The organism is Spirosoma knui, assembly GCF_054780635.1.
The window spans coordinates 228,637-286,307 of record NZ_BAAGVY010000008.1 but is presented as its reverse complement, the minus strand read 5'-3'; the positions used below and the strand labels follow the sequence as shown (position 1 = coordinate 286,307).

Genomic DNA, 57,671 nt, shown 5'->3' with positions numbered 1-57,671 from the left:
AGGTTTAACTTTTTGTTGATCGTCAGGAAGATATGTGCACCTTTCGCTAACGCCGGACTGGTTGGCGCTACGGATAGCGTTAACTTATTACTTGCTTTAAGCTGGCTGGCAAAGGTTTGCCCAACCGACCGGGCCACAGCGTCGTTCGCCGGACTCACCACGATACGAGTGGCCGCAGTGAGGGTGAATTGGCCACTTTGACCAGTAAACCGGGCGGGAAACGGAATCAGATTGTATTGATTGTCAGTTTGAGCAGCTACGGTGAAAGGAAGTAATAACAATAAGAGGTATTTCATGCAGAAAGCCAGATGAATGAGGTTGAACCGGCAAATTAGCGACGATTTGCCAAATGGAACCAATAAAAAACCGTTCAGCAAAACGACGGGTGTAGTCGCCTACTGAACGGCTGATGCATAACAAAAGAAAAAACTACTTCTTCTTCGCTGTCGCGGGCTTCTTGGCTGCTGTGGCTTTGGCGGGTGCTTTCGCTGATGTAGCCTTGGTCGCTGCGGCCTTCTTCGGAGCGGCTTTGGTCGCCTTACCAGTTGTGGCCGACTTGCCTGAGCTTGCCGCAGCCGGATCGTCGCCCGCTAGCCGAAGGCAATCCTCCAGCGTCAACGTAGCGGGGTCAACATCTTTCGGAATCTTGACGTTCCGTTTGCCCACCGCCAGATAAGGACCGTACTGCCCGTTCACCACTTTCACGGCCGGATTCTCCGGAAACTCTTTAATATACTTGTTGGCTTCGGCCTGCCGCTTAGCTTCGATCAGTTCAATGGCGCGGTCGAGGGTTAAGCCCGTAAGGGACTCGTTACGTGGAATCGAGATATACTTATCTTCAAACTTCACATACGGTCCAAAACGGCCCTTACCCGTAGTCACCAGCTTGCCTTCGAACTCGCCCAGGGATTCGCTGACGGATTCCGCCCGCTTCTGCTGAATGAGCTGAACGGCGCGTTCGGCATCGATCGTGTACGGATCATCTTCGCGGGTCAGCGATACGTATTTATCGTCGTGCTTCACGTACGGCCCGAATTTGCCAATCCCGATGGTCATGGGTTTGTCTTCGAAGTAGCCCACTTCGCGCGGCAGCGTGAACAGACTGAGCGCATCCTGCAACGTGATCGTTTCGATTAACTGACCGTCGCGAATGTTGGCATAGCGGGGTTTTTCGTCGTCACTGGCTTCGCCGATCTGCACATAGGCCCCGTATTTACCCAGGCGGGCCGAAACGGGTTTGCCACTGGCCGGATCAGCTCCCAGCACACGTTCGCCGGTTTTGAACGCCACGCCCGATGAGCCTTGTATATCCTCAATGTTCTTATGAAAATCGCCGTAGAAGCCTTCCAGCATCTTCTGCCAGTTCCGTCGTCCGCTGGCGATTTCATCGAAGTCTTTCTCGACCGTCGCCGTGAACTTATAGTCCACGATGTCGGGGAAATATTCGACCAGGAAGTCACTGACCACGATTCCCGTATTGGTTGGGAACAGCTTTGCCTTCTCGGAGCCGAATGTTTCTTTACCGCTCGTCTCGCTGATCTGGTCACGTTGCAGGGTGTACTCCGTGTATTTCCGTTCCTGACCGGGTTTATCCTGTTTTACTACGTAGCCCCGGTTGATGATCGTCGAAATGGTTGGTGCATAAGTCGATGGACGGCCGATGCCCATTTCTTCGAGTTTCTTCACCAATGAGGCTTCCGCGTAGCGGGGTTGCGGGCGGGTAAACTTCTCGGTCGCTTTCATCTGGCCCAGATTCAGCGTCTGTCCAATGGTCAGCGGAGGCAGCATGCCTTTCGCGTCTTCATCGTCCTCATCATCTTTCGATTCGAGGTAGACCCGTAAGAAGCCGTCAAACTTAATCACCTCGCCCTGGGCAACAAGTTCGGTTGGCAGTTTCTGCGGTTCGGCTTTGGGCGTATCAACGAATGGGCTATCGTCGACCATCGCTACGGTGTTGAGCTGCGTACCATTCGCAAACCGAATGCTGATCGTTACCGTGGTCCGTTCGAGCTGAGCGTCGGCCATCTGCGAGGCAATCGCCCGTTTCCAGATCAGCTCATACAGCCGTTTCTGGTCCCGATCGCCCCCCGCGTTCCGGTCGTTGAAATTCGTAGGCCGGATGGCTTCGTGCGCTTCCTGCGCCGACTCGTTCTTGGTTTTGAACTGCCGCGTCTGTACATATTTCGGGCCGAACTCCGTCTCAATTTCCGCCTTGGCTTTCTCAATGGCCTCCTGCGAGAGGTTCGTTGAATCCGTTCGCATGTACGAAATCTTACCGGCTTCGTACAGGTTCTGGGCAATCCGCATGGTTCGGTCTACCGAATACCCCAGCTTACGCGAAGATTCCTGCTGTAGGGTAGAGGTCGTAAACGGCGGAGCCGGTGATTTCTTGGCGGGTTTTGTTTCTAAGTTCTTGATGGTGAACGTAGCGGCAATGCAGGCTTCCAGAAACGCCCGGGCTTCGGTAGAGGTCGCAAAGTTTTTCGGTAGCTCCGCATTCAGCACTTTGCTGCCGTCTACAATGAACTGAGCTGTCACCTTAAAGGATGACTTCGACTGGTGCTTATCGATTTCGCGTTCCCGTTCGACCACGAGCCGAAGCGCAACCGATTGCACGCGGCCAGCCGATAAACCCTGGCTACCCCCCTTAATCTTACGCCAGAGTACCGGCGACAGTTCATAGCCCACCAGCCGGTCGAGCACACGCCGGGCCTGCTGCGCATTTACCAGATCGACATCAATGGTACGGGGTGATTTAATGGCGTTCTGAATGGCGTTCTTGGTAATCTCCCGGAAAACGATCCGCTTGGTATTGTCCCGCAGCCCTAGAGCTTCTTTTAAATGCCAAGAAATCGCTTCGCCCTCGCGGTCATCGTCCGTTGCGAGCCAGACCTCATCGGCTGACTTCGCCAGCGACTTTAACTCGCTGACCAGCTTCTTTTTATCGGGCGATATTTCGTAAGAGGGTTGAAAACCATTTGTCACATCTACTGCTAATCCATCTTTAGGCAGGTCACGGACGTGTCCGAAACTGGACTTCACCGTGAAGTCTTTTCCAAGATACCCTTCGATGGTTTTCGCCTTCGCCGGTGACTCCACAATGACTAAGTTTTTCGACATAATCGGTGTTCAGGTTGATGATCCCTCCGCTACCACGCTCTGCACGTTTCGCGTCAAATATAGACGCAAAAGCCCTGACTTATGCAACTAATCAGGGGACACGTAACAAAATGAAAGGAGAGGAGAAGTTATAAGATAGTAACAACTTGTGTTGGCGCAACGTTCGGGAAAAAGGTTTAAAAGCCCTATAAATGAGCGTTTAGGCCCGATGTTTTCATGAGTCCGAAAAACTTTATAGGTTGTGTGGATTATCTGTCCGTTTAGCATCTATTGGGTATGAATAAATTTGTCTGCTTCGCCGTTTTGCTCGCTATTACGTCCTGTCAGTCCCGCCACGACTCGGCCGATTTGGCTAAACCAGAGATGGCGCTGATGAAATCGCCCGCTCCCGAACAGGATGCCCTTCAGGAAGAATCGGATGAACCCGCCAATTCACAGACGCAGCCGATCGCGACAGCCAACCGAAAGATTATACGGAATGCACAGCTTCGTATTCGCGTCAGTGACTTCGCTCAATCGGGCCGGGCGATTGAACAGGCCGTACAGCAGGTTAGTGGTCAGATCACCAATGCCAACGAAACCAAATCGAGTACAACCATTGAAAATGCCCTGACGGTCCGGGTACCCGCCAGCCGTTTGGACGCCTTCCTGGGTCTTGTCCTGAAAGAATCCATTTTCACCGATATAAAAACCGTTACGGCGGAAGATGTTACCCGTCAATACGTTGATGTTGAGGCCAGGATTCGCAGCAAAAAAGCCGTAGAAGAAACGTATCTGCAATTGCTCAAGAAAGCCCGCACCGTTGAGGACGTCCTGAAGATCGAGGAGCAGTTAGGGCAGATCCGCGAAGAACGGGAAGTGCAGGAAGCCGAGTTACGTCAGTTGAAAGAAGATGTAGCCCTGAGTACCGTGAATTTAACGTATTATCAGGAGTCGAAAGCGGCTTTGCGGCCCGAAGAACCTTTCTACGCTCAAATTGCCAATAACCTCGCCGATGGGTTTCGGTTACTGGGAAACGTATTGGTCGGCGTGTTTTATTTGCTGCCACTCGGGTTAGTGGTGGCGGCAGGTGCCTGGCTTGTTTCCCGATGGCGTCGGAATCGCCGAAAAACGGCTTAGCCCTCTGGTCAGCGAACTATTCCGACGCTATGATCGAATACTTAACGCAGGTCAGCGATGGCGGTCATATCCATATCTGCATAGTCCAGATTCTCACCGGCCATGCCCCAGATGAACGAATAATTGGCGGTGCCGCAGCCCGAGTGAATCGACCAGGGTGGTGAAATAACCGCCTGCTGATTGGCTACAAATACATGGCGCGTTTCGGTCGGCTGACCCATCAGGTGGAGTATACGCTGAGCCGGGTCAAGATCGAAATAAAAGTAAGCTTCCATTCGGCGGTCGTGAACATGAGCGGGCATGGTATTCCAGACGCTCCCCGGTTTCAGCATCGTTAAACCCATCACCAGCTGACAGCTCTGTAGGCCATCGCGGTGTATGTATCGGTAAATGACGCGCTCGTTCGCGGTTTCGGCCGCACCCATCGGCGCGGAAAAGACGTCGGCCTGTGCAGCTTTTTGGGTTGGATATTCCTTATGAGCGGGGGCTGAAAGCAAATAAAACTGAGCGGGTGATTCGCCCGACTGACTACTGAACGTTACGTGCCGACTCCCCCGGCCAATGTACAGACAATCCAGTTTGTTCAACTCGAAATGCTGACCGTCTACTTCAATCGTACCTGCGTCCCCTACGTTTATAACGCCCATTTCCCGCCGTTCCAGAAAGTAATCACTCCGCAGTTCCGGATAGGTCGGTACGTTGACCTGACTGGTAGTTGGCTGCACACCGCCAATAATGATACGATCGAAATGACTGTAACAGAGCTGAAGGGTGTCGGGCTGAAAAAGCGATTCGATCAGAAAATGTTGTCGAAGCTCGGCGGTTGTAAATTGACGTAGTGCATCGGGGCCAACAGCGTAGCGGACTTCCATAGAGGTAACTTAATGATCAGGTTGTGAAAGCGGGTTAACTAACAAGCCAAGGTGGTTATGAATCGAAATCTACTCACACCCCCATCGCCTAAAAAGCAAGAGCCCTAGCCAACGTTGGCTAGGGCTCTTGCCGTAAACAGGAACGCTGCCTTGACTTACTGACCTCAGATTGTTTCGCGCAGCTCGAGCGGATTGTGGTGTTATACAAATTGCCAAATGCCTGGGGATGGTCTTATAATTGAGTGAATGCTACGCGTAGCCGGAGTGAATTTATGGCTGTTACCCACGAAAAAGGCCCTGTCGTGATGGCAGGGCCTTTTCGATCTGATAAGCTGTACGCAGGTTATTGCTTCTTGATATCTCCGCGAATTTCACCGGCTGGATAGGCCGTCGTATGGAGATTCGCGTAATAAAATCCATTCTTCATACTGTCAATTTTGCTTTGAGCTAACAAAACCGTGTTCGAATAGGGAGAAGTGAGTGTACCTGTAAAGGGAACATCTACGCCACCAGTGCCATCCGATTTAGTGATTCTGTGCAAGTGTCCCATGGTGGGGGTCAAGCCGGTGAACGTCACTGTATAGCTCATAACGCGGGTAGATTCGTTCAGATTACCTGCGAATGTACCCGTTGCCGTCGAGGTCGTGGATGTTGGTTTTTCCTGCTGACCGTTCAGTGTAGCCGTGAACTGTGTCGTTGGGGATGCAATGATCGGATTATCGTTGTCTGTTGTATTGCAAGCGGAGAACGCAAAACTTAACATGACAACAGTTGCAGAAAGCAGGCTTTTTGTGTTCATACATTTTAAAATTTATGTGTCGATTCAATGGTATGTATTTATTACATACGCGGTATGAATCATTAACGATTGAATGACTAAGTAGTTTGTCTATGTATTTGTTGACTAATCTTATTTAAAACCGAAAAAGGCTTACTACGTCCTAAGCAAACGCATTATTGAATCATCAATCCACTCCAATACGAACAATATTTCCAAAACGGATGAGAATCTCCTAATTTTGGCCCACTAACCGGAATTCATTTAATGAGTTTATTAGTTAGTTCTATAGAGTATTCGTTCAGTAACCCGTTATTCCCTATCAGCTATGGCTTTTGATTTGGACATGATTCAGCGCGTGTACGCCAACCTCGGCGAACGCGTCGAAGCAGCCCGGAAGGCAGTGGGCAGACCGCTGACCCTGTCGGAGAAAATTTTATACAGTCACCTATTCGCTGGAGTACCTACTCAATCGTTTGAGCGGGGCAAAGCGTACGTCGATTTTGCCCCTGACCGCGTGGCTATGCAGGATGCCACCGCGCAAATGGCCCTGTTGCAGTTTATGCAGGCTGGTCGGCCACAGGTTGCCGTTCCGTCAACGGTTCACTGTGACCACCTCATCCAGGCTGAAGTAGGCGCTGAGCAGGATTTGGACGTTGCCAAGAACAAAAACCGGGAGGTCTATGACTTCCTGTCGTCGATTTCCAATAAATACGGTATTGGTTTCTGGAAGCCAGGAGCTGGTATCATTCACCAGGTGGTACTCGAAAACTACGCCTTCCCGGGTGGAATGATGATCGGTACCGATTCACACACGCCAAACGCGGGTGGACTGGGTATGATCGCCATTGGCGTTGGTGGTGCTGATGCCTGCGACGTAATGGCGGGTCTTGCCTGGGAACTGAAAATGCCGAAACTCATTGGCGTTAAGCTGACGGGCAAACTCAGCGGTTGGGCGTCGGCGAAAGATGTTATCCTGCGCGTGGCAGGTATCCTGACCGTAAAAGGCGGAACCGGCTGCATCGTTGAATATTTCGGCGAAGGCGCAGAGAGCCTGTCGGCAACCGGCAAAGCAACCATCTGTAACATGGGTGCCGAGATCGGCGCTACGACTTCCGTATTCGCGTACGACGAGCGGATGGCCGCTTACCTCCACAGCACAAGCCGCTCGGATATCGCTGAAGCTGCTGAAGCGGTTAAAGCAAACTTACGTTCTGACGACGAAGTCTACGCGGACCCCGCTACGTATTACGATCAGTTGATCGAAATCAACCTGTCGGAACTGGAGCCGCACATCAACGGTCCATTTACGCCGGATCTGGCGTGGCCGCTGTCGAACTTCGCCAAGGCGGTTAAAGAAAACAACTGGCCCGAGCGTCTTGAAGTGGGCCTGATCGGTTCCTGCACCAACTCCAGCTACGAAGATCTGACCCGTTCGGCATCGGTAGCTGAGCAGGCCGTAACCAAAAATCTGAAAGTACGTTCGGAGTTCACCGTAACGCCCGGTTCGGAACTGGTGCGGTTTACAGCTGAGCGCGATGGATTGCTGCAAACCTTCGAAAACATGGGGGGCGTAGTACTGGCCAATGCCTGCGGACCTTGTATCGGTCAGTGGGCGCGTCACATGGACGACCCGACCCGTAAGAACTCGATCATTACGTCGTTCAACCGGAACTTCGCGAAACGGAACGACGGAAACGCCAGTACGCACGCGTTCGTGGCCTCGCCAGAAATCGTAACGGCCTTTGCCATTGCCGGTGACCTGACGTTCAACCCAATGACCGATACGCTGACCAACGAAAATGGTGAGCAGGTGAAACTCGACGAACCACAGGGTATCGAGCAGCCAATCCAAGGCTATGCGGTAGACGACGCTGGTTACCAGGCCCCGGCTGAAGATGGTTCGGGGGTAGAGGTAATCGTTAGCCCAACGTCGGATCGTTTACAGCTGTTGGCTCCATTCCAAGCCTGGGAAGGCACCAACCTGACGGGCCTGAAGCTGTTGATTAAAGCTAAAGGCAAGTGTACAACGGACCATATTTCGATGGCCGGTCCATGGCTGAAATACCGGGGACACCTCGATAATATCTCGAACAACATGCTGATTGGGGCAGTGAACTACTTCAACGAGAAAACCAACAGCGTAAAAAACCAACTGACGGGTGAGTATGGCGAAGTGCCAGCCGTACAGCGGGCGTACAAAGCCGCTGGCATCGGTTCGGTTGTAGTTGGCGACGAGAACTACGGTGAAGGTTCATCGCGGGAGCACGCGGCTATGGAGCCTCGTTTCTTGGGCGTTCGGGCTATTCTGGTACGTTCGTTCGCGCGGATTCACGAAACAAACCTCAAAAAGCAGGGGATGCTGGCTCTGACGTTTGCTAATCCTGCTGATTACGACAAGATTCAGGAAGACGATACCATCGACATCGAAGGCTTAACGGAGTTCGCACCGGGCCGTCCGCTGGAAATTGTGCTGCACCATGCCGATGGCACGAAGGATGAATTCCAGGTGAATCACACTTACAACGAAGGACAGATTGAATGGTTCAAAGCCGGTGCTGCTCTGAACATCATCCGGATGAAGCAGAACGCGTAACGGTTAGAAACCTAGCGTAAATCCGTGTACCATACGTAACCCGGCTAGCTACCTGAGCAGGAGTTAGCCGGGTTTATTTTTGATGAGTAGTAACAGGGCGAATGGTTGGCCTGGATAACCAATGGCTTACTTCCCCAATGCTAATGCTTAATTTAGTTTTTCCATCGCCTGCTTCATGCTGCTGAACTGGCGCTTTTTCTGGAGTACAATTGGGGCCGCAACGCGTTCGCGGCAGTCGAAAATACCGCAGCGCTCGCAGGCTTCATTCACCAGACGATATGGAATATCGTTCTCGGGCATACTCAGAAACTTCATCTTACTCCTGAGATTGTCGTTCACGGCAAAGCACATCGAAACGCTCATGTTCTGCTGCGTAGCCGGTTCGCCCGACCGCGCCTGAAACGGATGCGCCACGGAGACGATGAAGTACTGGTGCCCCGAATCGGCATACTCCGACAACTGAGCCCGGCAGAGGGTACCATCAAAGCCTTTGTTGAGTTGCAAAAACGATAGCTCCTGTAGAATCGTCAGGGCTATCCACCGGCGGCAGTAATGTTCATCGACCATACCTTTCGGTCCCTGCTGCCGCGACAAATGCATCTCTTTAGTTAATTGGAACGTTGTTTTCCCGGCCGTGTGATTAAAGCGGTAAAAGAACAACTGATCAATGCCGAACGAACTCGGTAGTACGTTGCTGAGCCGGTAGAAAAAACGTTCGGGCGTCGCGCCGAAGTCCGTAATCAGTTGCAGAAAGGCATCGTTGCTCCAGGTGTCGCGGGCGAACAGGTCGCTGAGTCGGGCTACCAGCGCGTCGCGCCGAATCAGAATGGCACCGGCAAAATACGACGCTTTGTAATTGTTGAGAATCTGCTCAAATGAATCCGCTTCAACCCAGGAGTACGTGTAGGGTCGATTTTTTAGGTTCATGAACTGAAACCCGACTTCCCGCGCCAGAATAAACGACCGCTGTTCGACCGATAGCCCGGCGTTGAGGTGCAGTTTACGCTGTTCCGGCCGAAATACCGACCGCAGCGACACCAGTTCGGGCTCGGTAAGCGGATCGAAGTAATCGATACTAACGGCATACCGCGTTTTCAGCAGGTTCATCAGCAGGGCTTCACTAACCGATTCGCCCTGGGCTGAATACTCGCTTAGAAACCGATCGGCGTCCGCTTCAATGTCGGGAAAATGGTTGTCGTGCATTTCCTGATACGACCGCAGCATGGTCAGGTATAGCCGTTCAACGCTCATGTTGTAGCTGAGGGCAATGTCCATGAACGTGCGGATCATGGCGCTTACTTTGGCAGGAGCTTCGGCTAGTAATTCGAGCAGGTCGGACGGGTCGATGCCAAAGAGTTCGAGGGGGACTTCCGTCAGAAATTTAGACCGCAGCAGGTCAGAGATCGGTTCTAGTTTCTTGCTTAGCCGAAGCGACACCAGCGTATCGTAATCGACCTGCATGGCATTGGCCAGGGCTGAAATCTTATCAGCTTTCGGGTATTTGCGCCCTTTTTCTATCTCCGTTACGTACGATACAGATAAGCCCGATTGCTGAGCCAGTTCGCTAACCGACAAGCCTTTGTCGATACGTAGCTGACGAAGTTTAAGGCCAAATAGCAGGCGAATATGATCGGCGGGAAAGTTCACGCTTGGGCGGTCAGTTGTCAATGAACTAGAAAACTAATAAAAAAAGCCTTGCCAACCGCAGTTGAGTAAGGCTTTCTGAATAAAGGACCTTAAAAATAACTGGATCCGTTCCGGTTCCAGAACGAAGCTGTACACTTCCTGATGATTACTTAAGAGCCAGCGTCCTGATTCTTGGGTTTACGGCCCCGGGGTTTACCGGTATACTCGCTTTTAGGGGCGTCATCGCTAAGCTGAAGTTCAAAAGCAGTTACGCCTGCATCATAGTCAAACGGCTTTATCGTAAACGTATACTTTGTATTTGCATAATCAAGGCCGTTATTCTTCAGGATTAATGACAAAGATATCGTGTAACTTTTAGCGGCTTTAACCAGTTCAAACGACTCCGATTGCTCATCGTTTGTTGGCACCAGATACAAGGTTTTAATTTTGCGTTTGCCTTCCTGAACCCCAATTCTGAAACGGGTATTGTTGGGGTCTATGTCTAACTGCGCAATTGACTTTTGTGGAAAAACGAGTTTGCCACCACCCGAAATATAGCCCGTAACTGGCGATGGATTAGACGTTTTTTTGCCTTTAGGTTCGCTGTTTTCTTCGGGAGAAAAGAACCGGATTGCTGTCGCCTTCATGTTTTATAAAGTAAATTTTGGTACAAACATACAGATTCCGAGATTTCAAACAATAACGAAGTTCAATATCTAGTTAAATCTAATTACTGAAAAAAAGTTTTAGAATTCATTGGTTATTCGTTGTAAATAGTAAGCAACTTCAATTTTTATTCCGCTTTTTATCAAAACGGTTTTTATCTAAAAAAACAAAATAGATAGGAGCAATTAGTAACCGTATATAAACAAATGAAAAGCCCCTCCGCCAAGTTTTGGGGAGGGGCTTTTGAAAGATGTCGGTAAAGAAGACGTAGCAACAGGGTAGCAAACTACTCCATGGCGTACCCACTACCAGACGAAGCAGGAATACTGTAACTTTCCCGGCAGACAGCCCGGTTACTTCCTCATTTATATTCTAAACCCCATTCCTGGCAACGGCTCACAATGGCCCACAGGTTACGAACCATTGTAATCTCTCCGCCACATAAACTCACAATATTACCGGTTTCGGTACGGAACACCGTTTCCAGGTGACCAGAGTAAACATGGATGCCTTCTTCCCTCGAGCTAACGTCAAATTCCCAGGTGTCACTTGTCGCATGCGCTAGACAATGGAGTTCAATAAGTTGTGTTTCAGTTAGTTCGGCGTATGTTTTCACCGTTGTTGGGTTAGTCATAGGCTGTTTGAGAGCATTTATGTCGAGTAGTTTCGGGCAATTAAAGTGCCAAGTCTGTGCGTCCATCTAGAGTAGGGTCATATCGAACATCTGTATGTAACTTAATTTGATAGAACAGGCTATCGATGATGGGTATAGTCTACGTAAGGTTATCTAAATTAATAAAATAAGCAAATATGGTTATACAGGTTAACCAAGAATTTGCCAAAAAACTATGTAATGTGCTATTTATACCTATGTTTTGTTACACAGCGCTTTAGGGGGTAACGCTGTAGTGGAATGGATAGCCCATTCAAAAACATAGTATGGAAGAAGGGGGACGGGGGTGAGAGGTTTAGAATCTAGCCTGCTCTGTTGCGAAATTTTAATGATATTTAAATAATAGCTGGATTTAATTGTAATAAATAGGTATAAGCAGGAAGTTAGGTGAATTAGCACATGCCAGAACCCTAATTTATAGCCAGGTGGCATTGAAGCAGCTACGAAAAGATTGACTTAAGCCGGTGCATAACTGGCCAGTTGCGTCGTTTAAAAAATATTTTTTTGGTAACACAAGTCGATTCGCCTAACTGACCTGAATTTGCTTACCGGTTCGCCATCGGCCCGATACTTGTTTACGAAAATTATAGTGTATCTAAGACGGACTGGATAACAGAATAAGAAGTGGCGTAAACAATTATCAGCAGCACGCAATCAATAAAACCGCTGCTCAATTATAAGGTCGATCCGGATTCTGTGTTTATAGGTTTCCTTATTACACTTCCGTGACTTAACTCATACGTGTCCCATTCTGAAAGCCAAACCCTAAACTCTTTTTGTGAACTCGAAATAGTCTCATGATGGCAAGGTGTTGTTCAATAGACACTGTACCGACTAGCGGATTAACGAACTCAATTTTTAGCGCCGAAATGTTTATTTAATGGTCAACATCTGAATAGTATATCTGGTCTTTTTCGGGAAATGAAGTCACTATTTTTTGACTGAGGTTTATAACTACAGGTAACAGCTCAATCATAAACTAATAAAACATGACAATTTCGGGAGAAGATTTTCAGAAACCATTTTTAGAAGTTGGATTAGGGAGGACTAGTATTGAAAACCTATTCTTTAGGAATTGATATTGAAATACTCGACCAGACTGAACTATGTTTAAAGTGTTGTATGCCGATTCGATTTCGCTGCATCTGATCAATCAAGATAACTTAGCGGATGTACATGCGCTGTTTCAGGGCTATCCTGATTCGGATGAACTGCTCGTGGAGATCGCTGAAAATTACCTACCGCGCTACGTCGATGGGAAACGAACGAATTACGGATTCTACACAACGCTCAACGACGAACTCGCGGGCTTGAGCTTGTTAAGTATTGATAGTTGGCGGGCGCAGAAAGGATCAACGGGGGCTGATACGCTTATGCACATGCGGGGAAGGGGAGTGGCCCCGCGCAGCAAACCGCACCTATTTTATCTGGCCTTCGCGCTACTGGGGTTGAACCGGGTAGAAACGGGCTGTTTCGTCTCGAACCTAGCCTCGAAACGGTCGATTGAGAAAACGGTAGGTTTTAGGCTGGAAGGGGTTATGCGCGAATCGGGCCTGAACGACCATGGAGAGTTTGAGGACGAGTATCTTTATGCCATTCTGCGGAAGGACTGGCTAACATTATACGACAAAACGCGGATTGAACTCGTCTACTAATCGGCCACGGCTAAATCTGGCAGGCCAAGGTACAGATGTTAAAGTGTAATCAGGCTCGTTATCGGTTAAACTATGCGTTATCTGTTTGTCATTTTGAGTATACTGGGTTCAGCAGCGGCAACGGGCCGACCGGTCAATGCGTTCTTGGGTGTTGGCAAGGTTAGTTTGTTTCCTACGTCTATTGAAAAATTTTATTCGAACCGGCAGTTGGTTATGGCTACGCAACTCGATACCAACATTCGAAAAGGCGTGGCAGCTAAGCCTAAACCAGCCAAAGGTAACACCGCACCCGGGAAGGTTGACGATAGCCAGCGCGTGACCGCTGCGGCTCTGGCTAACCGAACCGTTCATGCTTCGCTGTCGTCGATTCGGGCCTTTAAGGGTACGGCTCCCAAAGCGTTTTATCTCATCGACCGCGACAAAGGGGGGATTTTTGCCCATGATTCGCTGGATACGTCGACGCCTGACGATGGAGCCGTTACGTTGGTCGACGGCTCGAAACGGCGCTACAAACGAAAGTTCGATGGACCGGCCAACCTGATCTGGTGGGGTGCCAAGGGCGACAATTCGGCCAACGACAGTGCGGCCGTACAACGGGCTATTCAGTACGTATGCTCGGCGGCCCGGCCCACCAGTGGCGAGTTGCCGACGTATTCCGGTAATCCGGGAACCCTGATTTGCCCGGTCGGTACGTTCCGCGTCGCCAACATCAAAATACCGGGATCTATCCGAATTATTGGGCAGGGTGGCGGTACCTACGCGTCAACAACCTTTGTGCAGAGCCGCCCCGGTGTTAATATTTTTATGCTGGAACCCGACGTGGATGGGCTGAGCAACTCTACCATCTTCGAGAACATCGCCCTGAAGTCGGGCTCCCGCAGCCGTAACCCTAACGTAGCGCAGATCAAAGTGCGGTCGGGCCTGTCGAGCAACAGCCTGTATTTCCGCAATGTCTGGTTTAAATCGCCCGAAAACTTAGGCGTCGATATTCCACAGGGCGACGATATTCAGTTTACGGACTGTAAGGCCGACGTGGCTCCCTTCGACGTAATTCGGCTGGGCTCGGCCAAAGGCAAGGTCACCAACGCCCGCATCACCGGCATGACGTTCTATCGAGTGGCGAATGCGGCCGTAAGGCTGGTGAACGTACGCGGGCTGACCATCTCGAACAACGTATTTTACACCAACGACGATGGGAGTTTCAACGTACCGGACGGCGTGTGTATCGACGGCCAGAACGCGGCCGACATCGACGCGGTGAGCATAACGGGAAATACCGTCAACAACGTACCGGACTTCATCCGGCTACCCACGCTGACCAGAACCGTATCGGTCGTCAGCAATACGCTCACCAATGTAAACGGTACGTTCATCAACCTGTTTGGGGGCGCCGTGGCGTATGGCTGGACCATTGTTGGCAATTCGGTGTCGACCTCGCCAAAGTCGGGCTTCGCTACGGCACCCATCACCGGCGCGGGCTGTGGCTTGCAGGGATCAACCATAATGGGGAACAGTTTCTTTTCGGGAAAGGCTACGGCGCTGGGCATCAACCTGCCCGACAGTCGGGTGTTCAGCAACGTCATCAGCGGCAATACCGGGATCAATATCACCAACATGTACAGCCTGGCTAATCTGGCGTTAAATGGGCAATCGCTGCCCGACGCCATTGGCAGCCTGAAAACGGGCGACCTATTTTATTACGATGGGACTAAACTGCACCGAATCGGTATCGGGGCCAACGGGCAATCGCTAAAAGTGGTCGGGGGTGTTCCGGCCTGGTCGAACTAACGGCGTTACGTAGCAACTGACCTGAGAATCAGTATTCAACAGCATTAGGGAATAGGGGTTGTTGCCTTTTATGTACTGATTACCAAAACGTAATGGCTTGTAATCGGTGATTGCTGAGGCTTAGCCCCCGTCACTCAGGGGCTAAGCCTCAGCGTTTAATACGTACTATCTCCGTGGTTTGTGTTCTCACAAACCACAAATGCGTCAGCAAGGCCAAAACTATCCGGACAGACGGTTTGTGTCCCCACAAACCAAGGTAACGTAATACGTAATAAACAACCCTTCCTATTCCCATGACAAAGTCCAGCCCATATCTTGACGTAAAAACACACAGCGCCCTGCCGATCATGCTGCGGGCGGGATTGATAGCCGGTACGCTCGACATTACGGCCGCCAGCATCCAGTATCTCCTGTCGGGCGGTAAGAGCGTAGTGACGTTGCTGCAATTTGTGGCGAGTGGCTTCTTTGGCAGCGACGCGTTTACCGGCGGACTGGCTATGGCGGGCTGGGGGCTGCTGCTCCATTACGGCATTGCGCTCAGCTTTGCGGCTTTGTTCGTGTTAATCTACCAGAAGCTGCCGCGCTTACGAATCGACCCAATCCTGATGGGCGTATTGTACGGCGTATTCGTCTGGATCGTGATGAATTTGGTTGTTGTGCCCATGAGTCAGGCTGCTACCCGGCCGTTCACGCTGAGCCGCGTGGCGATTAGCATGGGTATCCTTATCGTAGCGATCGGACTGCCTATTTCGCTATTGGTCAACCGATATTTTTCCAACAAACCATTGGCAGCTCACTCGCGATAAAACGATACGTTGTAATTAGAAGGAAATTCTAAGTATATACATGCCAACGAAGAGGTATCGAGTGTATTATCAGAAGGTTAGCTAACAATGTAATGGTAAGGTAAGTACGAGAGCATTAGAATGGGTCTGCCTTTTGCTGTTATCGTTGTGCTAAATCCACCAGAAGGGCACGACGGCATAATTAACTGTTACGTGCGATACAATCTTAGATTGTATCGCACGTAACAGTTAATCTTCTAAAGTACTAACAGGTTGTAATACTGCACTTATCCCGAATAAATAAAAGTGCAACTTTACACTACAAGATTCACCATCTCTTAATTTTCGAAAATTCTCACGTGCAAACTTAAAACGCCTTTGTAATTCAGTAGATTTAAAAGCATAACCTTTACCAGCCGTTCTAATTACATTGCCTTCAAATATACGGTCTGTAGCTCCATCAACATCTTTCCACTTAAGTTTATATTCTGGATTTAACGAGTGATACTGATCTTGAATATTTTCTAAATATAACCTAGCTTCGTGAAAGTTGCGGTTATATGAAGCTGCAACATAATTAAAGTAATTATATCTTAACGGGTTATGTTTGCCATACCAAACCATACTTTTTGATAAGCTAAAGAACTTAATTCTAATATTTGGATCGTATAACCTACGTCCATACTCTCTAAAAAGAAATATTGCTACATCATCATCCTTGAAAAAGTCTAACTCTTCTAAAATAATACTTTGCTCACCAAATTCCGCTTGTATCCTATTTAGAAAATTATACTTTAGAATTAAAGCTAAAGGCCTAAGATTATAGTTGTCATTGAATTCATCTAGTTTTTGTAAGTAGGTCTGATAGTTGTTGGATTGACGATATTCCCTTTCATACCTTTCTTGTAATTCTAGAATTATTGCTATTCCGCCTGTAACAGCATTAACGGCAAGGTTAAAATTATCTTCAATTTTTATTTTCAATTTTAATTCCGTTTCCGGTTCAAGAACTACATTGTCTAGTTCCCACATCAATAGAGTTAGATAATCATAATAGCTAAAGGAAGATGTAGGATCTAATTGTTGCTTTAGAAGAAACAAATCTTTTGCTTCTTCTAAGTATGTTATTGTAAGGCTTAATTCGTTCTCTTCTTTGTAATATAGCTTTGCTAGCTCAAAATTTAGTAAGGCTCTTCTATGTATAAATTTATCATTCTTTCTATCTAAAAGAGAGTCTGCGTATACCATTATGTCAACCGCTTTCTTAAGGAAGTCTTTTGTGCCTCGATACTGAAGATTTTTGCAATAATGTAATAAGAAGTAAGGCTCTTCTTGAAATTTTTTATATGCTAAGTCGTACAATTTATTCATAAACCTGTCTCCAAACTCATTAGTTCCTTTTAAAGCTTTAAAAAGATTTACAATTAGCTTACTATTTAGGCTAGTGGAATCAATACAATTAATTATGTTTTGATAGTATTTTAATCTTGAATCTGAATTTTTCAATACTTCTTGAACTAACCTTTCGGCTATTTGTGGATGCTTAGTTTTGAAAAAAAGATCAGTACTTTTACCTTTTGAATTACTATAGTCATGAATTAATATGCCTTTACCCTCTACCTTGATTACTTTCTCAGTAAATTCATTCCAATCAGATGCTACAATATTGTTTAAAAGTCCAGATGGCATTAAAATCCCAAATCGATGTAATAAAGCCGTATTAACAAAAGCGTACTGGCACTTTTCAGATAGTTCTTCATAAGCATCTCTTAAATCTCGAATGTGCTTTCCATTACTTACTAAATCCAACATTGTTATGAATGGATCACTGCCTAATTTGTCTCTTACTTTACCTACTAAATCATTTCTTTCGTGAACGTCTCGAATAGATATTAATTGGTTAGCGGCTAGTTTATCGACTAATTCTCCTATCTCATCTGTACTTAAATTTTCATTTATATCAATCGTGTATATATTGTTACTGTGCATACTTCTTTTATGTTTCTCTAAGATATTTTCTCTAATCGACAAAACAAAACAAATGGATTTGTCTGGTATTTGTTGTATAGATAATTGTAGGCGTAAATCCATTAAAATTTTATATACAGAGTCAACTTCAACTCTATTACAATAAAATATTATATTCTTTGAGTCAACGCATTTAATCAAATCAATTATGTGTTCCTTTTTTAAACTGTCTGGTTCAATTATTTCAAAAGCTATAGTGTCGTTATTGCTATCATTAACAATTTCATGGATTAACCTATAATTAAAAGTAGTTTTACCTATACCGAAGGAGCCTGTTAAGAATACAATTGGTAAAATGTCATTGCTTTTTTTTGAAAAGTGTAGAACAGTGTTTTTAGCAGAATTAATTAAATTGCTTCTTATTATATCAAAACTGTTTTTAATTACAATATAATTAGGTTCTTCTCCTAAATAAAAATCTTTCTCTGAAATTATTCTTCCATTGTAGTTGTTATTCAATTGTTCTATATAGCTTGCAATATTGTAGGATAACCTATTTGTTATTTTAATTCTTTCATTGTTACTATTTGTGAATTTCGCAACCTTATCTTTGTGTTTGCTTAGAAAAGTTTTTTCTTCCCATAGCTTATACTCTTTGAAAAATTCTTCAGCTGTTAGCTTTATTATACACACCCTATTCTTTTCATAATATTCTAATCTAAAATCAGAGACATATGGGTCTAAGCTGTATATTAACTTGCCATTTCTGTAATTATGCTTGTCAAAGTGTTCTAAGATGATTTTAGCTAACGGGTCAGAGTACGAATAGCCAACTGATAATAAGTTAACTTTAGGCGATAAATTTTTAATAGGGTTAAATACCTTCTTATAAAAGCTATCAGCTTTTTTAAAGTCATCTGTTGAGAAAACTAACGGATATTTACTTTTATCTATTAAGCAACCATTTAATTTAACATATCTTACTTCATCGTTGCTTAAATACGAATTATATTCTTTATTACTTCTTACTGGAATTAGTTTAAATGCGCAATTGCTTGTTTCTTTAACTTCATCATAAGTTTGTTCTAACAACAAATCAAAATTTGTTGTTATTATTTCTCTCCATTTTATAGATAAAATTGTTTTATGGTGATCTTCTGGTCTTAAGCTACTTAGTAAATCTTGTACAAAATTGTCGAAATTAGCCCTGCTAAAAATTGGGTTAGATGACATAATGTCAACAAATTCTACTATATCATTTGTGTCAAAATTTTGGCCAGTTTCTTCCTCATAATATTTTATTAATTGATGGCTTAAAAATTTCTGTTTGTAATTGATGCACCAGCGCCTAAAAAAAGTATACATTCTCCCGAATAAATATTGTTAAATAATTCTTCAAGTTTAGAGCGATCTATTGTATTTGGGTTGAGAATATGCTTCATATAACTTTTAATTTGTGGATTAGATAAAATGAAAAAAACTCAAGTAAAAGTATATGTTACCCAATAACTAACATAAGTAGGTTGCAGTTTCGGTGGCTTAGCCCAAAAAAAAAGTGCTCAAATGTTGATTTTGAGCACTTAACTTTTCTTGCAGAGGGAGAGGGATTCGAACCCCCGGACCTGTTACAGTCTTCGGTTTTCAAGACCGACGCAATCGACCACTCTGCCATCCCTCTTTCTGGGTGCAAATATACGAGCGTTTTAAGATTTGTCAACCCCCAACCCGCCATTTTCGCTCAAAAACCGTAGTTTTGCGCATATTCAATGAGCGAAAGAGTGAATGAGTGATTGAGCGAAAGACATTTAGCTTCATCTTCCGGCTACAGTTTTCTCGCTCAATCACCGCACGGCCGCCCGGTCATTCACTCAATCACTAATTCATAAATATGGAAACTACCGAATCGCTCCCCACGCTCGAAACTGCCCGTAAACTGGGCCTGCTCCCCGACGAATTCGACCGCATTGTTACCATCCTGGGCCGTCAGCCCAACTTTACCGAGCTGAGTATCTTCTCGGTGATGTGGTCGGAGCACTGCTCGTATAAAAACTCGATTGTCTGGCTCAAAACGCTGCCCCGTGATTCGGATCGGATGCTGGCCAAAGCCGGGGAAGAAAACGCCGGACTGGTCGACATTGGTGATGGGCTGGCCTGTTCCTTTAAAATTGAGTCGCACAACCACCCGTCGGCGCTGGAGCCCTACCAGGGGGCCGCTACGGGCGTCGGCGGGATTAACCGCGATATTTTTACGATGGGTGCCCGGCCCATCGCTCAACTCAACTCGTTACGTTTCGGCGACCTGAACCTGGCCAAAACCAAGCGGCTGTTACGGGGTGTCGTCAAAGGCATCGGCGATTACGGCAATGCCTTCGGGATTCCAACCGTGGGGGGAGAGCTGTATTTCGATGAGTGCTACAATACGAACCCGCTCGTCAACGCGTTCTCGGCTGGTATCGTTGAGGTAGGTAACGTCGCTAAGGCAACCAGCTACGGCGTCGGTAATCCGGTGTTTATTGTCGGATCGGCAACGGGTAAAGACGGTATCCACGGCGCTACGTTTGCTTCGGAAGACATTACGGCCGCTTCGACCGATAAGCTGCCCGCCGTGCAGGTCGGCGACCCGTTCATGGAAAAACTCCTGCTCGAAGCCACCCTCGAAATCATCGCTACGGGGCATGTGATCGGTATTCAGGACATGGGCGCGGCTGGCATCATCTGCTCTACGTCGGAGATGAGCGCCAAGGGCGAGCACGGCATGATTATCGACCTCGACAAAGTACCGACGCGGCAACCCAACATGGCTCCGTTCGAGATTCTCCTGTCGGAGTCGCAGGAGCGGATGCTGGTCGTGATCGAGAAAGGCAAAGAAGACGTAATCCAGCGTATTTTCGATAAGTGGGATTTGAATTGCTCGCAGATCGGCGAAGTAACGGCTGCCCCCGAAAATGGCATGGGTCGTCTGCATTTTTACCGCTACGGTGAACTGGTTGCCGACGTACCGGCCCATGACCTCGTGCTGGGTGGTGGCGCTCCGCAGTACCACCGTGAATACCGCGAACCCGCTTACATTCAGGAATACGCCAAGTTCGACTTATCGGACGTCGACGATCTGGAAAAAGATGAGATCAAAAAAGTAGCCGAACACCTGCTCACGCACCCGAACATCTGTTCGCGTCGGTGGGTCTATGAGCAATATGATTCGATGGTCGGCACCGCCAACCGCAGCACCAACGCACCGTCCGATGCGGCCGTGGTACGGGTGAAAGCGCCCGGTCTGCCCGCTACCGATAAATCCATCGTAATCACCGTCGACTGCAACAGCCGGTACGTGAACGCGAACCCGCGCCAGGGCGCTATGATTGCCGTGGCCGAAGCCGCCCGCAACATCGTGTGCTCAGGGGGAGAGCCGCTGGCCGTAACCAATAACCTGAATTTCGGTAATCCCTACGTACCGGAAGTGTACTGGCAGTTTGTCGAGGCTGTGCAGGGCATGGGCGAAGCGTGCCGCCGGTTCAGTACGCCGGTAACGGGTGGTAACGTCAGCTTCTACAACCAAAGCTCCGACGACGGTCCGGTTTTCCCGACGCCAACGATCGGTATGCTGGGCCTGATGGAAGACCCGACCCACCGCATGACGCTCAATTTCAAGAACACGGGTGACTGGATTTATCTGATTGGGCCATCAACAGACGATATTGCTTCGTCGGAGTACCTGTATTCATACAAGGGCATCAAGGCCGCGCCCGCCCCGTATTTTGAGTTCGAGACTGAATGGCGCGTTCAGGAAGGCATCAAAACCATGATACGTAACGGCTGGATCGAATCGGCTCACGACATATCGGACGGCGGTTTGTTTGTGGCCCTGGCGGAATCGGCCATGGCGGGTGATAAGGGCTTCATGATCGACACCAACGATCGGTACCGGCGCGATGCGTTCCTGTTCGGCGAGGGCCAGAGCCGCGTCGTGATTTCGGTATCGCCGGATAAGCTGCACCTGGTGGAAGGCTATCTCGATGAAGGCTACAACGTCTTCACCCGTCTGGGTACCGTCACCGATGCCAACTTCGTAATTGACGACGAACTCGTGCTGACCACGGCCGACGCGAAGACCTTGTACGATAACGCACTCGGCAACATCATGCAGTAAATTAGCGCTTAAACAATGCGTAGATATGCTAGCTGCTCAATCGAACCAACGTCCACAGTACACCGTTGAGGAATACCTTCAGCTTGAAGAAAAAAGCGAGGTACGTCACGAGTTTTATAGAGGTGAAATCTATGCGATGGCGGGAGGTACCGTCAATCATAATCTGCTCATCGACTCTGTAAAAGATCTGTTCAAGGCTGGCCTCAAAGGGAAAAGCTGTCGTGTCTTCTCGGAGAATATGAAGGTGGATGTGCTGTCGGATGGATATATGCCGTATCCCGATGTGGTGCTTACCTGCCATCCGTTCGATTTACGCGGAGATAATTTGGTGGTTCGTCAGCCTCGGTTACTGGTTGAGGTGTTGTCGAAATCAACGGCCAGTCAGGACCGGGGTTTCAAATGGCAGAAATACCGCAAGATTCCGTCGCTCTGGTATTATATGCTGGTTGATCAGTATACGACAACAGTTGAACTCTTTAGCCGCATTGAAGAAACCAGTGAGTGGATCAACTCGATCTACGAAGATTTGGCAGACACGATCGTGCTGCCTCGGCTGGGCGTTGAGATGACCGTAGGCGCTATATACGACGGTATCGAGCTAGTCCCCGAAGCTGGCGATGGGGCGACGGATAGCAATCCAGCAGAATGAACGTATTGCTTTATAATTAACGGAAGTGGTGTCGGGTTCTTAGACCTGACACCACTTTTTATATGGCCTAGCGTCAACAATATGTTGCGTCAGCATTTTTACAACTTTATAAAACAAGAACGAATCGATTATGACTCAGGACTTAGCTGCCCTTACCGGAAATATTTGCCGTATCGCTACCGAGGCCGGGGCGTTTCTACTTCAGGAACGAAGCCGGTTTCAGCGGGATGCCATTGAGTACAAAGGATTGAACAACCTCGTTTCGTACGTCGATAAAGAAACGGAGAAACAACTGGTCGAACGCTTAAGCCAGTTGCTGCCCGAAGCCGGTTTTATTACCGAAGAAGGAACCACCGGTCAGGAGGCCGACCCAACGGCTCTGAACTGGATTATCGATCCGCTCGATGGTACGGCCAATTTCATTCATAATCTACCCGTCTTTTCGGTGAGTATCGGACTGGCGCAGGGCAAAACGCCCATTGCCGGTGTTGTCTACGACCCCAACCGCGACGAGTGTTTTTCGGCCTGGCAGGGTGGGGGTGCCTATTGCAACGGGCAGCGACTGAACGTATCGCCCGCTACCCAACTGGGCGAAAGCCTGATTGCGACCGGATTTCCGTACTACCGCTTCGACCAGATGCAGAAGTACCTCCAGATCCTGGAGACGCTGATGCAGCAGACGCACGGGTTGCGCCGGATGGGGTCGGCAGCTATTGACCTGGCCTACGTGGCGGCTGGTCGGTTCGAGGCTTTCTACGAGTATAACCTCAATTCCTGGGACATGGCGGCTGGTGTGTTGCTGGTGCGCGAAGCAGGCGGTATCGTTACGGATTTCGACGGGGGCGACGAGTTTCTGTTCCGGGGTGACGTGATTGCCAGCAGCGGCATTCATCCCGAGTTAATCCGAGTTATTAAGACGTTTTGGCAGGCATAGTTATTGGTTTAGGATGTGTAACCTATTGCTAAGCCGTTTTCAACGTAATGTTAATCGTTGCTGCCACTGGGCCCAGTGGCAGCAACGATCAGCAAACAATACAGCCTGCAAAAAGCACTGATACAGCTCATCATGAGTCGGTTTTGCTCTATAGTCATTCTGGGTGTGGCGCTTTTAGGGTGCCGGGAAACAAGTGTGCCGGTACCCGCGGCTCAATCTACTGAACCCATCGCCCGAATCTGGGAACGGGTGTTAACCAAGAGTGTGGCCCTCACGCCCAGCCAGGCCGACACGTTGCAGTTTGTTCAACTGGCTGACGGCTACCATGCGGTCAATCACGGGATGGATAGCTGGTTCACGTATGATCAATCAGGCCGACTGATCACGCAGCGAATCGACGGATATCGTTACGGAGAGGGCCTTGAGATGAAACAACAAACTTACACGTATCACTACAGCTCGGAAATGCTGACCATGACGCGGGAAAGCGTATCAAAGAACCGGAGCGGTCCGTATTCAAAATCTACCCAACAAATACCGGTAGACGCACAGGGGCACGTAGCGTACTCACCCCAGATCTATCCATTTTTTTACTGGACCGACACTGGCCTTAGTGCTCTGTTCCGTAACGTCTTGTTGGCGTTCGCTGGCGATACGCTGCGCACCTACGACGCCGACGGATTTATAACCAGGATCCAGCAAGTCAGTCAATCGTCGTCCAACGGATTCCGGGTGAGTCAGGTGCAGGAAGTGAGCGATGGCAACGTAATACAGACCCGAAAAATACGAGAAAGCCTGAATTTACTGAACCCGTCGGCGTCACCACCCGAAGTGCTCGAGTCCAACCAGTACGAGTTTGACAAATCCCGGCCGGGCCTGCGCAATCCGTATCCGTTCTTAGGAAATACCAACCGGAATCTGGTTGTCAGATCCGTGACGACCGCAGGCAACGGAACCCCGCTTTACTCGGAAGAATACCGATACGAATACGATACGAAAGGCCGGGTGAAGCGCTATTTTATTACGAATGAGGGCTACATCATCGTAGGCGACATTGATTACGTCAACTCGTAAGTCTATTATTGATAAACTGGAAGCTGTTATGGCAGTGAAAGGTCAATTTCTACGGCTGACCAGCGGAACTGGGCCACTGCCTTACATCTGTGTCGATCGAGGTTGAATGAAGCTCCTGTTTATTCGGATTCTGTAACCTTTTCGTAGTATTACCAGTATGAATAGAGTGAGCAGGGCCGGACGGACCAACGTATCATCACCAGCACAACCGATGATGGCTCCGTAACGGTCGAATTCAAGACGTAACAAATCCTTAAACGGCACAGTAAAACCATGCAAGACATTGAGGCTCTCCGCTACCCAATTGGGGCATTCGATTACGGGAAAACGTTCTCATTCGAAGAAACCAAACAGCAAATCAACGAGATTGATCAGTTTCCTGTTAAGCTAACCGAACTGACGGGCAAGTGGGGCGATGATCGGCTTGATACGTCATACCGTCCCGAAGGCTGGACGATCCGTCAGTTGGTTCACCACATTGCCGACAGCCACATCAATGCATACGTGCGTACGAAGCTAGCTCTGACCGAAGATAACCCAACCATCAAGCCTTACGAAGAAGGCGAATGGGCGAAGCTGCCTGATGCAACCCTGGATATAGCGCCCTCGCTGGTCATTCTGCGAAACCTGCACCAGCGCTGGGTTGTGGTGCTGTCGTCACTTACGCAAAGCGATTTACAACGCACGTATTACCATCCTGGTAGTCAGCGTACGTTCACAATCGGGCAACTGATCGGTCAGTACGCCTGGCATGGCGAACACCACTATCAGCAGGCGTATCGGTTAGCCGAGCGGAACGGATGGCTGGAAAATAATGTATAATACGTAGCGAACCTGGAAGTACCGCTGGCTATACTGGCTGTACTTCCATGCTCTTCACGAACTCAATTGTCAGTACGTCATGCAGGAGTTGATCATCTTCGTAATCTTCGCAGTAGCAATCGGTTACCTGGGTAATCGGGTATACCAAAGCTTTAGCCGGAAACAGGCGGGCTGCGGCAAAGGATGCGGCTGCGCAACCGATACAAAGGCAATTCATGTGAAAAAACCTATATAGACTATAAAATTTGTAGTCTAACAATTTGATAATCCGGTGGTTTGTTGTGCAGTGAATACGCAACGAACCATCGGTTTTCTTTTTATTGCCGCGGCTTTAGCCATTTCCGTGGGGTGCCATCGTGTGCGTCCTGAAGCGCCGTTTACTGCCGACTTCGACCCGGCCATTCCGGACCCAGTTTCGTATCTGGCTGGTAGTATTACGTTCAAAATACCAGAACTGGAGCGAAAAATAAACCGGGCACTGAAACCTGTACTTGTCTCCGAAGAAACATTTAAAGGAAAAAAAGGTGAAGCCTGGCGGCTGCGGGTCGAACGAACCGGGCCCGTACAGATTCAGTATGCCAGTGGGCGCGTTACGTTCTCAGCCCCGTTGCAGGTATGGTACAGCAACCCAATCGGTCTACGCAAACACCGGAAACGGCGCCCTTTGTGCGCGCTGGCCGTCGACTTCGCCAGTCCGCTGACCATTGCGCCGAACTGGCGGCTGGCAACGCGTTCGCGCTTCGAAAATTACCGATGGATCGAACGCCCCACCATTCGGCTGATGGGTATTAAGGTTGGCATTACCAAACTGGCCGAAACGCTGCTGGATAAGCGCCGGGCCGATATTGAAGCCGCGATCGACAACGCGGTCCATTCCGAACTGCGGCTCGACCGTTACGTTGGGCGGGTGTGGCGCGACATTCAGAAACCGTTACGGATCAGTAAAAAGCCCGAAGAAGTCTGGATTATTCCCCGCCCGTTTAGTATAGCGGCTGCGCCTGTAAGCGGTAACAGCCGACGTATTACGGTACCGCTACAGATTGCCTTTAAAGTTGATACGCGGATTGGCCCTAAACCCGACAGTTTAGTGCTGGAACGCCTGCCCCGGTTGCTTCGGCGCGCTAAACTGCCCGAAGCTTCGCGCTTGCAGGTGCTGGCGCGCATTCCCTACACCGATCTCAACCGGGTGCTGGACCGCACCATACAGAACCAGAAAATCAATCTGGCAGGAGGGAATATAAAGGTTGGTAAAATAAAGGTTTATGGTGGAGGACGTTCGCTATTTGTGAAAATGGATGTAGGCGGGGCTATAAACGGAACCTTATATTTTCACGGCGAACCCGGATACGACACGCTGACGAATACGCTACGCGTACAGAACCTCGATTTTGACGTCGATACGAAAGAACACCTGTTCGCCACTGCCGACTGGTTGCTGCACGACCACCTGCGCGACACGCTTCAGTCGGTTATGGTTGTACCGCTGCACCACGAAATTTCCGAGATTCCGAACAAGATCGAAACCGCATTTACCCGCGCCAAGGCCGGTCAGAAAACCGCGCTGGACATTGACGCCTTTCGAATGGTACCGCAGCGGCTGGTGGTTCGCCCCGAAGGCATTGAAGTGCTGATTAAAGTCGAATCGAAGGTAGCCGTCATGGTGAAGAAATTATAAACTCACCGGCTGTGCTCCCGGCTTCCAGCGCCACAGATAGCGGCAAGCCGTGGTTCGATACGGTCGCCAGGCGTCGGCAATGGCGTGCAGCTCCTTGTACAACGGTCGACCGGTTAACCCCTGCGTGCGTTCAGGATAGGCCAGCATCATCCGCTGACGTATCACCAGATCATCGATCGGGAACACATCGGGACGGTTAAGCACAAACATCAGCAGCATCTCCACCGTCCAGCGCCCCACGCCTTTAATGGGAATCAGGTACTGCACAATTTCCTCGTCGGTCATGGGGTCGAGGTGCGCCCGGTCCATGGGATGGGCCAGGGTGAACTCCGCTACGCTTTGCAGGTATTTAATTTTCTGAAACGATAGCCCAGCACTCCGCAACTCTTCGGCGGACATACCCAGCACGGCCTCAGCCGCTGGGTAACCGTCGGGAAACAGGGCCCGGAACCGGGCGAAGATGGCATCGGCGGCTTTAACTGAAATCTGCTGCGATACAATGCTTTCCAGCAGGGCTAAGTACACATCGTCGGCGTAGTCGTTGAAAATTTTTGGGGCAGACGTTTCAGCAATAAGCCGGGCCATAATCAGGTCCTGAGCTAGGTGAAGCAGTGCGGAGTCGTTCGGTTGCATAAAGTTTGAAGAACTAGTTTGGTGTTTTAGCTTTCAGCTAGTTGCTAACAGATTCCGTGGTTTGTGGGAATAAGATAAATAGTTGCTAGCTCTTCGGTCAGGTAGTTGTTGCTGACGCGTGGCGGAACTTAGCGTTGGCTTTTTTATCTATAATTCTTGTTTAATCTAACACTGTTAAGTGGCTAGTCAGTAGCATATTTCTGCCGGATTCGACGTACTACATCATCGGCGAGTTCGTCGCGCATGCTGTCGTATAGCTGCCAGCGTGAAGGCGGAAATAGATCGGCGCTTTTCAGACTTTGGCCATTCAGCGCGCGATTGTCGCCACTGAACGTTTGCCACTCGGTTTGCCAGTTCCGGCTCTCCCAGATGCTATCTTCCCAGCGAACCGCACCGCTTTGCGTATCAACGGCCCGCATACGTAACGATAAGCCTGCCGAAATCTCCCGACGGTACGTGGTTAAGGTTCCGCTGACCTTTTCCATGATATCGACCTTGGTGGAGTCGTTGATTTTTTTCTCGCCTACCTTATACGCCTGATTGCTGTATACCGTCGTACTCGACGACGATACGTCCTCGCGGAAGGGCGTATAATCAATTACCTGCATCTGCACGGCCTGGTGAATTTCCCAGCCATCTCCGGCGCTTTCGTCGGGTGGATACAGCCGCACAAAGGTCGACGGCGCTTCGTTGCGCGTAATCTGCCGGAGAATGCGGGCCTGCAGTTCCTGATTGTCGTTCTGGCTGATTTCGTGGGTGGGGCTGAGCGGTTCGATCACAACCCGAAGAATGGCCAGTTGCAGCGCATCTTCGCCTTTGGCTCGTGACTGCCGATAATCGGGCACCCATTCGCTCGCTTTTCGGTAGTTCAGATAAGCGTCTTTAGCCGCCAGCCGGTTTTCTTCCCGGTAAGCAAACGCTTGTTCGGCGGCTTCATAGCGGTCGGCTGCGGCCAATTGACGGGCGTCCAACTGCCGATCCTGGTACGAAGCCGGATAGGCCGATAGCCACTCGGTGCAGCTTGTGCATTGCTTGGCAAAGCCCAGCCGGGCGTTATCGGTTAAGGCCTGGAGCTGCTCGTACTCGCGGTGTACCGTTTCCCACCGAAAGGGCTGTCGATTGGTCGGGGCGGACAACCGCCGGATGGTGGTCTGATGTTGTTCATACGCCTGAACGAAGGCTTGTTTCAAGACCAGCGGAGCCAGGTTATAGCCGCGATTGGTCAGACCATGCCGTTGCTGAAGCCGTTTGGACGCTTTCTGAACGGCAAGGTCGAAGTGGCCCCGCTTGAGGGCAGTATGGCCGCTGCTGCACCCAATCAGGAGAACAGCCAGCAGACTAACGAGGATGAGGATCGGGCGGAACATAGTCGGGATAGAAAGATACGTTTTTCTGAACATTCGACAATGCCCGGAGTAGTTGGTTTATCTTTGTGGCCAAAAGTAGAGCCCTTATTTCTAGCATCAGGTTTGTCGGGAAGTCGTGTTCAGACGGCGGCTTCGGCAACTGTTCAGGCAAAATCGTTTATGTCCAGACGCCGACGTTATCGTTCCGCCGAGAAAACGCTTGGAACTTCGCCCGGTACGCTAACGTACGTGGGAGAGGAAATCGAACACGCTACCCGGATCAAACGCATCGAATACAACGAAGCGGAGTACCATGTTGATGAATCCAGCAAGCTGAGTGCCTGTCGATTACCCAATGCCGCTACGCCTTACGTGAACTGGATTGATGTAGATGGCATCCACGAGCCGAAGGTAGTAGCCGGTCTGGGGCAGCAGTATCACCTGCATCCATTGCTGCTGGAAGACGTAGTGAACACCGATCAGAAACCCAAGATCGATCTCTATGACGACACCATTGTGTTTGTGACGCTCAAGATGCTGCACCACGGTCGCCAGCGACCAGATATTGACGCCGAACACGTTAGTCTGGTGCTGGGAAAGAACTTCCTGATTTCGTTTCAGGAAGAGCGGACGCAGGATATTTTCGAGCCGGTTATTCAGCGAATCAAAGCCTCGTCGGGCAAGACCCGGCGCAACGGGGCCGACTATTTGCTGTACGCGCTCATGGACGTAGTGGTCGACCATTATTTTCTGATCACCGAACGGGTCGGCGAGAAAATGGACCAGCTCGAAGACCAGATCGTTCAGGAACGGGCGAATCAACAAACCTTGGCGGCTTTGTATCAGATCAAGCGGGAACTGGCGTTTATTCGACGGATGGTGTATCCCCTACGCGACATTGTTGGCGTTCTGCTGCGGGAGGAGTCGGATCTGATCCAACGGAATACGCTGCCCTTTCTGCGTGACCTGGCCGACCACGTCAATCAGGTGATTGAAACGCTGGATTCATACCGGGAATTAATCGCGGGGCTCATGGATGTTTATTACTCGATCGTGAGCAACCGCATGAACTCGGTGATGAAAACGTTGACCATTTTCTCCGCGATCTTTATGCCCCTGACCTTCATTGTGGGTGTTTACGGGATGAATTTCGACAACATGCCCGAACTGCACACGCGTGATGGTTATTTTGTCGTCTGGGGTATTATGGTTGCTACGTTCGTGGTGATGATTATGTATTTCCGCCGACGGGGCTGGATGAATTAAGTATGACAACACAACCTTTATCGATTACGGCCACCCATTGGCTGACGGATTCCCGGCAGGTAAGTGGTGAGGACCTGGATTCGCGGCTGGCCGACGCCGTTTTTTTTGCCATTCGGGGTGAACACCACGACGGCCATGCCTTCATTGGCGAACTCTATACCAAGGGCGTTCGCCAATTTGTCGTCGAACGGGCGGCTCTGACACCGGACCGACGGGCCGAACTAACCCGCTATACTGATGCGCAGTTTATTGAAGTAGCCAGCAGCCTCCAGACTTTGCAGCAACTGGCCAGCGACCATCGTCGGCAGTTTCGTATACCGGTCATCGGCGTTACGGGTAGCAACGGCAAAACCATTGTAAAAGAGTGGCTGGCTCAGCTACTCGCCGACGATTTTGTGGTTGCCAAGAGTCCCAAAAGCTATAATTCGCAGTTGGGCGTGCCGTTGTCGGTGCACGAGCTGAACGAAAGCCACACGCTGGGTATCTTCGAGGCTGGTATTTCCAGGGCTCACGAAATGCAGGCGCTGGAAGCCGTGATTCGGCCGACCATCGGTATTTTCACGAATATCGGTACGGCGCACGACGAAGGGTTTCGGAGCCATAAGCAGAAAATTGCCGAGAAACTTCGGTTGTTTATCCATGCCGACACGCTTGTCTATTGTAATGACTACGCCGATATTGACGATGAGGTGAACATGCTGCTGAAAGCGGTGAACCCCGATATGCGGCTGGTAACCTGGTCACTGACCGGCAAAAATGCTATGTATCAGGCCGTGCTGACGGGAGATGAGCTTACGTTACGTTCGACAGGGGAACCGTTACGTGTCTGGTTGCCGTTCACGGACCCCGCTTCGGTTGAGAATCTGATCCACTGCATTATGGCGATGCAGTGCCTGTGCGTTCAGACGAGCGAAGGGTTGCAATCGCGCCTGAATCGGCTACGTCCCGTGTCGATGCGGCTGGAGCAGAAGGAGGGTATCAACAATTGTGTCCTGATCGACGATTCGTACAACAACGACGTAGCGGGCCTGCAACTCGCCCTGCGCTTTCTGAATCAGCAGAGTACCCGCGCCCGCCGGGTGGTCATTCTGTCGGATGTGCTGCAGTCGGGTCAGCGCGAAGCCGATCTCTACGAACAGGTGAGCAATCTGCTGCGGGCCAATCAAATTGAACAGTTCATTGGCATCGGGCCGGTGGTGAGTCGAAACGCGCATTACTTCGCCGATGACAGTTTATTCTACGCGGATACAGATCAATTTCTGGGGCAGTTTCCGTTTGACGTTCTACGCGACAGCGTCGTGCTGGTGAAAGGTGCCCGGCCATTTTCGTTCGAACGTATCGTGAACCGGTTACAGCGAAAAGTACACGGAACCGTACTCGAAATCAACCTCGATGCCCTGACGCATAACCTCAACTATTACCGCGAAAAGCTGAGCCGAACGGAATCGGCTAAACCCACCAAAATTATGGTGATGGTGAAAGCCTTCGCCTATGGCAGCGGCAGCGCCGAAGTGGCTCAACTGCTTCAGTTTCACCGCGTCGATTACCTGGCCGTTGCCTATGCCGATGAAGGCGTTTCGTTACGTCAGAACGGGATTGAACTGCCGATTATGGTTATGAACCCCACTCCCGAGACGTTTGCGACTCTGCTCGAATACGAACTCGAACCCGAAATCTACAGCATGCGATTGCTGCGGGAATGGGGTCGGTTCGTTGCCGACGGGAGCGCGCAGAACGTAACCGTACCGTCAACCGCGCAAGTGCCCTGCCCACTGCACCTGAAGATTGATACAGGTATGCACCGGTTGGGCTTTATTGAGTCTGAACTGCCCGAGGTGGTTACGTACCTCAAAAGCCGGCCTGATTTGCGCGTAGAAACGGTATTCAGTCACTTGGTTGGAGCTGACGATGCGCAGTTCAACGCGTTTTCGCAGCAACAGTACGAAACGTTTCTGCGCTGCACCAATCTGCTCGAAGAAGGCCTTAGTTATCGCCCGACGCGGCATCTGCTCAATTCGGCGGGCATTGTCCGGTTTCCCGCGTATACGCTCGATATGGTTCGGCTCGGCATTGGCCTGTATGGGGTCGAAGCCAGCCAGCTCGACAAGTCGGCGTTACGTTCGGTGGGTACGTTACGGAGTGTGATCAGTCAGATAAAAAACGTCCCGGCCGGGGATTCGGTGGGCTACAGTCGAAGCGGAGTGCTCGACCATGCCGCCCGGATTGCTACTGTGGCCATTGGCTACGCCGATGGCTATGACCGACGGCTGGGCAATGGCGCCGGACATATATGGGTGAACGGTACACGCTGTCCGACGGTGGGTAACGTGTGTATGGACATGACCATGATCGACGTAACGAACGCGTCGGCCCAGGAAGGTGATGAAGTCATTATCTTCGGCAACGAGATGCCAATTACCGAACTAGCCCGGCAGATCAAGACGATTCCGTATGAGCTATTAACGGGCGTCAGCGAGCGGGTGAAACGAGTTTTTTACAAAGAAGAAAACTAACCCGGCTCGTCCTGTTCTTCAGAATACACCAGTGAAAGCGGTTAAGTCGGTGCAGCGCGTTTGTGCCAACCTAACCGCTTCGGCGTTCGTGACCGGGTAAAGAACAGCACTTCGCTAACTTTCCGGGCTGCTGTTAGTTAGTGATAGACATGAGAACGCAACGGTTAATTCCTTTGCTGATCTACTCCACTACACTACTTTTGATTGGTTGCAAGAAGGTAAAGCCTGACCCGCCAAAAGCGGAAGGCTTTGATACGCCGATTACACCCGAACTTTCGTATGTAGCCGGACCGATCAGCTTTGAGCTTCGAGCGCTTGAAAACAAAATCAGCCAGGCACTTGACCCGGTTCTGCTCGGCGACTCGTCGAACCTGGGTGATTTCAAGCCCCTGCCTGAGCTAAGCGTTATTCGCTCTGGCCCGGTAAAACTACACTATAAGGCGCAGCAGGTCAGCATCTCGGCGCCCATCGACTTATGGCTGAAAAGTCCGTTTCACCTGGGCAAACGGAAACCGCCCCGCCTATTCTGTTCGCTGGAAGTTAACTTTCAAAGTCCACTGACCGTAACGCCGACCTGGCGATTAAACACACAGGTGAAATTGTCGGACTATCAGTGGGTAAGTCGCCCTAAACTACGTATCATTGGAAAAAATATATACTTAACTGGCCTTGTCGAAAAGGTCTTGAAAAAGCTACAGCCCTCCATCGAAACGGCAATCGATTCGGCCGTTTATAAAAACCTCCGGCTCGACAAGATGGTCGCGCCGATCTGGGCTGATCTCCAAAAGCCGCTTGTGCTCAATAAGCAGTATGGACTCTGGCTGTTGCCGAAGCCCATCAGCATTGCTGCTGGTCCGGTGTATGGCGACGAGCGAATGATTTCGATACCGCTGCGGATGGCCTTCGAAACCCGGACGGAATTGAAGCCGAAGATGCCTGAGGTTGCTAAAACTCCCTTGCCGCTGCTGCAACGGCGCGCTCAACTGCCGCAAACCTCCGAGTTGCACGTAACAAGCTTTATTCCGTTCAATGATATCAACCGGATGCTGGCCCTTACGCTGAATCGACAGCCCGTCAAACTGGCGAAAGACCTCATTACGTTGAAAAAGGCGGAAGTCTACAGTGGCCAGCGGGCCGTTATTGTGAAAGCCGAAGTCAGCGGACTGGTCGATGGGGTCATCTATTTGCGCGGACGCCCTACGTTCGAAACCAAAACGAACACGTTACGTGTCGACCAGCTGGTATTCGACGCTGATACAAAAAATGTGTTGTTAGGTAGCGATAACGAGTTAATACAGGGTGCTTTGCAGCATTTTCTGGGCGAATTGCTGACGTTTCCGCTCGGCGAAGAAATTCACAAATTGCCGCAGATCATCGGCCAGGCCTATGAAAAAAGCGGGGCGGGTGAAAAAACAGATCTTGACATCCGCTCGTTTCAGTTTACGCCCCGCCGAATCGCCGTTCTGGCCGATGGAATCCAGGCACTGATTGATGTAAATTCAACTATACACGTAAAGGTCGACCGGCTGTAAGCCAGCTTGGGAAACGAGACAAGGTAAGCCTGGCTATTGCTTTTTGGCTTTAACGGCCTCTACATTTTTCTTGCGGTTTTCCAATTCCGTAAGCGCTGTTTCCTGGTCAGTTTTGCTGATTTCCAGGTCTTTCTGAAGCTGCTCCAGCTCTTTGGCGTTTTCGTCAATGCGCTTGAGCAGGCGCTCCTTTTCTTTCGCATTAGCTTCTATTTCACGCTGAAGTCGCTCGCCGTTACGTACCGTCTTCTGGTGATTCCGCTGCGCTTCATCGAAATTCAGCTCGGCCGTTTTAACTTCCTGATTAAATGTCGTTTTCGTCGCGAAATCCTTTAACAGGCGTTCGGCGGCTGCATAATGCGAGTCACCGGCTTTCACGTAGTTACCGCTGCCCAGGTCAAAGGCCGCGAAGATCGTTGCCGACGTGCGCGAAGACTTCACGGTGCTGGTTAGGTTGATTGGCTCCGGCGATATGTCTCGCAGGTCGGCATTGGTAACCCGGTACGTACCCCGCGAGGCCGTTACCCGCCCGAACGTCTTGAGCTGGTCTTCCCAGTCTTTTTCAATCTGCTTCCCATCGCCCTGTAACGTCAGGTATAAACCCGACAGCTTGGTCCGATCGACGGTGCTTTCGCCAGCGTACACGGTCTGGGCGCGGGCAGCGACTGGAAGAGCGAAACAAAGCAAGACGAAAAAGCGAGCAATAAAAGTCATAGTTGTATAAAGTTTCTGCGGATACATAACGTAACGTTTCAGGAAATGTTAAGGCTGGCTGGGCGGGGCTTTATGCGTTAACAGCAGGCGTTTGTCGCCGTTCAGCAGCGTAGTGGCAAGTATATACAGATTCCCGCCTTCCTGCAAGGCTAGTTGTTTCCGTAATTCGGCCACGGACTGCGGGAAGTTTCGCACCGTCAGGTTGGCTTTACGGCCCGGAACCAGCGCCTGCAACGCCTTACGATCGGGCTTAATTACGTCCTGAACGGCGAACGTGCGGCCCGGAAAATCGGGTTGTAACTGATCACTTGTGTACAGGTGGCTATGCGGAGCCAGTTTGTGCAATCCGTAGCGGGCCGCTACCAACCGAAAGGCTCCGGCTTTCAGAACGGCTGCGTTAGGCTCGTATACGTAGCGTAGAGGGTCGCTGAACGTTACGTCGCTGGCGCGTTCCTCTTTTCTCCGAAACGTAAACGAATCATCCCCAATTAAGCTCAGGTTTACGGCCGTTATCGAAACATCGTCGGGTAGTCGGGTTTGTTTATCAAGTACAAATAAAACTTCTTTAACCTCGCCCTGTACCGCTACAATGTGTACCGCTGCCACACTGCTGATTGATGCATGAGTCAGCTGCCGCAGCGCAGCGTCAATGTCGATCAGGGGTGACGTTTTCAGCAGAAGCTGGTTCGCTTTTGTTAATAAGCTGGCCAGTACGTCGGCCCGCGACACATCAGGTTCGCAATCGGCCAGGCGCACGACCTTGCCACCTCGTTCGTCCCGCCGGTGGGGGTCCAGATACAGCCAATCGACACCGTCGGTCAGAGTATCCACAAAGGCTAATCCATCGCCGGCCTGCACCGTAACGGTTGATACGCCCAACACGGGCAAGTTGTAAGCGGCCAGTTCCGCCAATGCTGGCTGCTGCTCGACGTAGATGACCTGGTTGACCCGGCTGGCAAATGCCCAACTGTCGACGCCCATTCCGCCCGTAATATCGAGCAGACGATCTCCGCTGACCAGCGACGCTTTGTAGGCTGCGGTACGTTCGGAAGACGCCTGCTCTACCGACAGGGCCGGTGGAAACACGACCGCATCGTTGGCGTACCAGGTCGGTAGCTTATGCCGGGCTTTCTGACGGGCGGCAATCTGGCTGGCTAGTTTTTTAATGTCTAACCCCGTAGTGGGCGCTTGTAGTAATAATGCCCTTACGTCTTCTGCGACGTGGTCACGAATAAATTGACGTTCAGTTTGCGACAGATTAATCAAAATGATTATAAATTTGATTTTAATGTCTTTTTAATGTTTTAAAACGTTGTCAGTAAGACTGGCGTTACTAGTCAACCTAACCAATAACCACTCATGCAACGAGTTAATCCTGTTACAACACTTAAACAATATAAATCGGCCTGGTTACGCCAAGACATACCCGCTGGTCTGTCCGTGTTTCTGGTTGCGCTTCCGCTCTGTCTGGGTATTGCGCTGGCTTCGGGAGCACCTTTATTTTCGGGTTTAGTCGCGGGCATGATTGGAGGAATCGTGGTTGGGCTTCTGTCGGGATCTGAAGTCAGCGTCAGTGGGCCAGCGGCCGGGTTAGCCGTCATTGTTGCTGATGCGATCACAAAGGTAGGTTCGTACGACGCATTTTTGGTGGCTGTGGTCCTGGCAGGTGTTATTCAGTTTCTGCTAGGAATTGTTAAAGCCGGGCGGTTCAGCTCTTTATTTCCCGATAGTGTGATTAAAGGGATGCTGGTGGCGATTGGCCTCGTAATTATTCTGAAGCAGATTCCGCACGCCCTCGGCCGCGATAAAGATTACGAAGGCGAGTTTGAATTTCAGCAACTGGCCGATGGCGAAAACACTCTTTCCGAAATTTACCGTGCCATTGAAACAGCTAGCCCCGGTGCGGTGCTCATTAGCGGAATCTCATTACTGTTTCTGATCGTCTGGGAGCGTACAGCAGGACGTAGCAGCCGGACTTTCTTTAAAAACTTTCCGGCAGCGTTGGTAGTGGTCATCTTTGGCGTAGCGCTTAATGAATTCTTTCGGGTGGCAATGCCAGCCTGGTACCTGGGTGATACAGCCCATCAGCACATGGTGCAGATTCCAACAATTGATCCGGGCAAGAGTGTCTTCTCAATTTTTGATTTTCCGGACTTTTCCGCCCTCAGCAACTATACCATTTACGGCGTAGCTGTTACGATTGCCATTGTAGCCAGTCTGGAAACGCTGCTGAATCTGGAAGCCTCCGACCGGTTGGATTCGCAGAAGCGGGTATCATCAACGAACCAGGAGTTAATTGCTCAGGGCGTCGGCAACATGTTGTCGGGGTTGATCGGTGGGCTGCCCGTTACGTCCGTAGTTGTGCGGACATCCGCCAACGTATATGGTGGAGCCAGATCGCGCGTGTCAACGATTCTGCACGGGTTATTTCTCCTGATCGCTGTATTTCTGGGTGGGCCGCTGCTTAATCTGATTCCGCTATCGTGTCTGGCGGCCGTGTTGATTATGGTAGGGTATAAACTGGCGAAACCAGCTATCTTTAAGAAAACGTACAAAGACGGCTGGAGTCAGTTCGTGCCGTTCATTGTGACTGTAGTTGGTATCGTCTTTACGGATCTGTTGATCGGTATTGCCCTGGGGGCGGTTGTCGGTATATTTTTCGTCTTGTACACCAATTTCCAATCGTCACTCCGGATCAACCGGAATGGTAGCAAAGTCACGGTTGAGTTCGAAAAAGACCTGTATTTCCTGAATAAACCACAGCTCAAAGAAGTGCTGGGAAGCCTGGAGCGGGGGGATGAACTTGTGATTGACGGCAGCAAGGCCCCTTTTATTGATCACGACATTTATAACATGTTGCTCGATTATAAAGAAACCGCGAAAGCGCAGGGCATTACGTACGAACTCCGGGATGTAGCCCTGAACGTGCATAAGCGGAAGCCGAACAAACGCGAGCTAGCGAACTAATAGACGTAATGTTGGACGGAAAAACCGCTGACCTGAAGTGTGTACTAATTCACTTCGGTTCAGCGGTTTTTTTTAGTAGGTGTGCTGGTCCCACAGCTTCAATCGCTGGTACACCATCGGGGTAATGCCGAAAGGTTGTGTTCGCCACCAGCGATGGATAGGGCTTAAACGTTAGCCAGCGAAGCGGCCATTTTCGAATCCACAAGGCTATGTTGAGCAATGCGATAAACCAGCCCGGCGGTCGTTTATAGCCAAACGCCAGTGCTAGTTTTTCGTCGATCATACCCGCTACTGCCGGGCGAACGAACGGGTGCAGCACAGTGGGAAACCAACCCTTAACAATCTGTACCGTCGCGTCGGCAATGCGTCGGTTACTGTCTGTATACCGAAAATGCCGCGCTTCGTACGCATCCGTAAACGCACGCAATTCGGCCAGCGTTGGTGGAATATCGACCAGGTGCATTCGCTTGCCTACCTCGCAGAAGAAGTAAAACAAGGCCAGCTCTTCGGCGGAGCTAAGGGTGCGCCACCCATAGCGGTTCACCCACGTGATTGGATAAAAAATAAACGTAGACAGCACGAACAAGTAATCTTCGTTCGCGATTCGATAATGACCGTGAATATAGTTCATGTGGGTGATGGCCCGCTGCCCTATATCACTATCGTAACCAGCTTCCATAAACGCTGCGATCAAGCGGCTCGTATCGTCGTACCGCTTTTGACCGTGCCGCTCAAATTCACCCGTCTGGGCGAGCAATCCAGACACGCGGGGACTGGCATAGGTATGAAACAAGGCCAGTTCAAGCGCTCGGGTAATATCGAAAGGAAATTCGTAGGCCGTCAGTAAGTGAACGATGCGCTGGTTGTCGCGGACAGGATCAAGTCGCTTCAGTTCTTGCTGAACGTTGGGGTTTCTAAACAGACCCAGACGTTTGTTATACACAGCAGGCATTACAGACAAATAAGAGGACTGGTAATGGGGTCAGACAAGTTGCTGCGCCAACTGCTGGGTTAGCGCAATTAATTGCGTGTAGCTGGCGGGCTTCGTCACAAATTGGTCGGCACCAAGAGCCAGGGAACGTTGGCGGTCATCCTCACTCGATGATGTTGTGAGCATAATAACTGGCAGATCGGCGTATTTCTGACTGGTACGCAGTTGCCGGAGCGTATCAAAGCCATTCTGATAGGGCATGTTAATATCCAACAAGACCAGTTGAGGCAACTCGTCGTGTGCAGCCAGCGCCGACAGGAGTTCTTCGCCGTCGGTAAGCACCAGTACGTCGATGGGTGGGGTGATGCTTTTAAAGGCCGAACGGATAAACAGCCGATCGTCTTCATCATCGTCAACCACCCAGATCGGCGGTACGGAGCTTAGAGATGGGATATGAGAGCGTCGGTTGGTCATCATCGGGCGGCTTAGCAGTCTAAGTGAAAAAAGCGTTAAATAGCCATACCGACTGATTACGGCATTACGAATACAGCATGTACTGAACTCGAAAGGCGGCCATAATCAACTACTTAGCTGCCTGAATGGGGTATACATATACTGCTGAAAAAGTAACAGTAGTCTATATACGTTAGCTGATAACAAACATACAACAGAATAATGAATTCAGCAAGGGTCGATAAGGCCGTACGGGTCTTGTTAACTGTTTCTTAATAATTGACTTCGTTAACTACAGAACCATACTGGTATTCGAACGCTCTCTGGACTGGTTTACCGACAAAGAGGCTAGTTGATACGTTGTGTGTAATGGGAGTTTTTAGAAATCTACAATCTCCTTGCGAGCTTTCCAGGGCTGTTTGTCAGCCTGTTTTGAGCCCACTTCACCCGAACAGACGCGGCATAAATACATCACTTCCAGCGACCAGCCCTTGTCGACATTGCCCAGTGAAAGACTAATCTGGGTTCTAGGCGTCAGCCAGATTAGCTGTTTAATGCCGCCAACTGAGGCCGTTTTGCCGGGGCCGTATTTCTCGGTCAGCAAGGTTTCGAACTCGCTGGCGGCTGCCCGCACATCCGCTTCTGTTACAGATACCGTGCTGTAATAGAAATAAGTCGCCGACAGCAGCGAATCGCCGGTAAAGTCGTAGTCAAGACCGACCCGGCGCGACGCCAGCTCGACACCGCTATACACTACTTTTTCTTTTTTGACCCGGTTCGGCTTAAGCGGTAATTCAGCTTCCCGAACTTGCTTAGGCGTGTAACCCCAACGTATCTGGCGAAAGTCGGAGTTTGACTGCGCCTGACCCATAGCGGTCATGCTGATCAGCAGTAACCCAAGCTGAAAAATCAGAAAACGTCCTAAAGTTGATTGCTTATGCATAGCGGTGCTTTTGAAACTAAAAAAGCACTTACGCTTTTAGGGTAAGTGCTTAACGGTTTCTGTGTTTGTGACCACGGGGAGACTCGAACTCCCATGCCGTGAAGCACCACCCCCTCAAGATGGCGTGTCTACCAGTTTCACCACGTGGCCGGTCACAATTGCATTGTGTTGAATGCGGGTGCAAATATAGCCGTTTGGTCATTTTATCCAAAACAGGAAGCGGAATCTTTCGGCTTTTTCAGGCTTGTATAGGCTAAAAGTGGGCAAAATTTCGTAATTTTATCCTTCTAAATTATTGATAAAAGCCCAATTAACATGGCACTTGAATTAGTCGGAAAACTTATAAAAGTATTGCCCGAGGTAACTGGCCAAGGCAAAAATGGTCCCTGGAATAAGCAGGAGTTTGTAATCGAAACGCTCGATAGTCAGTACCCGAAAAAGGTGTGCATGACGGCCTGGGGAGAGAAAGCGAATGATTTAAAGCAGTTTGCGGATGGCGATACGCTGAAAGCGACCTTCAGTGCCGAGTCTCGTGAATATAACGATCGCTGGTATACCGAGCTTCGCGCGTTCCGGATCGAACTGGCCGAGGGCGATGGTGGTCCAACTGCAGGCGCTCCCTCTCGCCCGGCATCCGCGCAGTCGACTCGTCCAGCTCAGCAAGGCCAGCCTGCTGGTATGCCGTTCAACACGACGTTCGAAGACGAAAGCAACGATCTACCGTTCTAAACGCCACAAACACAAAAAAGCCGCTAGATAGCGGCTTTTTTCGTGATTCGGCTGGGATTCGAACCCAGGACCCATACATTAAAAGTGTATTGCTCTACCAGCTGAGCTACCAAATCATTCAAACGATTGGCGATAAATGATAGCCGTTTCGTTTATTGTGGTGCAAAACTATGGCCTTTTTTAGTTCATTGCAAGCCCTACGTCTTAAAATAAGCCTATTTTTTTGTTTTTGGGCGGCTATCGCTCAGGCGCAGTCAACCTCAGCGGATTCGTTACGTTTGGCCGATTCGTTGTTTTCGACTGGCGATCAGGCAAATGCGGTACGTCTGTACGAAACAGCCCTGGCGAATGGACATACGGCAACCGACCCAATGCTGCTGAAGCTGGCGAGCGCCTACGAAAAGCTGGGCGACACGCCAAAACTGTTGTACTACCTGGAAGTGTATTTTGATCGTCATCCTGACGATGCCGTGCTTCGTAAAATGAACGACATCGCCAGGGCCAATAACCTCAGCGGATACGAAACGGATGACCTAAACTATTTTTACCTGTTCTACCGTAAGTACGGTATCTACTTTCTGCTCTTTCTGCTAGTTCCGGCGGGTTACGTCTTTAGCGTGTTGATTCTCAAGCTCGTTCGCAGACAACCGATCTCCGCGCGGCAGAAGTGGACCACGCTGCTGTACCTATTTCTGCTGTTGATTTTCGTGAATTTGCCCGAAGGCGTACAGTCGGGAATAACCAGTCACGATCGGGTACTATTACGAACTGACCCGTCAGCGGCTGCGCCCGTGGTGGAGGTGATTGGCCGTGGAAACAAAGTCAACATTCTGGGTACTAAAGATATCTACCTACGCGTTCTCTGGCGCAATGAGTTGTATTTCATCCGCCGGGATAATGTCTGGATTATCTGATGGACTGATCCGGGCGGCTTCCCCCCTGGCTTTTTTGCAAAGGGTTATTCTGAATGAACAGCCACCGCAGGTTTGGACAGCCCCGCAGGGTTGTTACGTCGGTGATTTGATTGTTGGACAAATCTAGCCGATCCAGGCGTTCTGAGCGAAGGCTGCTCATGTCGGATAATCCACAGTTTTGGAGAAATAGGTCGCTCAGGTAGGGGAGTTGGCTAATCGGTTGTAGATTCGTAAGTGTATGCCCCGACAGGTTGAGTGCGGTGATGTGTCCCTTTTGCACGCAGATGCGAAAGCAAGATGTCGAGTCTGCTACGTGCCAGTGTTCGGTAAAGACAGCATCAGCCAATTGAAGACCCGTTCCCGCCAGAAGTTGAGTAAGCTCATTTTTTTCGCCAAGATCGAGCGATTGGAAATCGTAACTGTACTGGCCAGGCGCGGCCCTGCCTTTGCCAAGTTCGAGCGAAATACCAAGTGCATATACTCCCAGGCCAATTAGACAGAAAAGGAGCGATACCAGCGCGACCAGTTTGCGCTCGGCGAAGCCTTTGATGGCCCACCAGACGGCCAGCACATAGAGGAATGCGCATCCGATTATGATAACGGAAGCCGACCATTCTGGAAGTTTGTGCAGAAACGAGCTTGGCTCCGTAATGCCAACGGTAAACGCATACGCCAAAAAGCCGGTTACGGTGGCTGATACGAGTAAACTCCGAAACGCCATAGGTATCATTGCTGTATAAGTTGCCGAGCGAAGAGTGCCAACTCAGCCGAAGATGGGTTAAGGAGTCACCACCTGATCCGACTGGTACGTTCTGTTTTTGTCTTTGGCTAGTAAGTAGCCTGTTTCCTGAAACGTAGCAGGATCGGTGCTGGAAATGCTTTTGCTGCCGAAATACACCCTGCGTTTATCGCGGGCATAATACGTGCCTGCACCCTTGAACGTCCTGACGTCAGCTTCCGGAATAATCTGCCAGTGCGTATTCTGGCCAAGAGCTAAGCCCCAGACGTTCTGTCCGTCGGTGAAGTGCATAGCCGACATCCGAACAAAGGTCAGGCTGTTTACACCGGCTAGTGGCTCGTCATTGGCGTACACGTGCCTGGCATCCCGTGTCAGATACGTCCCATTAAACATGGGTACGAACGTAAACGTGGCGGGGTCAGCTCCGCCAAGGACGCGGGTGCCCTTATATACCCGCTGATTGTCGCGGGCGTAAGCAATGCCCGTAGCCGTTACGTGGGCAGGCGTCTCTTCGGGATTGGGAACAATGGCAAAGGCCGAACCTTCGTCGCTGATGGGTTGGTTCTGATAATAGCCTCGTTTGTGGTCTTTCGCGTAGCTGCCCGCCAGATAGGTGAAAGTGGTCGGGTCCGCGCCAGCAATAGCCTGATTTCGGTAATAGACATGCGTTTTGTCGGTGCCGTATTCTGCCCTAATGGCCTGGAAGGTGCGGGCGTCAGCTTCAAGAAGTACCGTCCGTTGGGCTGGAAAGCCCGTATATAGTATGACCTGCCCGTCTTCGATCTGGTACCCATGCCGAGTCCCGCTACCGCAGCTGTTTAGGAACACACCGGCTACAAACACACTAACACTGAACACAACAATAGGCACATCGAACTGTGATGGGTTCATTGAAAATAAATAGAATATAAGTTTTTAGAGATTCACGAAAATTCTGGATTGCTAGATGATTGTCGATTCACGTTAAAGATTAAGGATCACCAGTACGCTCAAGATCAGCAACGCAATGGCAACCAAGGCAATCCAGTCGAACCCGCGTTCGAATAAGTTTCGTACTTTCTTTTTGATTAGTTTCCGTGGCTCCGTTCGGTCCATATACGCTCCTCGTTTCATACCCGTCCTGATTTAGGCCCGCCTTTGATAAATGGCGTAAAAATGACCTTAAAAGCCAAGGCGTATTGACCTTCTTGATAGGTGGTGAGAACGGCCAAAAAAACGGCGGACCTAAGCTCGTATCCGGTCAAAATAACGTAACGACTACTCAATACGTACTGGGAAATGCAGTCGGTTAACGGGCTTGTTAAGCCATTTGGACCGGTTTTGCGGTGATCTCCACCGCTTTTAAACCAATTCCTGCCAGCCATATAGTCTCAGTCATAGGCGCTTCCCAAATGTATTTGCTTTGAATCGTCAAACGGCACACACGTCAATAACACTGCCTTTGTAAAGACACCGATTTCTGACAATGTGGCGTGCTGATCATCTGAAATTTACTCTGTATTCACATTCAAACCAATCAATGTCAACCATGAAAAATGTACGCCTACTCGTTCTGTTCTCTATCCTTGGTCTGTTTACGTTATCGTCCTGTAGCAAAAAGAATGACGATGTTACGCCCAATCCATCGGGCCAGCAGCAAAATCAGAACGGGTTCCAGGTAAAAATAGATGGTAAAAGCTACGCTCCTGATTTTCAGTACGCCTTGACATCTATGCCCGGTAAAGATGGGTACTATGGTATCTACGGCCTGGACAGCAAGACCGACGATGTGGTGGTAATTGCGCTGCCCAACACAGCCGCTGAGGGAACCTACACCCTGAACAATGTCAACATTGGCATGCTTAATTATGCAAAAGAATCGTACTCGACCGTCGTGGAAGGCGGAACCGGTACAGTAACTATTAAGAAGAAAACCGCTACCGAAGTGTCGGGCACGTTTAGCTTCACCGCCTTTGAAGGAACCGGCAAGAAAAAACTAACGCTGACGGAAGGGACGTTTCAGGTGGCTTTCCGGTAATAGAACAACTTGTGCTTAGTATACACATCAATTTATTGTGCTTCGATCCTGTCGATACGTGTTTATAATACGTATCGACAGGATCGAAGCATTGTTTATGAGTCAGCCGTTAATAAAAGGTTTCAATTTTTAGTAGCTGCTCTTCAACCGTACCTGGAACCGGCCGGCGCCTGGCCAGAAATCGATGTAGTTGGCGAAGGGCTTCCCGGTAACCCGCCCGCACGTTTTTGTCAAGGCGGCTTCGTTGATGAATGTGCAGGGTATGACGCAGGGCGTAATACAATGGGCGACGCAGCCAGTAGTACCACAACGTATCGCGGGTTAACAAATGAGTGCGCCGGGCTGTGCTACGTACCGGCGAAGGGAAATGATAACACACGACATCTTCGGCATACGTCAGGCTCCAGTCTTTCGTCCGCATATCGGCTGAGAAAAGTCGTTCTTCGCCCGCAATAGCGAAATCTTCATGAAAACCGCCAATTGACCAAAAGGCGTCACGGCGAATAACGACCGCACAGCAGACAAAGCCGAGAATGGCCGGTCCCGGTAGCGGCCGCGAATCGGTTAACGGACTGTCGCGCATAGCTTCGCAAACGGGTTCCAGGCGTTGTTCGTCACCCAATAGCACTTTCCCGGCCAGCACTCCCAAGTGCGGATAGGCATCGAAGTAGTGGATAGCCTGCGTCAGTGCGCCGGGAGCCCAGTACGAATCATCATCGCAGAAGGCGACAAGTGGTGTTTTGGCGAGTTTAACTCCTTCATTACGGGATACACAGCCTAATCCGGGCGGCAGCCGCTTTACCGTAACGGCCGGAAAGTGAAACCTGACCTGCTCGGCCGTGCCGTCAGTTGAGCCATTGTCGACGACGATCAGGGAAGGTTGTTCAGGCAGTGCCTGCAGGTGCTGTAACGTATCAAGCAACGTATCGACCCGATTGTGCGTAACGATTATAATCGAAATGCGCGTACTAAGCATACAAATAGCAAGGTATATATTCTAGACATGGTAGGGCAGCCAACGGATAGGAAGCCGCCGTCTTCTGGCATGATGGTTAACCTGTACTACTGCCGAAGGTTTCAGACCGATTAGTTAACAGTTCAACCTGTTTGCAACCTGTCGCTGCGTTAACGAAACCCATTATTAGGTAGAGTGAGGGCGGTTAAGAAATGCACAATTGCTACTATTTTAATGCATATTGTTTTTGACGATCTGGGCAGCAGATTGTGTTGTAGAATTTAGATTTTATGGTAACTTGCGTGCAAACGAAGTGTAAGTAACCATTTGTTATAAAAGAAGCTGCTTACGTATCGGAACCGTACCTTGTTGAAGTAACCCGCTTAGCCTGGCTAGAATGAACACCATCAAAATCAACCTCGATACACTATTGAGGTATAATATCACACCTAATCAATACATATTTCTGTTTCTCACCCATACCCGTCAGTACGCTGCCATGTATAAATTCGGGCAGGAAGGGCCGGGGTTTTCGGTGGAGGAGATCGGCAACCTCGTCGATCGGGGCCTGATTATGGATCTCAACAAAGAAGGGTATTATTACATGGACTTTTTTGTGCTGACGGACGAAGTCGGGAAAGACCTGTTTGATACCGACCGCGAGAAGGCCGCGCTGGAATTCTGGAATGCCTATCCAATCTTATTACGTGACGCGAAAACGGGTGAAAATTATTCCCTGTTGAATACTGATAAGCAGCAATTGCTAAAAGATTATTACATCCGGGTGGGCTACTCCGAACAGAAGCACCACCGGGTGATGGAAGCGCTGGACTTTGCCATTGAGAATAACATGATTGATATGACCATTCGGCAATGGCTCGACTCTGAGCAGTGGACGATGATGTGGGAGTTAAAGGAACTTCAGCAAACAAATTAGTCGATCTCCGATCATACCCAAAATCAGCGCAAAACGCTGATTTTTTCGTTCAACACCACCGTGGCTCGCTTAACTTTCATCAGAATTTCGCTGGTATCCATTGCCTATATTGCTCACTTTCAATGAAAATTGCTTAACTTGGCATGGTTGCTCTTTTAAAAAAAGCGTGCGCTGAGTAAGGTTAGCTCAGTAAAAAGGGTGGAAGGATCGTCGAGCCACATTCCCTCATGACCGCACCGTAGCAGTTCAGACTCGCTTTTGGATGGCTGCTTGTTGATTATAGTAAAGTAGACTTCATGTTACCGTTTACACAAAAAAATGGGACGGTAGCTGAAATAATGATAATTTGCTTATTCTACTTCATCAAGGAAAGTAATTGGCTGATTTACAGCAGATAATTTTGTACTCTTGCTTTTTTCCTTCTGTTTCAACTATAACATCACTCCATCCTTCTCGTTTATGACAACCCTGTCTTCTGAATCCGTTTTAATAATCGACTCAACGAATGCTCAGCCGCCGACTCATTCTTTTCCAGCTGACTGGCCTGTGGCGGGACCAATCGACCTGGCTATTCATGATTTGCCTCATAGTTCGTCGACACTTGAGTGGTGGTATCTGAACAGTCACCTGACGCTGGCAGATGACCGGCCGTGTTCATTGTTTGCATCGTTCTTCCGGATGGCCATTGGGCGCGATGAAGCTACCGGGCAAATTCAGTATGGACATACGCTTACCTGGGCGATAAGCGATGTGAAGTCGCAACAGTATTATACAGACTCGCTGGTCGATCCAAGAGCTCCTAAAATAGGACTCGACACAATTGATAAAGGAGAAGACAAAACTGATCCGCTGCTGCAACGGGCACTTCGCGAAGTGCTTGTTAAAGGAAACGTAGCACTTCCGGACCGGATGCTTTCCAAAGATGCCTTCGTCAGTCTGGAGTCTTTGTCGCTCGACTACGACGGGAATACGCTGGTGAAGCAAGAAGACGGCAGTTACCGCCTGACCCTAGTAAATGTTGATGGATCGGTAGGGGCCGACCTATATTTTTATGCGAAAACCCCACCTGTTCGGCAGGGCGATGAGGGGGTTGTTATGGGAACGTCGGGTGAGGACATGTTTTATTACTTCATGCCGCAATGCCGGGTAGAAGGTACCCTCACCTTAGAAGGACAAACGATTGACGTCGCTACGGCAAGCGGGTGGTATGATCACGAATTTGGGAAATCAACTAATGAGGAAACACCAGAAGCGCGCCTGGAGCACAAAATCGCCTGGAACTGGACGTCAGTTCAGCTCGTCAACGGATATCAGATCAGTGCGTATGAACTGTTCGATAATAACGCAGGCGAGGAGATCTGCGGTCGCTGGCTTGTGCTTATCGACCCGCAAGGTAACTCCCGTCAGCATGACGACTTCACCTTAGTACCACTCAAATACTGGACGAGTTCGCGCACCTTCACCAGTTATCCGACAGTCTGGCAATTAACGATTCCCTCGGCTGATATAAGTCTGGTAATTGAAGCCGATTTTCCGAAACAGGAGTTCAATACCATCATTGCCAAACGGGCGTTCTGGGAAGGCCGTATGTCGGTTACCGGTACGTTTGCGCAGGAGCCCATCTATGGATTGGCGTACCTTGAGCGCAGTGGCTTTGGCTTGAATGAAAAACTAACCGACTTTTTTAAGGCCGTCACCAAAGAAACGCGGAAGTCGATCGAAGCGTTGCTGCCGCTGAATCCATCCGATGCGCAATTACGCAAACTGGTGGCGAGTGACGAGAATGGACACTATCTGCAAGGTCTTGATCCAAGTCAATACAGCCGGGCTCTGATCAAGCCTATTCGGGAGATGATTGATCGGGGTGGAAAATCCTGGCGTTCATACGCAGCTTTAGCCTGCCTGGACCTGGTCGGTGGCGATTCGCAGAAATACATGAACTGGCTAGCCTGGCCTGAACTCCTGCACACGGGTTCACTGATCGTGGACGACGTACAGGATAAATCAGATATACGGCGCGGTGGCCCGTCCTGTCATGCGATCTATGGCGAAGCAACGGCCATCAACGCCGGTAATGCCTGTTACTTCCTGGGCGAACTGCTCGTCGACTCAACACTCTCGGATAGTAAAAAATTAAAATTATATACGCTCTACTTCGAGACGCTGCGGGCGGCTCATGCTGGTCAGGCCATTGACATCGACGGCTTTGACGCTATGATGCCCGAGGTAGTCGGCTACGGCCGGGGCGCTTTGCTGGAAGACCGCATCTTATCGGTACACCGCCTGAAATCAGCCGTTCCTGTCAGTTCACTTGCGCAACTGGGCGTTATCATGGGCGAGGGTACGCCCGAGGAGGCTCAGCTTCTGGGCAACTTCTTCGAAGCGATGGGGCTGGCTTTTCAAATTATTGACGATGTGCTCAACCTGCGCGGGTTTGAAAATAACCTGAAGAGCCGGGGCGAAGACATTACGTGTGGTAAGATTACACTGCCCGTTGCCAAAGCCATGGGGCGGTTGGGCTGGCCCGCGCGTCGCGACCTGTGGGACACGATTCAGACCAAGCCATCTGATCCGGCTGTGATTGATCATGTCATTGATCAGCTTGAAGCCTGCGGAGCCATTGAAGCGTGTAAGAAACAGGCCGAAGAACTGGTTGAGGAAGCCTGGCGTAAGCTGGATGCCCGAATCCCGGATTCAGACGTAAAGATCAGGCTGCGCGCGTTCAGCTGGTACGTGCTTGAACGCCACTATTAAGCTAGCGTTCTTTACGTGCTGACGTTATGATACCACTTGATACGGTGCTTGAAGGGCTCACACCCGAGTTGGTGTGGGGCCTTTTTCTGCGTGGGCTGGGATTCGTATATTTCCTGGCCCTGGTGCAACTTTATCACCAGGCGATTCCATTAGCCGGTAAGCGGGGTATATCGCCTGTCCGCGAGAAGTTGAATCGAATCAGGGCCGATTATCCGGGATGGCGGCATTGGGTGTATTTCCCTACTTTGCTCTGGCTTAACGCGAGTGACCGATTTCTGAAAGGGCTGGTTCTGTTGGGAAGCACTGCCGGCGTGGTAGTCATGGTTGGCGGCCCCTTCTCGACGGTGGCTTTGTTCGTTTGCTGGATCAGTTACCTATCCCTTGACATTGCCCTTGGCTTCACGTATCCCTGGGATAGTTTACTGCTGGAAGCTGGCTTTTTAGGTCTGTTTCTACCTCCGCTGGCGGCTCTTCCCGAACTAACAGTTACCAGCCAGCCCATCCCTATTGTGGCCTGGGCGTACCGCTGGCTTTTTTTTCGGGTTATGTTCGGATTTGGCAAGTACAAATTCATTGGCGGGAGTCTGCGCGATACGGGTTATTTCCGGAATTTCATGGTGAATATTCCCTTGCCTAACTATCTGGCCTGGTATGCCAGCCGCCTTCCTCGCTGGGTATTTCAGATCGTTATTGTACTCGTATTCATCTCGGAGGTTCTTTTGCCGTTTGGCGTTTTTGGCTCGGAAACCAGCCGTTTGATTGTTGCCGTCACGATTGCCTGTTTGATGGTTGGCATTCAGCTTGTCAGCAATTTCGGGTTCTTCAATCTACTGACCATCGTGCTTTGCATTATGCTGCTGGATGGGGAGTCCTCTATTTTCGATACGTCGTTCGCGATGATCCAAGCCCACTGGCTAACTCACGGCGTCGTTCTGATACTAGCAATAGGTGGTTTGCTGAACCTGCCGTTCAACAGCTGGTGTACGCAGACGTGGCCTCACTGGCCCTCACTGGCCCGTATTCCGTCAAAAGTAGTACAAGGGCTGCTGACGTTTTGTCGGCTGCTGAATCGGTTTCGGGTTGTTAATTCCTACGGAGTTTTTCCGCCAAAAAGCAGCCCGCCTATTCACTGGGTACCCGTTATTGAAGGCACTCGGGACGGTCAGACCTGGCTTCCGTACGAATACCGATATATGACCACGACGGAGATGACGCCCCCACGTTTCATCGCGCCGTATCATCCGCGGGTCGATCACGGTATTTTCTATGAATCGTTCGGAACAAACGACTCTAATTTTGCCTGGTCGACGATTGGCAGCGGAAATCCGTATGATTATTCCCATGTCAGCGGAGTTGAATGCATGATGCAGCGGTTGCTCGAAGGTGAACCAAGTGTTTTACCCTTGTTTCGTCATTGCCCGTTTCCGGCTGATAACCCGCCTACGGCCGTCCGGATGAACCTGTATCGCTTTGTGCCGACAACCGTTGCCGAACGCCGACGGTCGGGCCGCTGGTGGATACGTACCTTTGCTGGTACCCATTTGCCGCCGACCGGGATAGATGAACGGGTGTGGCTGCAACGCTACCCCAAGCCCGAATTATTCCACCCCGACGCCAGAATCTGGAAACGACGCGCTCCGAATGTGCAGGTGCTACAATCGGTAGCCCGGCAGGGAGAAGCGGATAAGCTCTGGCCAGTTATTCAGGCAGGTTTGTCGATGAACTTATCCTGCTTTTGGGATGAGTATTTACCCATGATCGAAGCGGGAGGGAAGGATTGGCAGACGATGCCGAAGGTGGTCGCTACGTTCCGGGAGCGATACAACTGGCAGCAACGTGAGCAGCTGGAGACTATGCTGAACCGATTAAGTCTGGCCTTACTAACCAAGCTCGAGCCACATTTTATAGGTAAAGCCGTTCCCCGTATAGACGTTAGCGAGTATTTTCAACTCTGTTTGTTTACTCACCACATCATCGGTAAAGGACCGGCTACGTATGCGTCCGTTTTGGCTGACTCTACCCTGGCTATTCAGCACATGGCTGATTTCAGTGTAGAGCAAAGTTTCTATTACCTGGGCATGTTCCGGTTCGATACGCTTGTTTACCAGGCCCGCAAGTTCCGGTTGGCTATGCAAATTTCAACGGTGATCTGGGGCAATGGTCTGCCGGGGTTCCTGGAATTAATTCCATTTGTTAGTCAGCAGTTTACCGAGATTGGTGAGGAGAACCTGCCCTTCTTGCATCGAAATCCGGCAAATGGCGAGTGGTTGGTTAGCGAGACGCAAACCAGCAGCGAACTGGTCGATGAAGTTAGCTCCTGACCGCCCCTTCGGGGCTATTGCCTGAAACATCTTGTACTGGTACGGGCAAATCAGTACGTTGCCTGTTACGTAACCAGTCAGTTGGTTATTAAATCATATTCCTACGCATGAACACCTTAGCGTCTCCCACGCATGCAGATTCAATTATTCAACAACATATTGTACTGGCATCATATGGTACACTGGGCGACGTATTCCCATTTATCCAGTTGGGCAGTGCCTTAATCGAGCGGGGGTATCGGGTTACCCTGGCGAGTAGTGAACTCTACCGCGCGCAGGCTGTGGCCTGTGGACTGACCTTTGTTCAGCTCCGGCCCGATTTAACCGCTTCGGGCCTACCACTGGAGGAGTTTGCGGGTCGGGTGATGGACCCGGTCAAGGGCATGAGCTACGTATATCGTGAGCTCCTGATGCCCAATTTACGCAACAGTTACGCGGATTTGATAGCAGTCACCCACGATGCTGACCTGCTCGTGACGCATCCATTGGTATTAGCGGCTCCCCTCGTTGCCGAAAAAACAGGCATTCGCTGGATATCGACGGTATTGTCACCCCTCTCGTTTATGTCCCGTTATGATCCGTCCATTATGACGGTTAACCAATTTCCTGATCCGCACCGGCTGAGTCCGTTTCTGGTTGGCCTGATTATAAAAGGGATCAAATGGGCACTTCGGTCCTGGGCCACGCCAATTCAGCAATTTAGAGCTGAGTTAGGCCTTCCACCCCGCCCGAATCCGTTCTTTGAGGGACAACATGCACCAGACCGAGTTCTTGCCTTATTTTCATCCGCCTTTGTGGCTCCGCAACCTGACTGGCCCCAACAAGCCCGGACTACCGGTTTCATTTTCAACAACTACGCACCAGCGGAGCCGCTGTCGCCTGCTTTGCGCGATTTTCTGGCGGCTGGGCCAGCTCCGGTTGTGTTCACGCTGGGGTCCTCGGCTATATTCACAGCGGGACGCTTTTTTGCCGAAAGTGTAGCAGCGGTTCGTCGGATGGGTTGCCGGGCCGTGTTGATAACCGGGGGCTTTTCGCACGAGGGCCTCGACGACGTTGAAACGGACCTTTCTATCCTGGTTGTTGATTACGTACCCCACGGAATTATATTCGATCAGGCTTCCATTATTGTTCATCAGGGCGGTATCGGTACGGTCGGACAGTCGTTACGTGCCGGTCGGCCTATGCTGGTGGTACCCCATGCGCATGACCAGCCCGATAACGCACTTCGGATCCAACGGCTGGGCGTCGGGCGAATGCTGCCCGCAAATCACTACTCCGCCGATCGGGTCGTAACCGAACTGACGGCTTTACTACAGCAACCATCATATCAGCTTCGCGCGACTCAGATTCGTAAGCAGATTATGACCGAAGATGGTGCTCAAACCGCCTGCCTCCTCATCGAAGAGCAGCTTACCGCAACTCGTTAATCGTATATGGCCGTTGTACCCGAAATTAAGCTGTTTGGCGATTCATCCGTGTATTGCCTGCAACCCAAGGAAGCGACCTACCTGGCTGGCGAGGTAAACGATTACCTGACGCACGGCATTCAGATCCGACCCGGTGATACCGTATTCGACGTCGGGGCCAACATTGGCATTTTTTCGTTGTGGGTATGCCGCCTGCAGCAAAATCAGGTTACGGTGTATGCCTTCGAGCCGATTCCGGCGATTGCCGACGTACTGCGGTTAAACGCCCAGCGGTTCGCGCCTGACCAACTGCACGTAATGCCGTACGGCCTATCGCATTCGAGCCACACGGCCTCGTTTACGTATTATCCTAAAGCCACCGTGTGGTCCACGGCGTATCCTGATGTTGCATATGAGGAGCGTGGTCAAACGAAACAGGCCACCTTGCGCAGTCTGGAAAAAGCGCCCCGCTGGGTTCGCTTTGTGCCCACCCGCATCTGGTCGACTTTGATTGACTACGTACTGAACTGGGTCATGCACAAAACCCAGACAGTTACGTGTACGCTGAAAACTGTTTCCACCGTCATCCACGAGCGGAATATTGCCCGGATCGATCTGCTTAAAATTGATGTAGAGCACGGGGAACTGGACGTATTGCAGGGCATTGAGGATGCGCACTGGCCACTCATTCAACAAGTTGTTATGGAGGTACACGACATCGACGGAAAGCGGGCGCAGATCGAGGCATTGTTGACCAAACACGGTTTTAGTCAGATCATTACCGATCAGCAGGACGTGCTGACGAACACCAATATTTACTTATTGTATGCTGTACGCTGAAACCCCAACGACGAAGCGCGTTGTCATTATGTATTTTGACGCAGCCTCCGGGCACCGCTCGGCAGCGGCTGGTCTTAAGCACGCCCTCAGCGAGCGTTACCCGCACTGGTTGGTATCTATGGTAAATGTAGTCGATCTGTTCGACCGTCATGATCGTTTCGGACGTATCGTCCGGCTTGGTATTGATCGTTTCAACCGGCAACTTATTCGGGATAAGGTGTTTGACCTCGGTGGCCAGATTAACTTATCGCTTTTGTTTCATGATCTGCTGGGCAAAAAAGGGATACAGCTATTATCGACGTTCTGGGCCGACGCTCCGCCCGACGTAGTGGTATCGGTCACGCCGATGTATAACCCCGCCATTTATCGCAGTGTCCGCCTGGTTAATCCCGACGCGGTATGCATCACGATACCTGTTGATTTCGACGAGGTGAAACCACGCTACTGGTTTACCCCTAAGGTAGAACAGCATTACCTCAACGGTACCGACCGGCTGGTGGAACAGGCTCAGGCCGCGGGCATACCTGCGCAGTATAACCACCGGATCGCCGGTATGATCGTCGACCCTGGCTGTTATCAGCAGCCACCCCCCGATAAGCTAGCCGAATTGAGTCGGCTGGGGCTTGATCCCAGTTTGCCAACGGGGGTTCTATCCTTTGGTGGGCAGGGAAGTATCTACGGGCTCCGGGTCGCTCAGGCTCTGATTCGGTCAAAAATTAAGGTCAATATGATCTTTCTGTGCGGACGTAACAAAGCGGTCTACGATCAGATTAGTGGCCTTGACACACCTTATCCGAAGTTGGTGCTGGACTATTCTCCCCAGACGCCGATTCACTATTTACACCTGGCCGACTTTGCTATTGGTAAGCCGGGGGCGATGACGATCACCGAAGCGCTCATTACCAAAACGCCACTCATTGCCCTGAAAAGTAGGGGGATGCGGCCGGTACAGCGGGGCAACGAAATCTGGCTGGTAAAACAGGGGGTTGGCATTTTAGCCAATGGTGTTGAGCAAATTATACCGGCAATACAGCAAGTGTTGGCTTCGCCGGTCTATGCCCAGCGAGCGGCCCATGAGTCTCATCAGGCAGTTTTTGAAGCCGCTGACCTACTGGGAACATTGGTTCATACCGACCATTCGGAGGCCAGTCAACCGGCTTAACGACACCCTTGTTTCGTCAAATGAACCGCTAAATACATAGTTCAATTCCTTTACGGTACGAAAAACTGTACGTGCCGGCTAAACTGGCCGATGAAAAATAACTAGCGAGTGTCGGATTGGACAACCGCTCCGACACTCGCTAGTTATTAATCTACTCAGTAATTATCCCTTTTTCTGCTCTTTGGCCCAGCCGTCTTTCAGGGTTACTGTCCGGTTAAAAATTGGGCGATCGGCCGTTGAATCGGGGTCGAGCACGAAGTAGCCTTTCCGCATGAACTGGAAGTTGGTCTGCGTGCCACTACGTGCCGCTTCTACCAGGGCGGGTTCAACAAAAGCCCGGACCACTTGGAGCGAGTTCGGGTTTAACAGTTCTCGAAACTCCCGATCGTCAGCTGCCGGATTCTCGACGGAGAACAGGCGGTCGTAAAGCCGTACTTCTGCTTCCACAGCGTGCGGTACCGATACCCAATGGATGGTGCCCTTTACGTTGATTCCCGATGTATCGGAACCACTGCGGCTCTCCGGAATGTAGGTGCAGCGGAGTTCGATAATCTCGCCCGCATCATCCTTCACAACCTCCTCGCACTTGATGATGTATGCGCCTTTCAGGCGGACCATGCCACCCGGAAAGAGTCGGAAGAACTTCTTCGGTGGGTTCTCCAGAAAATCGTCTCGCTCGATGTATACCTCCCGGCTGAACGGTACCTGGCGATACGTCATTTCGGCCTCCTCGGGATTGTTTTCGACGTTCAACTCTTCGACCTGACCTTCCGGATAATTCGTAATAACCAACTTCAAAGGCTTCTCGTCGAGCACAGCCATGACACGGTGGGTCGATTTGTTCAGTTCTTCGCGAATGCAGAACTCCAGTAGGCCGACATCGATCAGGTTGTCGCGCTTGGCGATACCGATACGGTCGCAGAACTCCCGGATGCTGTCGGGCGTGTAGCCCCGCCGACGAATCCCCGCAATGGTTGGCATCCTGGGGTCATCCCAGCCGCTGACGTGTCCGTCTTCCACCAACTGCTTCAGCTTGCGCTTACTCATGACCGTGTAAGTCAGGTTTAGCCGGGCGAACTCAATCTGACGGGACGGGAAAATCTCCAGTTGCTGAATGAACCACTCATAGAGCGGCCGGTGCACTTCAAATTCCAGCGTACAGAGCGAGTGGGTAATGTGTTCGATGGCATCCGACTGCCCGTGCGCGAAATCATACATTGGGTAAAGGCACCAGGCATCGCCCGTGCGGTGGTGGTGCGCGTGCCTGATGCGGTAGATGATGGGGTCGCGGAGCTGCATGTTGGGCGACGCCATATCGACTTTAGCCCGCAGCACTTTAGCCCCATCCGGAAACTCACCAGCTTTCATCCGACGGAACAGATCGAGGTTTTCGTCCACACCGCGGTCGCGGTAGATACTCATCCGGCCTGGTTCTGTGGGCGTTCCTTTCTGGGCAGCAATCTCCTCCGGCGTCGAATCATCGACATAAGCCAGTCCTTTCTGAATCAGCTTCTCGGCAAACTGATAAATCTGCTCAAAGTAGTCGGACGCGTAAAATTCGTTTTCCCACTCAAAACCAAGCCAGCGTACGTCGTTTTTAATCGAGTCAACGTACTCAGTATCTTCGGTAACGGGGTTTGTATCATCAAAACGGAGGTTGGTTTGTCCACCGTATTTATCGGCCAGCCCGAAATTCAGACAAATGGATTTCGCGTGTCCGATGTGCAGATAGCCGTTGGGCTCCGGCGGAAAGCGGGTATGAATACGCCCCCCATTTTTACCAGCAGCCAGATCATCTTCAACAATTTGCTCGATGAAGTTGAGTGACCGTTCTGAGGATTCTATTGGTACTTCCGTCATACGTAATTTCGATGCAATAAAAGCCCGAATTTACGGCGCTTGGCCGGGTTTGACAAACTTTTGCCCGCGTAGCACCGACTTTATAGGGTTTGGAGAAACGTAAGTACCGTTACTTAAGTGGAAGTGCTCAAAAATAAGATTATTAACAATGTGCCATGAGAAAAACTACTCTGTATCAGCTTACTAGATTCGCCAGGGCCATTCTTTTTTTGCGAGTGAACTGAACAAAAAGGGCTACAATTCGGGTTTCTTCCAACATACGGCTCTCAACAACCGCCGACGGTAACACTTGGCGCATAGGTTCTGCCAACTGGTTGTATTCATCCCCATCATGAAAAGTAGGTTTATTGGTGTACTGGTTTATGCGTGTCTGGCAGGATTTTCGGTCACGCATGCACAGGTTAATCCAGCGGGTACGCAAACGACACTTCAACAGGCTACATTGCCCAATTGCATTCAGTACGCTCTGGAACACCAGCCCATTATTCGGCAGTCGCTTATCGATCAGGATATTGCCGACCGAACGGTCCGAAGTAATTTATCCGCCTGGTATCCGCAACTGAACGCGGGCTATAATGTCCTCCACTATCTAAAGCTTCCCGTTACGCTTATTCCCGACGCTACTACCGGCGAGCGACGACCAGTAACTCTCGGAGCGCAAAACACATCGACAGTATCATTTTCCCTTACTCAGAGTGTTTTTAGCCGCGATCTGCTGCTGGCCAGCCGAACGGCCGATGCGTATCGCCTGCAGGCGAATCAGGCTACGGTCAGCAATAAAATAGACATCGTGGT

At 50.2% G+C, this 57,671-nt stretch carries 45 protein-coding genes and 3 tRNA genes (2 of these 48 only partly in view); 25 read left to right on the top strand and 23 right to left on the bottom strand.

Annotated features, from left to right (window positions below; genetic code table 11):
- Both ACYVIY_RS17910 and topA read right to left on the bottom strand, forming a co-directional pair.
- Nucleotides 1–296, bottom strand: partial view of a glycoside hydrolase family 20 protein gene (locus ACYVIY_RS17910; protein WP_460977753.1) — the start only. 1,984 nt of this gene lie to the left of the window's left edge; 296 of the gene's 2,280 nt are visible here — the first part of the coding sequence; its start codon is at nucleotides 294–296; its stop codon lies off the left edge, out of view.
- Between the two features lie 133 nt (nucleotides 297–429).
- Nucleotides 430–3,120, bottom strand: coding sequence for a type I DNA topoisomerase (gene topA / locus ACYVIY_RS17905; RefSeq protein WP_460977752.1), 2,691 nt, complete (start codon nucleotides 3,118–3,120; stop codon nucleotides 430–432).
- 276 nt (nucleotides 3,121–3,396) lie between these two features.
- Between topA and ACYVIY_RS17900 the strand changes: the two genes are divergently transcribed.
- Complete coding sequence (locus ACYVIY_RS17900; RefSeq protein WP_460977751.1) at nucleotides 3,397–4,239, top strand: DUF4349 domain-containing protein; 843 nt, start codon at nucleotides 3,397–3,399, stop codon at nucleotides 4,237–4,239.
- Between the two features lie 41 nt (nucleotides 4,240–4,280).
- On the opposite strand, the gene kduI is transcribed toward ACYVIY_RS17900, so the two are convergent.
- Nucleotides 4,281–5,111 (bottom strand): 5-dehydro-4-deoxy-D-glucuronate isomerase, encoded by an 831-nt coding sequence (kduI, locus tag ACYVIY_RS17895; protein WP_460977750.1) that lies wholly within the window; start codon nucleotides 5,109–5,111, stop codon nucleotides 4,281–4,283.
- Nucleotides 5,112–5,454: 343 nt separating this feature from the next.
- Nucleotides 5,455–5,874, bottom strand: a complete 420-nt coding sequence (locus tag ACYVIY_RS17890; RefSeq protein ID WP_460977749.1) for a CHRD domain-containing protein — start codon at nucleotides 5,872–5,874, stop codon at nucleotides 5,455–5,457.
- 343 nt (nucleotides 5,875–6,217) lie between these two features.
- Here ACYVIY_RS17890 and ACYVIY_RS17885 point away from each other — a divergent pair, with 343 nt between their 5' ends.
- Nucleotides 6,218–8,485 (top strand): aconitate hydratase, encoded by a 2,268-nt coding sequence (locus tag ACYVIY_RS17885; protein WP_460977748.1) that lies wholly within the window; start codon nucleotides 6,218–6,220, stop codon nucleotides 8,483–8,485.
- A 147-nt stretch (nucleotides 8,486–8,632) separates the two neighbouring features.
- Here ACYVIY_RS17885 and ACYVIY_RS17880 read toward each other — a convergent pair whose 3' ends face one another.
- Nucleotides 8,633–10,132, bottom strand: a complete 1,500-nt coding sequence (locus ACYVIY_RS17880; protein WP_460977747.1) for a helix-turn-helix domain-containing protein — start codon at nucleotides 10,130–10,132, stop codon at nucleotides 8,633–8,635.
- 149 nt (nucleotides 10,133–10,281) lie between these two features.
- The gene (locus tag ACYVIY_RS17875; RefSeq protein ID WP_460977746.1) at nucleotides 10,282–10,758 is read right to left on the bottom strand and encodes a hypothetical protein; all 477 of its coding nucleotides are present in this window, start codon (nucleotides 10,756–10,758) and stop codon (nucleotides 10,282–10,284) included.
- Nucleotides 10,759–12,556: 1,798 nt separating this feature from the next.
- Between ACYVIY_RS17875 and ACYVIY_RS17870 the strand changes: the two genes are divergently transcribed.
- From ACYVIY_RS17870 to ACYVIY_RS17860, 3 genes are all read left to right on the top strand, one after another.
- Entirely contained in the window at nucleotides 12,557–13,105 is a 549-nt protein-coding gene (locus ACYVIY_RS17870; RefSeq protein ID WP_460977745.1) for a GNAT family N-acetyltransferase, read from the top strand.
- Nucleotides 13,106–13,177: 72 nt separating this feature from the next.
- Nucleotides 13,178–14,893, top strand: a complete 1,716-nt coding sequence (locus ACYVIY_RS17865; protein WP_460977744.1) for a hypothetical protein — start codon at nucleotides 13,178–13,180, stop codon at nucleotides 14,891–14,893.
- 293 nt (nucleotides 14,894–15,186) lie between these two features.
- A complete protein-coding gene (locus ACYVIY_RS17860) occupies nucleotides 15,187–15,699 on the top strand; it encodes a DUF1440 domain-containing protein (RefSeq protein ID WP_460977743.1) in 513 nt (170 codons plus the stop codon).
- A 228-nt stretch (nucleotides 15,700–15,927) separates the two neighbouring features.
- On the opposite strand, the gene ACYVIY_RS17855 is transcribed toward ACYVIY_RS17860, so the two are convergent.
- Both ACYVIY_RS17855 and ACYVIY_RS17850 read right to left on the bottom strand, forming a co-directional pair.
- Nucleotides 15,928–19,011, bottom strand: coding sequence for an SIR2 family protein (locus ACYVIY_RS17855; protein WP_460977742.1), 3,084 nt, complete (start codon nucleotides 19,009–19,011; stop codon nucleotides 15,928–15,930).
- 228 nt (nucleotides 19,012–19,239) lie between these two features.
- Nucleotides 19,240–19,324, bottom strand: a tRNA-Ser gene (locus ACYVIY_RS17850).
- A 210-nt stretch (nucleotides 19,325–19,534) separates the two neighbouring features.
- On the opposite strand from ACYVIY_RS17850, the gene purL reads away from it, so the two are divergent.
- From purL to ACYVIY_RS17825, 5 genes are all read left to right on the top strand, one after another.
- Entirely contained in the window at nucleotides 19,535–21,793 is a 2,259-nt protein-coding gene (purL, locus tag ACYVIY_RS17845; protein WP_460977741.1) for a phosphoribosylformylglycinamidine synthase subunit PurL, read from the top strand.
- A gap of 25 nt (nucleotides 21,794–21,818) precedes the next feature.
- The gene (locus ACYVIY_RS17840; protein ID WP_460977740.1) at nucleotides 21,819–22,442 is read left to right on the top strand and encodes a Uma2 family endonuclease; all 624 of its coding nucleotides are present in this window, start codon (nucleotides 21,819–21,821) and stop codon (nucleotides 22,440–22,442) included.
- A 130-nt stretch (nucleotides 22,443–22,572) separates the two neighbouring features.
- Complete coding sequence (locus ACYVIY_RS17835; protein ID WP_460977739.1) at nucleotides 22,573–23,376, top strand: inositol monophosphatase family protein; 804 nt, start codon at nucleotides 22,573–22,575, stop codon at nucleotides 23,374–23,376.
- Nucleotides 23,377–23,451: 75 nt separating this feature from the next.
- Nucleotides 23,452–24,450, top strand: coding sequence for a hypothetical protein (locus ACYVIY_RS17830; protein ID WP_460977738.1), 999 nt, complete (start codon nucleotides 23,452–23,454; stop codon nucleotides 24,448–24,450).
- Between the two features lie 273 nt (nucleotides 24,451–24,723).
- The gene (locus tag ACYVIY_RS17825; RefSeq protein WP_460977737.1) at nucleotides 24,724–25,272 is read left to right on the top strand and encodes a YfiT family bacillithiol transferase; all 549 of its coding nucleotides are present in this window, start codon (nucleotides 24,724–24,726) and stop codon (nucleotides 25,270–25,272) included.
- A gap of 28 nt (nucleotides 25,273–25,300) precedes the next feature.
- On the opposite strand, the gene ACYVIY_RS17820 is transcribed toward ACYVIY_RS17825, so the two are convergent.
- Nucleotides 25,301–25,489 (bottom strand): hypothetical protein, encoded by a 189-nt coding sequence (locus ACYVIY_RS17820; protein ID WP_460977736.1) that lies wholly within the window; start codon nucleotides 25,487–25,489, stop codon nucleotides 25,301–25,303.
- Between the two features lie 69 nt (nucleotides 25,490–25,558).
- Here ACYVIY_RS17820 and ACYVIY_RS17815 point away from each other — a divergent pair, with 69 nt between their 5' ends.
- Entirely contained in the window at nucleotides 25,559–26,947 is a 1,389-nt protein-coding gene (locus tag ACYVIY_RS17815) for a DUF4403 family protein (protein ID WP_460977735.1), read from the top strand.
- Here ACYVIY_RS17815 and ACYVIY_RS17810 read toward each other — a convergent pair.
- Nucleotides 26,942–27,580: a DNA-3-methyladenine glycosylase family protein gene (locus tag ACYVIY_RS17810; protein ID WP_460977734.1), complete on the bottom strand. Its 639-nt coding sequence runs from the start codon at nucleotides 27,578–27,580 to the stop codon at nucleotides 26,942–26,944. The genes ACYVIY_RS17815 and ACYVIY_RS17810 overlap by 6 nt on opposite strands.
- A 182-nt stretch (nucleotides 27,581–27,762) precedes the next feature.
- Nucleotides 27,763–28,947 (bottom strand): hypothetical protein, encoded by a 1,185-nt coding sequence (locus ACYVIY_RS17805; protein WP_460977733.1) that lies wholly within the window; start codon nucleotides 28,945–28,947, stop codon nucleotides 27,763–27,765.
- A gap of 159 nt (nucleotides 28,948–29,106) precedes the next feature.
- On the opposite strand from ACYVIY_RS17805, the gene corA reads away from it, so the two are divergent.
- The 3 genes from corA to ACYVIY_RS17790 all read left to right on the top strand — a co-directional run bounded on the left by corA (nucleotide 29,107) and on the right by ACYVIY_RS17790 (nucleotide 34,237).
- Entirely contained in the window at nucleotides 29,107–30,192 is a 1,086-nt protein-coding gene (gene corA, locus ACYVIY_RS17800; protein WP_460977790.1) for a magnesium/cobalt transporter CorA, read from the top strand.
- A 2-nt stretch (nucleotides 30,193–30,194) separates the two neighbouring features.
- Nucleotides 30,195–32,705: a bifunctional UDP-N-acetylmuramoyl-tripeptide:D-alanyl-D-alanine ligase/alanine racemase gene (locus ACYVIY_RS17795; RefSeq protein ID WP_460977732.1), complete on the top strand. Its 2,511-nt coding sequence runs from the start codon at nucleotides 30,195–30,197 to the stop codon at nucleotides 32,703–32,705.
- A 149-nt stretch (nucleotides 32,706–32,854) separates the two neighbouring features.
- Entirely contained in the window at nucleotides 32,855–34,237 is a 1,383-nt protein-coding gene (locus ACYVIY_RS17790; protein ID WP_460977731.1) for a DUF4403 family protein, read from the top strand.
- Nucleotides 34,238–34,270: 33 nt separating this feature from the next.
- Here ACYVIY_RS17790 and ACYVIY_RS17785 read toward each other — a convergent pair whose 3' ends face one another.
- Together ACYVIY_RS17785 and ACYVIY_RS17780 are read right to left on the bottom strand one after the other, a co-directional pair.
- Nucleotides 34,271–34,948 carry a hypothetical protein gene (locus ACYVIY_RS17785; RefSeq protein WP_460977730.1) on the bottom strand — a complete coding sequence of 226 codons (678 nt, stop codon included), beginning with the start codon at nucleotides 34,946–34,948 and terminating at the stop codon, nucleotides 34,271–34,273.
- 48 nt (nucleotides 34,949–34,996) lie between these two features.
- A complete protein-coding gene (locus ACYVIY_RS17780; protein ID WP_460977729.1) occupies nucleotides 34,997–36,214 on the bottom strand; it encodes a THUMP-like domain-containing protein in 1,218 nt (405 codons plus the stop codon).
- A 93-nt stretch (nucleotides 36,215–36,307) separates the two neighbouring features.
- Here ACYVIY_RS17780 and ACYVIY_RS17775 point away from each other — a divergent pair, with 93 nt between their 5' ends.
- A complete protein-coding gene (locus tag ACYVIY_RS17775; RefSeq protein WP_460977728.1) occupies nucleotides 36,308–37,915 on the top strand; it encodes a SulP family inorganic anion transporter in 1,608 nt (535 codons plus the stop codon).
- A 49-nt stretch (nucleotides 37,916–37,964) separates the two neighbouring features.
- Here ACYVIY_RS17775 and ACYVIY_RS17770 read toward each other — a convergent pair whose 3' ends face one another.
- The 4 genes from ACYVIY_RS17770 to ACYVIY_RS17755 form a co-directional block, all read right to left on the bottom strand.
- Complete coding sequence (locus ACYVIY_RS17770) at nucleotides 37,965–38,867, bottom strand: oxygenase MpaB family protein (RefSeq protein ID WP_460977727.1); 903 nt, start codon at nucleotides 38,865–38,867, stop codon at nucleotides 37,965–37,967.
- 30 nt (nucleotides 38,868–38,897) lie between these two features.
- Nucleotides 38,898–39,323 carry a response regulator gene (locus ACYVIY_RS17765; RefSeq protein WP_460977726.1) on the bottom strand — a complete coding sequence of 142 codons (426 nt, stop codon included), beginning with the start codon at nucleotides 39,321–39,323 and terminating at the stop codon, nucleotides 38,898–38,900.
- Nucleotides 39,324–39,678: 355 nt separating this feature from the next.
- Nucleotides 39,679–40,242, bottom strand: a complete 564-nt coding sequence (locus ACYVIY_RS17760; RefSeq protein WP_460977725.1) for a hypothetical protein — start codon at nucleotides 40,240–40,242, stop codon at nucleotides 39,679–39,681.
- A gap of 68 nt (nucleotides 40,243–40,310) precedes the next feature.
- Nucleotides 40,311–40,392: transfer RNA gene (locus ACYVIY_RS17755), tRNA-Leu, on the bottom strand.
- A 165-nt stretch (nucleotides 40,393–40,557) separates the two neighbouring features.
- On the opposite strand from ACYVIY_RS17755, the gene ACYVIY_RS17750 reads away from it, so the two are divergent.
- Entirely contained in the window at nucleotides 40,558–40,971 is a 414-nt protein-coding gene (locus ACYVIY_RS17750; protein WP_460977724.1) for a DUF3127 domain-containing protein, read from the top strand.
- A gap of 43 nt (nucleotides 40,972–41,014) precedes the next feature.
- On the opposite strand, the gene ACYVIY_RS17745 is transcribed toward ACYVIY_RS17750, so the two are convergent.
- Nucleotides 41,015–41,087 (bottom strand) — tRNA-Lys (locus ACYVIY_RS17745).
- A 54-nt stretch (nucleotides 41,088–41,141) separates the two neighbouring features.
- Between ACYVIY_RS17745 and ACYVIY_RS17740 the strand changes: the two genes are divergently transcribed.
- Nucleotides 41,142–41,885, top strand: coding sequence for a tetratricopeptide repeat protein (locus ACYVIY_RS17740; RefSeq protein ID WP_460977723.1), 744 nt, complete (start codon nucleotides 41,142–41,144; stop codon nucleotides 41,883–41,885).
- On the opposite strand, the gene ACYVIY_RS17735 is transcribed toward ACYVIY_RS17740, so the two are convergent.
- The 3 genes from ACYVIY_RS17735 to ACYVIY_RS17725 form a co-directional block, all read right to left on the bottom strand.
- Entirely contained in the window at nucleotides 41,878–42,606 is a 729-nt protein-coding gene (locus ACYVIY_RS17735; RefSeq protein ID WP_460977722.1) for a leucine-rich repeat domain-containing protein, read from the bottom strand. The two genes, ACYVIY_RS17740 and ACYVIY_RS17735, sit on opposite strands and share 8 nt — an antisense overlap.
- A gap of 57 nt (nucleotides 42,607–42,663) precedes the next feature.
- The gene (locus tag ACYVIY_RS17730; RefSeq protein WP_460977721.1) at nucleotides 42,664–43,515 is read right to left on the bottom strand and encodes a DKNYY domain-containing protein; all 852 of its coding nucleotides are present in this window, start codon (nucleotides 43,513–43,515) and stop codon (nucleotides 42,664–42,666) included.
- 72 nt (nucleotides 43,516–43,587) lie between these two features.
- Nucleotides 43,588–43,737, bottom strand: coding sequence for a hypothetical protein (locus ACYVIY_RS17725; protein WP_460977720.1), 150 nt, complete (start codon nucleotides 43,735–43,737; stop codon nucleotides 43,588–43,590).
- A gap of 415 nt (nucleotides 43,738–44,152) precedes the next feature.
- Here ACYVIY_RS17725 and ACYVIY_RS17720 point away from each other — a divergent pair, with 415 nt between their 5' ends.
- Nucleotides 44,153–44,641: a Riean_0653 family protein gene (locus ACYVIY_RS17720; RefSeq protein ID WP_460977719.1), complete on the top strand. Its 489-nt coding sequence runs from the start codon at nucleotides 44,153–44,155 to the stop codon at nucleotides 44,639–44,641.
- A gap of 109 nt (nucleotides 44,642–44,750) precedes the next feature.
- Here ACYVIY_RS17720 and ACYVIY_RS17715 read toward each other — a convergent pair whose 3' ends face one another.
- Complete coding sequence (locus ACYVIY_RS17715) at nucleotides 44,751–45,617, bottom strand: glycosyltransferase family 2 protein (RefSeq protein WP_460977718.1); 867 nt, start codon at nucleotides 45,615–45,617, stop codon at nucleotides 44,751–44,753.
- A 376-nt stretch (nucleotides 45,618–45,993) separates the two neighbouring features.
- Here ACYVIY_RS17715 and ACYVIY_RS17710 point away from each other — a divergent pair, with 376 nt between their 5' ends.
- The 6 genes from ACYVIY_RS17710 to ACYVIY_RS17685 all read left to right on the top strand — a co-directional run bounded on the left by ACYVIY_RS17710 (nucleotide 45,994) and on the right by ACYVIY_RS17685 (nucleotide 55,016).
- The gene (locus tag ACYVIY_RS17710; RefSeq protein ID WP_460977717.1) at nucleotides 45,994–46,533 is read left to right on the top strand and encodes a hypothetical protein; all 540 of its coding nucleotides are present in this window, start codon (nucleotides 45,994–45,996) and stop codon (nucleotides 46,531–46,533) included.
- A gap of 459 nt (nucleotides 46,534–46,992) precedes the next feature.
- Nucleotides 46,993–49,287 (top strand): polyprenyl synthetase family protein, encoded by a 2,295-nt coding sequence (locus ACYVIY_RS17705; protein WP_460977716.1) that lies wholly within the window; start codon nucleotides 46,993–46,995, stop codon nucleotides 49,285–49,287.
- A 26-nt stretch (nucleotides 49,288–49,313) separates the two neighbouring features.
- Nucleotides 49,314–51,608: a lipase maturation factor family protein gene (locus tag ACYVIY_RS17700; RefSeq protein WP_460977715.1), complete on the top strand. Its 2,295-nt coding sequence runs from the start codon at nucleotides 49,314–49,316 to the stop codon at nucleotides 51,606–51,608.
- A 107-nt stretch (nucleotides 51,609–51,715) separates the two neighbouring features.
- A complete protein-coding gene (locus tag ACYVIY_RS17695; protein ID WP_460977714.1) occupies nucleotides 51,716–53,035 on the top strand; it encodes a glycosyltransferase in 1,320 nt (439 codons plus the stop codon).
- A 6-nt stretch (nucleotides 53,036–53,041) separates the two neighbouring features.
- On the top strand, nucleotides 53,042–53,854 hold the full coding sequence (locus ACYVIY_RS17690) for an FkbM family methyltransferase (protein ID WP_460977713.1): 813 nt from the start codon (nucleotides 53,042–53,044) through the stop codon (nucleotides 53,852–53,854).
- Nucleotides 53,841–55,016: a glycosyltransferase family protein gene (locus tag ACYVIY_RS17685; protein ID WP_460977712.1), complete on the top strand. Its 1,176-nt coding sequence runs from the start codon at nucleotides 53,841–53,843 to the stop codon at nucleotides 55,014–55,016. The genes ACYVIY_RS17690 and ACYVIY_RS17685 overlap by 14 nt, the downstream gene beginning before the upstream one ends.
- A 162-nt stretch (nucleotides 55,017–55,178) precedes the next feature.
- On the opposite strand, the gene ACYVIY_RS17680 is transcribed toward ACYVIY_RS17685, so the two are convergent.
- The gene (locus ACYVIY_RS17680) at nucleotides 55,179–56,876 is read right to left on the bottom strand and encodes a glutamine--tRNA ligase/YqeY domain fusion protein (protein WP_460977711.1); all 1,698 of its coding nucleotides are present in this window, start codon (nucleotides 56,874–56,876) and stop codon (nucleotides 55,179–55,181) included.
- A 331-nt stretch (nucleotides 56,877–57,207) separates the two neighbouring features.
- Between ACYVIY_RS17680 and ACYVIY_RS17675 the strand changes: the two genes are divergently transcribed.
- On the top strand, nucleotides 57,208–57,671 hold the 5' end (the start) of the coding sequence (locus tag ACYVIY_RS17675) for a TolC family protein (RefSeq protein WP_460977710.1). The gene runs 886 nt beyond the window's last position; 464 of the gene's 1,350 nt are visible here — the first part of the coding sequence; its start codon is at nucleotides 57,208–57,210; its stop codon lies beyond the right edge, outside the window.

What these genes read in the sequence shown, in the direction of transcription:
- topA (WP_460977752.1), bottom strand. Translation starts at nt 3,120, where the DNA reads ATGTCGAAAAACTTAGTCATTGTGGAGTCACCGGCGAAGGCGAAAACC.
- ACYVIY_RS17900 (WP_460977751.1), top strand. Translation starts at nt 3,397, where the DNA reads ATGAATAAATTTGTCTGCTTCGCCGTTTTGCTCGCTATTACGTCCTGT.
- kduI (WP_460977750.1), bottom strand. Translation starts at nt 5,111, where the DNA reads ATGGAAGTCCGCTACGCTGTTGGCCCCGATGCACTACGTCAATTTACA.
- ACYVIY_RS17890 (WP_460977749.1), bottom strand. Translation starts at nt 5,874, where the DNA reads ATGTTAAGTTTTGCGTTCTCCGCTTGCAATACAACAGACAACGATAAT.
- ACYVIY_RS17885 (WP_460977748.1), top strand. Translation starts at nt 6,218, where the DNA reads ATGGCTTTTGATTTGGACATGATTCAGCGCGTGTACGCCAACCTCGGC.
- ACYVIY_RS17875 (WP_460977746.1), bottom strand. Translation starts at nt 10,758, where the DNA reads ATGAAGGCGACAGCAATCCGGTTCTTTTCTCCCGAAGAAAACAGCGAA.
- ACYVIY_RS17870 (WP_460977745.1), top strand. Translation starts at nt 12,557, where the DNA reads ATGTTTAAAGTGTTGTATGCCGATTCGATTTCGCTGCATCTGATCAAT.
- ACYVIY_RS17865 (WP_460977744.1), top strand. Translation starts at nt 13,178, where the DNA reads ATGCGTTATCTGTTTGTCATTTTGAGTATACTGGGTTCAGCAGCGGCA.
- ACYVIY_RS17860 (WP_460977743.1), top strand. Translation starts at nt 15,187, where the DNA reads ATGACAAAGTCCAGCCCATATCTTGACGTAAAAACACACAGCGCCCTG.
- ACYVIY_RS17855 (WP_460977742.1), bottom strand. Translation starts at nt 19,011, where the DNA reads ATGTATACTTTTTTTAGGCGCTGGTGCATCAATTACAAACAGAAATTT.
- purL (WP_460977741.1), top strand. Translation starts at nt 19,535, where the DNA reads ATGGAAACTACCGAATCGCTCCCCACGCTCGAAACTGCCCGTAAACTG.
- ACYVIY_RS17840 (WP_460977740.1), top strand. Translation starts at nt 21,819, where the DNA reads ATGCTAGCTGCTCAATCGAACCAACGTCCACAGTACACCGTTGAGGAA.
- ACYVIY_RS17835 (WP_460977739.1), top strand. Translation starts at nt 22,573, where the DNA reads ATGACTCAGGACTTAGCTGCCCTTACCGGAAATATTTGCCGTATCGCT.
- ACYVIY_RS17825 (WP_460977737.1), top strand. Translation starts at nt 24,724, where the DNA reads ATGCAAGACATTGAGGCTCTCCGCTACCCAATTGGGGCATTCGATTAC.
- ACYVIY_RS17820 (WP_460977736.1), bottom strand. Translation starts at nt 25,489, where the DNA reads ATGAATTGCCTTTGTATCGGTTGCGCAGCCGCATCCTTTGCCGCAGCC.
- ACYVIY_RS17810 (WP_460977734.1), bottom strand. Translation starts at nt 27,580, where the DNA reads ATGCAACCGAACGACTCCGCACTGCTTCACCTAGCTCAGGACCTGATT.
- ACYVIY_RS17805 (WP_460977733.1), bottom strand. Translation starts at nt 28,947, where the DNA reads ATGTTCCGCCCGATCCTCATCCTCGTTAGTCTGCTGGCTGTTCTCCTG.
- corA (WP_460977790.1), top strand. Translation starts at nt 29,107, where the DNA reads ATGTCCAGACGCCGACGTTATCGTTCCGCCGAGAAAACGCTTGGAACT.
- ACYVIY_RS17795 (WP_460977732.1), top strand. Translation starts at nt 30,195, where the DNA reads ATGACAACACAACCTTTATCGATTACGGCCACCCATTGGCTGACGGAT.
- ACYVIY_RS17790 (WP_460977731.1), top strand. Translation starts at nt 32,855, where the DNA reads ATGAGAACGCAACGGTTAATTCCTTTGCTGATCTACTCCACTACACTA.
- ACYVIY_RS17785 (WP_460977730.1), bottom strand. Translation starts at nt 34,948, where the DNA reads ATGACTTTTATTGCTCGCTTTTTCGTCTTGCTTTGTTTCGCTCTTCCA.
- ACYVIY_RS17775 (WP_460977728.1), top strand. Translation starts at nt 36,308, where the DNA reads ATGCAACGAGTTAATCCTGTTACAACACTTAAACAATATAAATCGGCC.
- ACYVIY_RS17770 (WP_460977727.1), bottom strand. Translation starts at nt 38,867, where the DNA reads ATGCCTGCTGTGTATAACAAACGTCTGGGTCTGTTTAGAAACCCCAAC.
- ACYVIY_RS17765 (WP_460977726.1), bottom strand. Translation starts at nt 39,323, where the DNA reads ATGATGACCAACCGACGCTCTCATATCCCATCTCTAAGCTCCGTACCG.
- ACYVIY_RS17760 (WP_460977725.1), bottom strand. Translation starts at nt 40,242, where the DNA reads ATGCATAAGCAATCAACTTTAGGACGTTTTCTGATTTTTCAGCTTGGG.
- ACYVIY_RS17750 (WP_460977724.1), top strand. Translation starts at nt 40,558, where the DNA reads ATGGCACTTGAATTAGTCGGAAAACTTATAAAAGTATTGCCCGAGGTA.
- ACYVIY_RS17740 (WP_460977723.1), top strand. Translation starts at nt 41,142, where the DNA reads ATGGCCTTTTTTAGTTCATTGCAAGCCCTACGTCTTAAAATAAGCCTA.
- ACYVIY_RS17735 (WP_460977722.1), bottom strand. Translation starts at nt 42,606, where the DNA reads ATGGCGTTTCGGAGTTTACTCGTATCAGCCACCGTAACCGGCTTTTTG.
- ACYVIY_RS17730 (WP_460977721.1), bottom strand. Translation starts at nt 43,515, where the DNA reads ATGAACCCATCACAGTTCGATGTGCCTATTGTTGTGTTCAGTGTTAGT.
- ACYVIY_RS17725 (WP_460977720.1), bottom strand. Translation starts at nt 43,737, where the DNA reads ATGAAACGAGGAGCGTATATGGACCGAACGGAGCCACGGAAACTAATC.
- ACYVIY_RS17720 (WP_460977719.1), top strand. Translation starts at nt 44,153, where the DNA reads ATGAAAAATGTACGCCTACTCGTTCTGTTCTCTATCCTTGGTCTGTTT.
- ACYVIY_RS17715 (WP_460977718.1), bottom strand. Translation starts at nt 45,617, where the DNA reads ATGCTTAGTACGCGCATTTCGATTATAATCGTTACGCACAATCGGGTC.
- ACYVIY_RS17710 (WP_460977717.1), top strand. Translation starts at nt 45,994, where the DNA reads ATGAACACCATCAAAATCAACCTCGATACACTATTGAGGTATAATATC.
- ACYVIY_RS17705 (WP_460977716.1), top strand. Translation starts at nt 46,993, where the DNA reads ATGACAACCCTGTCTTCTGAATCCGTTTTAATAATCGACTCAACGAAT.
- ACYVIY_RS17700 (WP_460977715.1), top strand. Translation starts at nt 49,314, where the DNA reads ATGATACCACTTGATACGGTGCTTGAAGGGCTCACACCCGAGTTGGTG.
- ACYVIY_RS17695 (WP_460977714.1), top strand. Translation starts at nt 51,716, where the DNA reads ATGAACACCTTAGCGTCTCCCACGCATGCAGATTCAATTATTCAACAA.
- ACYVIY_RS17690 (WP_460977713.1), top strand. Translation starts at nt 53,042, where the DNA reads ATGGCCGTTGTACCCGAAATTAAGCTGTTTGGCGATTCATCCGTGTAT.
- ACYVIY_RS17685 (WP_460977712.1), top strand. Translation starts at nt 53,841, where the DNA reads ATGCTGTACGCTGAAACCCCAACGACGAAGCGCGTTGTCATTATGTAT.
- ACYVIY_RS17680 (WP_460977711.1), bottom strand. Translation starts at nt 56,876, where the DNA reads ATGACGGAAGTACCAATAGAATCCTCAGAACGGTCACTCAACTTCATC.